The organism is Azospirillum sp. HJ39, from assembly GCF_041507355.1.
Classification (GTDB): Bacteria; Pseudomonadota; Alphaproteobacteria; order Azospirillales; family Azospirillaceae; genus Azospirillum; species Azospirillum thiophilum.
This window is the reverse complement of record NZ_CP167905.1, coordinates 1-57,671: the sequence shown is the minus strand read 5'-3', so window position 1 is coordinate 57,671 and position 57,671 is coordinate 1. Positions and strand designations below refer to the sequence as shown.

Annotated in this window: 42 protein-coding genes, 1 pseudogene and 1 other annotated feature (1 of these 44 running past the window's edge); of the genes and pseudogenes, 11 read left to right on the top strand and 32 right to left on the bottom strand. The window is 66.0% G+C overall.

Annotated features, from left to right (window positions below; translation table 11 throughout):
• On the top strand, positions 1 to 750 hold the final stretch of the coding sequence (locus tag ABMY26_RS01160; RefSeq protein ID WP_372394643.1) for a class I adenylate-forming enzyme family protein. 804 nt of this gene lie to the left of the window's left edge; only the last 750 of its 1,554 coding nucleotides appear in the window; the start codon falls outside the window, past its left edge; the stop codon is at positions 748 to 750.
• A 72-nt stretch (positions 751 to 822) separates the two neighbouring features.
• Positions 823 to 1,755, top strand: coding sequence for an NAD(P)H-dependent flavin oxidoreductase (locus tag ABMY26_RS01155; RefSeq protein WP_372394642.1), 933 nt, complete (start codon positions 823 to 825; stop codon positions 1,753 to 1,755).
• A gap of 96 nt (positions 1,756 to 1,851) precedes the next feature.
• On the opposite strand, the gene ABMY26_RS01150 is transcribed toward ABMY26_RS01155, so the two are convergent.
• Both ABMY26_RS01150 and ABMY26_RS01145 read right to left on the bottom strand, forming a co-directional pair.
• The gene (locus ABMY26_RS01150; protein WP_372394641.1) at positions 1,852 to 2,523 is read right to left on the bottom strand and encodes a TetR/AcrR family transcriptional regulator; all 672 of its coding nucleotides are present in this window, start codon (positions 2,521 to 2,523) and stop codon (positions 1,852 to 1,854) included.
• Between the two features lie 189 nt (positions 2,524 to 2,712).
• Positions 2,713 to 3,693: an enoyl-CoA hydratase/isomerase family protein gene (locus tag ABMY26_RS01145; RefSeq protein WP_372394640.1), complete on the bottom strand. Its 981-nt coding sequence runs from the start codon at positions 3,691 to 3,693 to the stop codon at positions 2,713 to 2,715.
• Between ABMY26_RS01145 and ABMY26_RS01140 the strand changes: the two genes are divergently transcribed.
• Together ABMY26_RS01140 and ABMY26_RS01135 are read left to right on the top strand one after the other, a co-directional pair.
• On the top strand, positions 3,692 to 4,477 hold the full coding sequence (locus tag ABMY26_RS01140) for an SDR family NAD(P)-dependent oxidoreductase (RefSeq protein WP_372394639.1): 786 nt from the start codon (positions 3,692 to 3,694) through the stop codon (positions 4,475 to 4,477). The genes ABMY26_RS01145 and ABMY26_RS01140 overlap by 2 nt on opposite strands.
• Positions 4,478 to 4,524: 47 nt before the next feature.
• Positions 4,525 to 5,757 carry a thiolase family protein gene (locus tag ABMY26_RS01135; protein ID WP_372394638.1) on the top strand — a complete coding sequence of 411 codons (1,233 nt, stop codon included), beginning with the start codon at positions 4,525 to 4,527 and terminating at the stop codon, positions 5,755 to 5,757.
• A 207-nt stretch (positions 5,758 to 5,964) separates the two neighbouring features.
• On the opposite strand, the gene ABMY26_RS01130 is transcribed toward ABMY26_RS01135, so the two are convergent.
• From ABMY26_RS01130 to ABMY26_RS01010, 25 genes are all read right to left on the bottom strand, one after another.
• Positions 5,965 to 7,122: an acyl-CoA dehydrogenase family protein gene (locus tag ABMY26_RS01130; RefSeq protein ID WP_372394637.1), complete on the bottom strand. Its 1,158-nt coding sequence runs from the start codon at positions 7,120 to 7,122 to the stop codon at positions 5,965 to 5,967.
• An 87-nt stretch (positions 7,123 to 7,209) separates the two neighbouring features.
• The gene (locus tag ABMY26_RS01125; RefSeq protein WP_372394636.1) at positions 7,210 to 8,181 is read right to left on the bottom strand and encodes an LLM class flavin-dependent oxidoreductase; all 972 of its coding nucleotides are present in this window, start codon (positions 8,179 to 8,181) and stop codon (positions 7,210 to 7,212) included.
• Positions 8,182 to 8,248: 67 nt separating this feature from the next.
• The gene (locus tag ABMY26_RS01120) at positions 8,249 to 9,601 is read right to left on the bottom strand and encodes an FAD-dependent oxidoreductase (protein WP_372394635.1); all 1,353 of its coding nucleotides are present in this window, start codon (positions 9,599 to 9,601) and stop codon (positions 8,249 to 8,251) included.
• Between the two features lie 107 nt (positions 9,602 to 9,708).
• The gene (locus ABMY26_RS01115) at positions 9,709 to 10,902 is read right to left on the bottom strand and encodes an ABC transporter permease (protein ID WP_372394634.1); all 1,194 of its coding nucleotides are present in this window, start codon (positions 10,900 to 10,902) and stop codon (positions 9,709 to 9,711) included.
• A 4-nt stretch (positions 10,903 to 10,906) separates the two neighbouring features.
• A complete protein-coding gene (locus ABMY26_RS01110) occupies positions 10,907 to 12,067 on the bottom strand; it encodes an ABC transporter permease (protein WP_372394633.1) in 1,161 nt (386 codons plus the stop codon).
• Complete coding sequence (locus ABMY26_RS01105) at positions 12,058 to 12,759, bottom strand: ABC transporter ATP-binding protein (RefSeq protein WP_372394632.1); 702 nt, start codon at positions 12,757 to 12,759, stop codon at positions 12,058 to 12,060. Before ABMY26_RS01105 ends, ABMY26_RS01110 begins: the two co-directional genes overlap by 10 nt.
• Positions 12,756 to 13,856 (bottom strand): efflux RND transporter periplasmic adaptor subunit, encoded by a 1,101-nt coding sequence (locus ABMY26_RS01100; RefSeq protein ID WP_372394631.1) that lies wholly within the window; start codon positions 13,854 to 13,856, stop codon positions 12,756 to 12,758. Before ABMY26_RS01100 ends, ABMY26_RS01105 begins: the two co-directional genes overlap by 4 nt.
• A 168-nt stretch (positions 13,857 to 14,024) precedes the next feature.
• Positions 14,025 to 15,539, bottom strand: coding sequence for an AMP-binding protein (locus ABMY26_RS01095; protein WP_372394630.1), 1,515 nt, complete (start codon positions 15,537 to 15,539; stop codon positions 14,025 to 14,027).
• 11 nt (positions 15,540 to 15,550) lie between these two features.
• Positions 15,551 to 16,861 carry a cytochrome P450 gene (locus ABMY26_RS01090; RefSeq protein ID WP_372394629.1) on the bottom strand — a complete coding sequence of 437 codons (1,311 nt, stop codon included), beginning with the start codon at positions 16,859 to 16,861 and terminating at the stop codon, positions 15,551 to 15,553.
• A gap of 5 nt (positions 16,862 to 16,866) precedes the next feature.
• Positions 16,867 to 18,531: an AMP-binding protein gene (locus tag ABMY26_RS01085; protein ID WP_372394628.1), complete on the bottom strand. Its 1,665-nt coding sequence runs from the start codon at positions 18,529 to 18,531 to the stop codon at positions 16,867 to 16,869.
• Positions 18,531 to 18,794, bottom strand: a complete 264-nt coding sequence (locus tag ABMY26_RS01080; protein ID WP_109086657.1) for an acyl carrier protein — start codon at positions 18,792 to 18,794, stop codon at positions 18,531 to 18,533. Before ABMY26_RS01080 ends, ABMY26_RS01085 begins: the two co-directional genes overlap by 1 nt.
• 26 nt (positions 18,795 to 18,820) lie before the next feature.
• Positions 18,821 to 20,446, bottom strand: coding sequence for a class I adenylate-forming enzyme family protein (locus ABMY26_RS01075; protein WP_372394627.1), 1,626 nt, complete (start codon positions 20,444 to 20,446; stop codon positions 18,821 to 18,823).
• Entirely contained in the window at positions 20,422 to 21,432 is a 1,011-nt protein-coding gene (locus tag ABMY26_RS01070) for a hypothetical protein (RefSeq protein WP_372394626.1), read from the bottom strand. Before ABMY26_RS01070 ends, ABMY26_RS01075 begins: the two co-directional genes overlap by 25 nt.
• The gene (locus ABMY26_RS01065; protein ID WP_372394625.1) at positions 21,429 to 22,295 is read right to left on the bottom strand and encodes a hypothetical protein; all 867 of its coding nucleotides are present in this window, start codon (positions 22,293 to 22,295) and stop codon (positions 21,429 to 21,431) included. The genes ABMY26_RS01070 and ABMY26_RS01065 overlap by 4 nt, the downstream gene beginning before the upstream one ends.
• On the bottom strand, positions 22,295 to 24,754 hold the full coding sequence (locus tag ABMY26_RS01060) for an acyl-CoA dehydrogenase family protein (RefSeq protein WP_372394624.1): 2,460 nt from the start codon (positions 24,752 to 24,754) through the stop codon (positions 22,295 to 22,297). The genes ABMY26_RS01065 and ABMY26_RS01060 overlap by 1 nt, the downstream gene beginning before the upstream one ends.
• Positions 24,755 to 24,757: 3 nt before the next feature.
• The gene (locus ABMY26_RS01055) at positions 24,758 to 25,039 is read right to left on the bottom strand and encodes a hypothetical protein (protein ID WP_109086652.1); all 282 of its coding nucleotides are present in this window, start codon (positions 25,037 to 25,039) and stop codon (positions 24,758 to 24,760) included.
• Positions 25,040 to 25,049: 10 nt separating this feature from the next.
• Positions 25,050 to 25,997, bottom strand: a complete 948-nt coding sequence (locus tag ABMY26_RS01050; protein WP_372394623.1) for a 3-oxoacyl-[acyl-carrier-protein] synthase III C-terminal domain-containing protein — start codon at positions 25,995 to 25,997, stop codon at positions 25,050 to 25,052.
• A 10-nt stretch (positions 25,998 to 26,007) separates the two neighbouring features.
• A complete protein-coding gene (locus tag ABMY26_RS01045) occupies positions 26,008 to 26,994 on the bottom strand; it encodes an alpha/beta fold hydrolase (RefSeq protein WP_372394622.1) in 987 nt (328 codons plus the stop codon).
• Complete coding sequence (locus ABMY26_RS01040; RefSeq protein ID WP_372394621.1) at positions 26,984 to 28,369, bottom strand: hypothetical protein; 1,386 nt, start codon at positions 28,367 to 28,369, stop codon at positions 26,984 to 26,986. The genes ABMY26_RS01045 and ABMY26_RS01040 overlap by 11 nt, the downstream gene beginning before the upstream one ends.
• A 4-nt stretch (positions 28,370 to 28,373) precedes the next feature.
• Positions 28,374 to 28,958: a hypothetical protein gene (locus ABMY26_RS01035; protein WP_372394620.1), complete on the bottom strand. Its 585-nt coding sequence runs from the start codon at positions 28,956 to 28,958 to the stop codon at positions 28,374 to 28,376.
• Positions 28,955 to 29,626, bottom strand: coding sequence for an acyl-CoA dehydrogenase family protein (locus ABMY26_RS01030; RefSeq protein WP_109086647.1), 672 nt, complete (start codon positions 29,624 to 29,626; stop codon positions 28,955 to 28,957). The genes ABMY26_RS01035 and ABMY26_RS01030 overlap by 4 nt, the downstream gene beginning before the upstream one ends.
• Positions 29,619 to 29,891 carry an acyl carrier protein gene (locus tag ABMY26_RS01025; protein ID WP_109086646.1) on the bottom strand — a complete coding sequence of 91 codons (273 nt, stop codon included), beginning with the start codon at positions 29,889 to 29,891 and terminating at the stop codon, positions 29,619 to 29,621. The genes ABMY26_RS01030 and ABMY26_RS01025 overlap by 8 nt, the downstream gene beginning before the upstream one ends.
• Positions 29,892 to 29,909: 18 nt before the next feature.
• Complete coding sequence (locus ABMY26_RS01020; RefSeq protein ID WP_372394619.1) at positions 29,910 to 30,857, bottom strand: 3-oxoacyl-[acyl-carrier-protein] synthase III C-terminal domain-containing protein; 948 nt, start codon at positions 30,855 to 30,857, stop codon at positions 29,910 to 29,912.
• A gap of 368 nt (positions 30,858 to 31,225) precedes the next feature.
• Positions 31,226 to 31,825, bottom strand: coding sequence for a hypothetical protein (locus ABMY26_RS01015; RefSeq protein WP_372394618.1), 600 nt, complete (start codon positions 31,823 to 31,825; stop codon positions 31,226 to 31,228).
• Positions 31,826 to 32,186: 361 nt separating this feature from the next.
• Entirely contained in the window at positions 32,187 to 33,272 is a 1,086-nt protein-coding gene (locus ABMY26_RS01010; RefSeq protein ID WP_372394617.1) for a helix-turn-helix domain-containing protein, read from the bottom strand.
• 517 nt (positions 33,273 to 33,789) lie between these two features.
• Here ABMY26_RS01010 and ABMY26_RS01005 point away from each other — a divergent pair.
• From ABMY26_RS01005 to ABMY26_RS00995, 3 genes are all read left to right on the top strand, one after another.
• The gene (locus ABMY26_RS01005; protein ID WP_372394616.1) at positions 33,790 to 35,448 is read left to right on the top strand and encodes an ISL3 family transposase; all 1,659 of its coding nucleotides are present in this window, start codon (positions 33,790 to 33,792) and stop codon (positions 35,446 to 35,448) included.
• Positions 35,449 to 35,893: 445 nt separating this feature from the next.
• On the top strand, positions 35,894 to 36,850 hold the full coding sequence (locus ABMY26_RS01000; protein WP_372394615.1) for a tyrosine-type recombinase/integrase: 957 nt from the start codon (positions 35,894 to 35,896) through the stop codon (positions 36,848 to 36,850).
• A 9-nt stretch (positions 36,851 to 36,859) separates the two neighbouring features.
• Positions 36,860 to 40,348, top strand: a complete 3,489-nt coding sequence (locus tag ABMY26_RS00995) for an AAA family ATPase (RefSeq protein ID WP_372394614.1) — start codon at positions 36,860 to 36,862, stop codon at positions 40,346 to 40,348.
• A 27-nt stretch (positions 40,349 to 40,375) separates the two neighbouring features.
• Here ABMY26_RS00995 and ABMY26_RS00990 read toward each other — a convergent pair whose 3' ends face one another.
• Together ABMY26_RS00990 and ABMY26_RS00985 are read right to left on the bottom strand one after the other, a co-directional pair.
• On the bottom strand, positions 40,376 to 42,334 hold the full coding sequence (locus ABMY26_RS00990) for a carbamoyltransferase C-terminal domain-containing protein (protein WP_372394613.1): 1,959 nt from the start codon (positions 42,332 to 42,334) through the stop codon (positions 40,376 to 40,378).
• Positions 42,331 to 43,431, bottom strand: a complete 1,101-nt coding sequence (locus tag ABMY26_RS00985) for a glycosyltransferase family 2 protein (protein WP_372394612.1) — start codon at positions 43,429 to 43,431, stop codon at positions 42,331 to 42,333. The genes ABMY26_RS00990 and ABMY26_RS00985 overlap by 4 nt, the downstream gene beginning before the upstream one ends.
• 596 nt (positions 43,432 to 44,027) lie before the next feature.
• On the opposite strand from ABMY26_RS00985, the pseudogene ABMY26_RS00980 reads away from it, so the two are divergent.
• The 3 genes and pseudogenes from ABMY26_RS00980 to ABMY26_RS00970 all read left to right on the top strand — a co-directional run.
• Positions 44,028 to 44,300: pseudogene (locus ABMY26_RS00980) on the top strand (transposase); the annotation flags it as partial.
• Positions 44,301 to 44,473: 173 nt separating this feature from the next.
• Positions 44,474 to 46,063: a hypothetical protein gene (locus ABMY26_RS00975; RefSeq protein ID WP_372394611.1), complete on the top strand. Its 1,590-nt coding sequence runs from the start codon at positions 44,474 to 44,476 to the stop codon at positions 46,061 to 46,063.
• Positions 46,060 to 48,858, top strand: a complete 2,799-nt coding sequence (locus ABMY26_RS00970; protein ID WP_372394610.1) for a hypothetical protein — start codon at positions 46,060 to 46,062, stop codon at positions 48,856 to 48,858. Before ABMY26_RS00975 ends, ABMY26_RS00970 begins: the two co-directional genes overlap by 4 nt.
• Positions 48,859 to 48,893: 35 nt before the next feature.
• Here the strand turns inward: ABMY26_RS00970 and ABMY26_RS00965 are convergent, their stop codons facing one another.
• Genes ABMY26_RS00965 through ABMY26_RS00955 form a run of 3 tightly spaced genes read right to left on the bottom strand, consistent with a single transcriptional unit; the run spans position 48,894 to position 56,001 of the window.
• Positions 48,894 to 52,976, bottom strand: coding sequence for a restriction endonuclease (locus ABMY26_RS00965; protein ID WP_372394609.1), 4,083 nt, complete (start codon positions 52,974 to 52,976; stop codon positions 48,894 to 48,896).
• Entirely contained in the window at positions 52,976 to 55,564 is a 2,589-nt protein-coding gene (locus tag ABMY26_RS00960; RefSeq protein ID WP_372394608.1) for a CHAT domain-containing protein, read from the bottom strand. The genes ABMY26_RS00965 and ABMY26_RS00960 overlap by 1 nt, the downstream gene beginning before the upstream one ends.
• The gene (locus tag ABMY26_RS00955; RefSeq protein ID WP_372394607.1) at positions 55,561 to 56,001 is read right to left on the bottom strand and encodes a hypothetical protein; all 441 of its coding nucleotides are present in this window, start codon (positions 55,999 to 56,001) and stop codon (positions 55,561 to 55,563) included. The genes ABMY26_RS00960 and ABMY26_RS00955 overlap by 4 nt, the downstream gene beginning before the upstream one ends.
• A 399-nt stretch (positions 56,002 to 56,400) precedes the next feature.
• Between ABMY26_RS00955 and ABMY26_RS00950 the strand changes: the two genes are divergently transcribed.
• Positions 56,401 to 57,632 (top strand): IS3 family transposase gene (locus ABMY26_RS00950; RefSeq protein WP_372394606.1). Its coding sequence is split into 2 segments (ribosomal slippage): positions 56,401 to 56,695 and positions 56,695 to 57,632, totalling 1,233 coding nucleotides; the frame shifts between segments, so codons are not numbered across the junction.
• Positions 56,685 to 56,801: a sequence feature (AL1L pseudoknot), on the top strand. Its footprint overlaps the gene before it by 117 nt.
• Positions 57,633 to 57,671 lie beyond the last annotated feature (39 nt).

The following is a 57,671-nucleotide window of genomic DNA, read 5'->3' as shown; positions in this document are numbered from 1 at the left end:
TGCTCCTCGCTCGAATACTTCATGTTCGGGGCGGCGCCAATGTCGGTCGACAAACTGCGCGAGGCGACGACGGTCTTCGGTCCGGTGATGTCGCAGATCTACGGCTCCACCGAGACGCTGATCATGAACACCATCCTGCGGCGGGAAGAGCTGGCCGAATGCCTGGAGAACCCGGCGCTTGAGCATCGGCTGGCGTCGGCCGGCCGCGAAGGGCCGTTCTCGCGCGTCGAGATCGTCGACGATGCCGGCAACCGGCTCGGCCCGAACGAACGCGGCGAAATCACGGTTCGCGGCGATTTCGTCATGAAGGAGTATTACCAGGATCCCAAGCGCACCGCCGAAGCGATGATCGGCGGCTGGTACCATTCCGGCGACATCGGGTACAAGGACGCGGACGGTTATCTCTACATCGTCGATCGCAAGAACGACATGATCATCAGCGGTGGATTCAACGTCTATCCGGGCGAGGTGGAGCAGGCGGTGCTGGCCCACCCGGCCGTGCAGGATTGCGCGGTGGTCGGTGTGCCGCACGAAAAATGGGGCGAGACCGTCCTCGCCGCGGTCGAGGTGAAGGCCGGCTTTTCCCTGGACCGCGACGAGTTCCTCGCCTTCTGCAAGAACCGCCTGGGCAGCATCAAGGCGCCCAAGATTCTGGAAATCGTCGACACCCTGCCGCGCAGCGCCGTCGGCAAGACGCTGCGCCGCGCCGTGCGCGCGCGCTACTGGGAAGACCGCGACAAAATCATCTGACACGCGGAACGGCGGCGCCTGTTCGAGCCCTGCGGGCGCCCGATCAACCGAAGATTTGGAGAGATGAGAACGATGATTCCCGAAAGCTTGCTCGGCCGGCTGAAGGTGCCGGCCATGGCCGCGCCGATGTTCCTGGTGTCGGGTCCCGATCTGGTGGTCGAAACCTGCAAGGGCGGTGTTCTGGGCACCTTCCCCACCCTCAACCAACGGACCCCCGAAGGTTACGAGGCGTGGCTGATCGCGATCCGCAACCGGTTGTCCGGGATGGACGCCGCGCCCTTCGGCGTGCAGATGGGCATCCATCACACCAATCCGCGCATGGCGGTCGACCTTGACCTGTCGATCAAGCATCAGGTGCCGGTCCTGGTGACGACGCTCGGCATCACGCGGGAGATCACCGACGCGGTGCATTCCTATGGCGGCCTGGTCTTCCATGACGCGACGACGGTGAAGCACGCGGTCAAGGCGCTCGACGCCAACGTCGACGGCATCATTGCCGTGTGCGCCGGCGCCGGCGGCCATTCCGGCACCTACAACCCCTTCGCCTTCCTCAGCGAACTGCGTCCCCTGGTCGGCGACAAGACGCTCATCCTCGCCGGCTCGATCGGCAATGGCCAGGCGATGGCCGGCGCCATCGCCGGCGGCGCCGACATGGTGTCCATCGGCACGCGGTTCATCGCCACGCACGAAAGCATGTGCTCCGACGAACAGAAACGGATGGTCCTGGAATCGACGGTCCAGGACATCGTCTATACGGAAGAAGTGTCCGGCATCGGCGCCAGCATCCTGCGCCAGACGCTGAGCCGGCCCTTCGACGCTCCGGCGCAGATCGGCCGGTTCGATGTGGCCAAGGAGATTTCACCCCGGCTGTGGAAGAACATCTGGTCGGCCGGACAGGGCGTCGGCGCCGTCAACGACATCGTTTCGACGGCCGACCTGTGCCACCGGTTGCGGGGCGAATACCGCGCGGCGCTTGAGCGCGTGTCTGGGTTGGTCGCCGCGTAACGGCGCACCGGCGGGCGCCGGACGGGGGCAGAAACACCGGGACGCGACGTCCATCGGGGCGGAGGCTGCCCGGTGGACGTCGCGTCCGGCCTTGCTTCACTCGGCCGTGATGACGGTGGGGCGCCGCTTGCGGGTGACGGCCTTCGGTTTCGCTTCGGCCGGTGGCGTCTTCACGGTGGAGGCTGCGCCCGGAGCCGTCATGCCGGCCAGCAGCAGGTCGGCCATGCCGTCTGCGATCGCCTCGGCCGGCAGCCGCCCCTTCGGCGAATACCAGCCGGGCACGGCGTGGACGGCGCCCATGAAGGTGTACACCGCCAGCTTCGGGTCGATGGGGCGCAGGCTGCCGTCCGCCATGCCTTCGTCGATCAGCGCGACGAAGCGCTCCTCGAACTGGTCGCGCCGGGCGACGATCGCCTTGCGGTCGGCCGGCCGCAGCGCGCCGACCTCGGTGATGACGCCGCAGGCCCCCATTTCCTCGGTCAGGGTCGCGATATACTGCCGGATGACGAGGCGCAGCTTGTCGGCGCCGTTGGTCGCGTTCTGTTCGGCGTAATCGAAGGATCGCTCGGCGATGTCGAGCGCCATCTTCTGGCACTCGAACAGGATCTCCTGCTTATCCTTCACGTAATTGTACAAGGTGCCCTTCGACACGTTGAGCGCCTTGGCGACATCGTCGAGCGACGTGTTGTGATAGCCCCGCCGGCTGAAGATCCGACCGGACTCGCGCAGAACGGCCTCCCGCTTCAGACGGTAGATGGCGTCGTTCATCTGCAGGACATTTTTCCACCGCGGCACGACGAGCTCACCCCAATATGACAGCTGTGCTGGAATGACGGGCAGGTCCCCAGGAACCTGCCCTCGTCACTATAGGGAACTTGTCGCCGTGTTCAACCAGGTTGGCCGCTGGACACGATCTTCTGACCCTTACGCTCTATGCGATGACCGTGGAGTTTCCGGTCAGTGCCCGACGAAGCGCGGCTTGCGCTTCGCGTTGAAGGCGGCGAGTCCTTCCTGAAAATCGGCGCTGTGCAGGTGCAGCGCGCTCATCGCCAACTCCAGCCGCATCGCCGTTTCCCGCGGCTGGTTCAGCCCGTCGTCCACCAGTTGCTTCATTCGGGCAAGACCAAGCGGGCTTTTGGTCGCGAGCTTGCGGACCAGGGCGTCGACGGCGCCCTCAAGCTCACCGTCGCCGACCACCTGGTTGATCAACCCCCGGGCCGCCAGCTCGTCCGCAGAAACCAGATCGCCGGTGAAGAAAAGCTGTTTGGCGAGCGTGACCCCGATCTTGCGCGGCAGCCGGACCGAGGCGCCCGCCCCCGGCAACAGTCCATAATTGGCGTGTCCATCGCCAAGCCGCGCACCGCGCACCGCCAGCACGAGGTCGCAGCTCAGCACCAGCTCCATGCCGCCCGCGGTCGCCAACCCGTTGACGGCCGCGACCACCGGCTTCGGAAAGGCCTCGATGCGGTCCATCAGCAGCGAGGCGCTTCGCACGAACGCCGCGGCAGCCGTCGCGCGGCGTTCGGCCGGCGCCTCGTTGAGGAACTTCAGGTCGGCCCCCGCGCAAAACGCCCGCCCGGCGCCGGTGACCACCAGCGCCAGCACCCCGACATCGTCGGCGGCCCGGTCGAGCGCATCGCCGAACTCCTCGATCAGGCGGGGGCCGATGGCGTTCAACTCCTCCGGCCGGTTGAGGGTGATGCGCGCGGAACCATCGCGCAGTTCATAGGCGATGTCGGCATAGCTCATCGATCGCTCCTCCAGAATCATCAAACGAGTTGACTTCATAGTCAGATGAGATGTATCAAAAGTCAACGCGATGATGAAGGGCTGCCGCCGGTGCCGCGGCCTGGCGTCCGAGGGCTCGCTTCGTTGGCCGGCCGTGTCGGGCAAGCGCCTTGCCATTGCGATCCCCCATTCTTCCAAGGACCGTTTCATGGGCAACATTCTCGATCTGCAAGGGCGCGTCGCCTTCATCACCGGGGCCGGTCAAGGGGTCGGCCGGCAGACGGCGCTGCATGTCGCCGCCGGCAACGCGCGCGGCGTCGTGGTGAACGATTATCATCGGGACCGCGCCGACGCCGTGGTCGAAGAGATCAGGGCGTTGGGCGGTCACGCCGTCGCCGCGCCGGGCGACGTGACGGATCTGGAAGCGGTCGAGGGCATGGTGCGCCTCGGCGAGGAGGCCTTCGGACAGATCGACATCCTGGTCAACAATGCCGGCAACGCCGGGCCGCACCAGGATCTCGCCGACATCAAGCAGTTCTGGGACACCACGCCGGAGGAATGGAACCAATGGCTGGGCACCAACTTCTTCGGTGTGCTCAACGGCTGCAAGGCGGTCCTGCCCGGCATGATGCGGCGGCGCTACGGCCGCATCGTCACGGTGATTTCCGATGCGGGCCGCGTCGGCGAACCGCATCTGGCCGTCTATTCCGGTGCCAAGGCGGGGGCCGCCGGTTTCATGCGCGCGCTTGCCAAGGCGGTCGGCCGGGCGAACGTCACGGCGAACTGCATCGCCCTGTCGGGCATCCGCACCCCCGGCGTCGAGGCGCTGCTGGGCGATGAAGCGGTCGCCAAGATGCTGAAATCCTACATCATCCGCCGCCTTGGCGAGCCCGACGACGCGGCCAACATGATCCTGTTCCTCGCCTCCGACGCGGCGAGCTGGATCACCGGCCAGACCTATCCGGTCAATGGCGGTTACGCCACCTCCCATTGATCCGGCCGGCGCCGTGTCGCGCCTTTCCCATGCAGAGGAGGTTTCAGATGGTGGACGACATCTACATCGTCGGCGTCGGCATGACGCGCTTTGGCAAGTTCCTGGAACGGCCGGTGAAGTCCCTGGTGCGCGAGGCCGTCGATGGCGCGCTGGCCGATGCCGGCGCCGTGGTCCCGGACATCGGGGCGGCGTTCTATTCGAACACCACGCAGGCCATCATGGATGGCCAGCACCTGATCCGCGGGCAGATCGCGCTGCGGCCGCTGGGCTTCGCGGAAATTCCCATCGTCAACGTCGAGAACGCCTGCGCCAGCGGCAGCACCGCCTTCTGGCAGGCCGTCACCCACCTCAAGGCCGGGCTGACCGACGTCGTCCTCGCCGTCGGGGTGGAGAAGATGTACGACGCGGACAGGACCAAATCCTCGGCCGTATTCAACGGCGGCTGGGATGTCCACGAGTCTGACGGAGTCGTGCGATCGCTGTCGGTCATCGGCGAAGGGATGCAACCGCCGCCCGACCGCGCCGCCGGGATCCGCAGCCCGTTCATGGAACTATACGCGTCGCTGGCGCGCGGCCACATGAAGCGGTTCGGCACCACCGAGCACCAGATCGCCGCCGTCGCGGCGAAAAACCACCGCCATTCCACCATGAACCCGCTGTCGCAGTTCCAGACGGACATGAGCGTCGAGGAGGTGCTTGCCGGCAAGATGATCTGCTGGCCGCTGACGCTGCCCATGTGTTCGCCGATCAGCGACGGCGCGGCGGCGGCGGTTCTGTGCAGCAAGGAAGGCCTGAAGCGCTTCCCCGGCGCCCGCCCGGTCAAGGTGCTGGCCTCTGTGCTGGCCAGCGGCAGCACCCGCGACTGGGCCGACATGGATCGCCACATGTGCCGAATCGCCGCCCTGAAGGCCTATGAGCAGGCCGGCGTCGGTCCACGGGACATGTCCGTCGCCGAAGTCCATGACGCCTCGGCCTTCGCCGAGCTCATCCAGACGGAGAATCTGGGATTCTGCGAGATCGGCCAGGGCGGCTGGATCGCCGAACGCGGCGAAACCGCGCTGGGCGGCCGTATTCCGGTCAACCCGTCGGGCGGGCTCGAATCCAAGGGGCACCCGATCGGCGCCACGGGCCTCGCGCAGATCCACGAACTGGCCGTGCAACTGCGCGGCACCGCCGGTGCCCGCCAAGTGCCCGGCGCCCGCTTTGCCATCGCGGAAAACGGCGGCGGGTTCATCGGCGTCGAGGAGGCCGCCGCCGTCATCACCATTCTTGCCGCCTGAAGCCGGGCGGGGGTGTCCGTGCACGGACACGGCGAGGGGCGGGTTTTCTGGTCGCGAGCGGTCCTGCAGCAAGGATGTCTCCGCATCCTCCCTCGAATTGGTCATCCCCGGCATGCCGGGTCGTTTCCCACGAGGTGGTGTCACGTCCCCCGGCCGAGCTGCGACCGAACCGCTCCTGGCTTCCCGGGGCGGTTCACCGCTGTCCGGTCATAGGGAATTGATCAAGCTGCGTCCGATCACACCCAGCAAGACCTCGCTTGTCCCACCCCAAATCGACTGCACGCAACTGTCGATGACGTCCTGGGTTGCCCGTGCTCCGCTCGCCCCGCTGATACCCATGGCACCGCGCAGCTGAACGCCCGCCATGGCCAGTTTCTTCAGGGTCTCGGTCGCCCGCAGCTTGGCGATGCAAGCCGACCGGGGATTGGAACGGCCCATGGCCTGCTCGGCTATGCAACGGTCGATGAACGCCTGATTGACGGCGCACTGGCTGAACAGATCGCCCAGCTGGAACTGCGTATTCTGGTAATCGAGGACGGTCCCCGCCGATGCCGGCCGGGCGCCGCAGTCGGCGATAAGATCGCGCAGGACAACGACGGCCGACGCCTGGGCATAGATCGCCAGAATCAGGCGCTCGATGCTGAGGAACGTCATGAGGTAGAGGAAGCCCATCCCCTCGGCCCCCAGCAGGCGGTCGGCCGGGAGCCGGCAATCGTCGAAGCACAGCCGGGCGGTGTCCAGGGCCGGAACCCCAGACTTCGGGATCCTTTCCCGGAAAAGGCCGGCACAAGGCGCCTCGACCAGGGCCAGGCTGATACCGGCCTGCCCACCGATGGCCCCGCGGTCGCTGCGTGCGGCCACGATAACGAGATCGGCCAGCGAACCGTTGGAAATGTGGATCTTCTCGCCGCTCAGGACGAGTTCGTCGCCATTGCGCAGGCACCGGGTCTGCATGTGGTGGATGTCGCTGCCCGACCGTGGCTCGGTCAGGGCTATCGCCCCCAGCACCTCGCCGGAACAGAAGCCGGGCAGGTAGCGCCGCTTCTGCTCCCCGGTACCGAGCCGAACCAGAAACGGTGCGACGATGTCGCTCTGCAAACAGGTCAGCAGCCCCGAAATCCGTCGACGGGCGAGTTCCTCGATGATCACCACCGAATCGAGGAAACCTCGCCCCCGCCCTCCGTATTCTTCCGGAACCATTCGGCACAGCAACCCGTTCGCTCCCGCCCGGCGCCAGATGTCGGCAGGCACGTGCCCGGCTTCGGCCCACGCACGGTGATGGGGAACCACTTCCGCATCGAGAAAATGTCCCACCTGCTCCCGCAGCAGATCGTGATCGGAATTGAATATATCGCGTTTGAGCATCCTGCCCCGTCACTTTCTGGATCAGCCCGCACTGCCGGCCGGCCGGCCATTGCGACCGGCCGCTGTAACCGGCCGTGGCCCCCGGTTTCAGGCCGGCTCCGGCACCAATGGCCGGCGACCGAGCTCAAGAACGTGCAGGATATGGGAGAGATCGGCCTCGTCATTGACCGCGTCCAGCACCAGCGTGCGATAGCCGAGCGCGCGGTAACGGGCGATGCAGTCGGCCACATCGTCGTAACTGCCGACCAGATACGGACAGAAGGTCTTGTAGTTCCTCAAGGGTTCCAGCCAATAGACACCGAATCGCCCGTCTTCGGCCTTGTCGGCGATGGCGCCGAGCTGCTTGAGCCACACGGAATCGCTGACGTTCATCGCCATCCGGTGGGCCAGCTGACCCCGCCGGTCGGCAGGAAAGCGTGCGTGCGCCACCTCCCAGGCCGCGGCACTTTCGGGACGGGCGATGATTCCCAAACGCAGGGCCAGCGGATGCCGGCTTTCCGCATCTCCGCGCGTCTCCAGCGCTTCGGGCGGTCCGGTATAGCCCAGCTGCGTCGCCCCCACCGCGGCGGCGGCGGCGGCGGAGGCCTCGGATGCACCGGAAACATAGAAATCCGGCATCAGGGCGGTGTCGAGTGCCGGAGCCAGCCGCAGTCCCTCGACACGGTAATATTCGCCGCGGAAGGTCGCCGCCTCCCCGCGCAACAGGCTTTGCAGTACGCGGGTGTATTCGATCAGGCGAGCATAGCGGTCATCATGCGCCGTCCCGTCCCCCAGCTGCGTCAGGTCGCGGGCAAAGCCGCCGGCGACCATGTTCAAAGCCAGCCGCCGGCCGTAAAGAAAGGCCAGCGAGGAGACTTTGCGCGCCGCCGTCAGGGGATGCATGTAAAGCGGCTGGGTGGCGACAAGGGGAACGAAGCGTTCGGTCCGTTCCAGCACAGCCTGCGCGACCGTCCACGGGTCGGCCAGACTGTTGTCGGTATAGATCAGCATGCCGGCGGCTCCAGCCGCTTCGCTCCGGCGGGCCACCGCGGCGATCTCGTCCAGATAGGCTCGCGGCATGAAACGATCCGAGGGCGGAGCGGTCGTGAAGAGTTTCATTGTCTGCCTTCTTTCGGTGTCGGTGAAGTCAGGGGAAGGCCATGCCCGTACCGGAGACCACCGCCGGCCCATGGCCACCAAGGATGCTGTCGAGGCTTTCCGGCGCGTCCAGCAGGTGCAGCACGCGGTCCACCCGCTCCATCAGGCGGGGCCGTCCCAACGAAGCGGCGAAGGCCCGCCGGAGCATCCGGTTGAGCTCGACCGCCTCCGGGCAGCGGTCGCCACGGAACTGGGAGTAGTTGAGATCCACCGCCTGTCCCAGCAACCATGCCCAGCGGGCGGGAACCATGGCTGCCGGAACATAGGCTTCCGCCAGGCGGCGGCGCCATCCTTCGCCGGCGCCGGCGGCGGCCAGGGCATGCTCCAACGGGCGCGCCTGCAACGCGGCGACCGCCATGCCTTGCGCGTAGAGCGGATTGAATGTCGCCAGCGTGTCCCCGATGGGAAGGTAGCCTTCCGGCAGGCGGCCCGCGATCGCGTCGAACCGCTTCAGCCTTACGCTGGCAATGCGGAAGCTGCGGATATCGGTGAGCAGGCGCTCGCGCGCCAGAAGCGAGGCGATGCGGCCATCCGACAGGGCCGCGATGAATCCACGGAATCCCTCTTCGTCTTTGGGCAGGCCGCAGCTGAAGCGATCCGTCGCCGTGGCGATCCAGCGCCCCCTTTCCACCGGCGCCAGCACCGCCCCGCAGGTTGCCGGTGCGTCGGCCAGATTGAGCCAGCCCGCCAGCTCGTCGCCCGCAGTCACCGACCGGGAAAACAACGCACTGGTGTAACGGACCTCCGGGAAGCTCGTCTCAACGGGCGGTGCGGGACAGCCAACGGCGGTAAGCCAGCTGTCACCATGGCCGCCGCGGCCGGTCGCATCGATGACCAGTTCCGCGCGCAGCCTCTCCGGCGATTGTCCGTCCGCAAGGCGGACTGCCGCGACCCCTCCCCGGCAATCGGTTTCCAGCCCGCAGACCCGGCCCTTGACCAACCTTACCACCGGCAGTGCCAGAACCTGGGTGCGCAGCAGATGCTCCAGCAGCGGCCGGGTCTGCGACAGGATGCTGAGGCCGGTATCCGTCGGTTCCATCCATCGGCCGGAGCTGAAGGTGCGCCACTGGGAACGGACCTTCAGGTCCAGACACCCCGCCGACCGGGCCGCCGCCTCGAAGCCCGGAAACAACCGGGCCAACACATCGCGCCCGGATTGCAGCAGCGCATGGACATGCACCGCCTGGGGTGTCGCCTTGCGGCCCTGCGCCCCGTCCGGCAGGTCGTCCTGATCGACCAGGAAAACCCGCTGGAACGACTTGGCCAGGACGGCACAAGCAATCAGTCCCGCAATCCCGGCACCGATCACTGCTGCTTGCTGGGTGTTGCCGTGCTCTGTCATCTGAGAGTTCCGCTTGCCGGGAGGCTGCCCCCCGATCGCCGTCCGGCATGGGGCGGGACCGCGCCCCGGCCGGTCCTGGCTTGGTTGAAGCAACGCGCCATCTATCGTCAGCCCCGGCCCGACAGAGCCGTGCGCAAAGGAAGACCGGCCGCCCGCAGCGCGGGAAGGCCGCCGCCGACGAGCCCGATCGCCAGCGACAGGATCACGGCACTGACCACCTGCCCCCACGACATGGCCAGCTCGAAGCCGATCCGCGTGCTGTCCATCCCGCGGGTCGACGCGGCCCAACCGTCCAGCGTCAGCCACGCCAGCGACACTCCCAGACCGCAGCCGGCCAGGGTCAGCGCCAGTGCCTCGCACAAGGTGCCGACGAAGGCCGAGCCGCGGCTGAAACCGAGCGCCCGGACGGTGGCGATCTCCACCTTGCGTTCGGAAACCGAACTGTACATCGCCGTCATGGCTCCGATGGCGGCCCCGAAGGCCATCAACGCCGCCAGCGGCCATCCCAGCCATAGAATGATCCGGCTCACTCTTTGAGACTCCACCGCGAAATACTGCGCTTCGCTGCGGGCGGTCAGCCCGAGCTGCGGGGCGTCCTCCACATAGCGGGTAAAGTCGGCCAGGGCGGCTGCGTCCTGAAGGGCGACGCGCACGCTCTGCAACTGGTTGAGCCGATTGAACTGGGATTGCACGACCGAGCTGTCGGCCAGAATCTCCGATTCATAGACCGATCCCGCAGCGGTGAAATGCCCGACGACCGTCCAGCGCGATCGCCCGAAAGTCACCGTGTCGCCCACGGCCAATCCGCGGTAATCGCTGGCCAGACGCGCGCCGACGATGATCTCGCCGGTGCCAGGGGTGAAAGGCCGCCCGGCCGACAGGGTCACAAGCGGACGGACCGACAGCCCGGCGCCGCCAAGACCCCGCAGCGACACGGTTTCCGTCGCTCCGGTGTCCCGGGCCTGCACGTCGACCGGCACCACCAGCTCTTCGGACACCAAGGCCCGCCCCGCCCCATCCCGCGCCACCCGCGGCGCCTCCTGAAGCAGGTGGAGCTGCTGGGATCCGATACGGCTGGTGACCTCCGACAACGCACCGCGGCTCAGGACCACGGCAACCGTATCGGACCCGGCGGTCGTCAACGACAGGCGAAAGCCGTTCGCCATCGCGAGAAATCCCAAAAGCACAACCACCACCAGGGCCACCGAGAGAACGGTGGACAACGAGGTCGACCAACGGCGTGGCAGGCTGGACAGGTTGACGCGGATCAACGCCAGAGACGGCTGCAAGAAACCAAGCATCGGTTCACCTGTGTCTAAGGGCGGCGGCGGCCGACAGGCGCAAGGCATGCAGCGCCGGCACAAGCCCGGTCAGCAGGGCGAAGGCCACGGCCTGCATGACGGCCAACATGATGATTCGGGGAGTGAGGTAGAGACCCGGGACGATGGAGCTCAGCCCTTCTTCGAGAACCGGAATCGCCGCTGCGGTCAAACCCAAACCCGCCAGAAGGCCCATGAAGAACAGAAGGAAGGTTTCCGAAAGGACGATTCCAACAATATGCTTTTGGGAAAAGCCGAATACCTTCAACACGCCTATCTCTTCCGTCCGTTCCCGAATGGCGAAGATCATGGTGTTCGCCACGATTATCAGGATCGTCACGAAGGCAACACCCACGACCAGGCGGACGATCAGGGCGATATCGGCGAACTGCTCCAGAAAGGCCGACATGAACTCGGTTTCCGTCCGGGTGCGGGTTTCGGCCCCGGAATTTGCGAACAGATCGTCTATGGCGTGGGCCAGTTCGTTCACGTCCTGGCCGCGGGCGGGAAGCACGCCGAACAGTGTCACCAGGTCCCGCCCGGATTGAAGCGAGTCGTTGATGTAGTCCTGGCGCACGATCATGAAGCTGGTGTCGACGGCCTGCCCGCGGCCGTCGAAAATTCCGGCCACATCGAAGGTCCAGTTGCGGCTGCCGTCGAGGTTGGCATGTTGGAAGCTCGTCACGGTGACCCGCTGGCCGATCTGCCAGCCTTCCCGCTCGGCCAGATTCCGCCCGACCAGCGCCGTGGTGCGCGACCCCAGGAAAGCCTTCGCGGCCGCAGGCGGAAAGTCGTAGGTGGCGGCATAGACGCGCAGATAGCTTTCCGGCTCGACCGCGTTGGCCCCGATGATGTTGTACTGGTTCATGAAATAGGCCCGGAGGCGGGTGATGTGGGTCACCGCCTCCACCCCCTTCACTCCGGCGATCCGCTGGAAGTGGCTCAACGGCAAACTCTCGCCGCTGCTGATCTTGTTGGCCACCACCAGCCGCTCGGCCGTGGCCTCGCCCCCTTCGAATCCCTGCTGGAAACTCGACAGGACCCCGAAAATGAAAAAGGCGATCGCGATGGAAAGCACGAGAAGCAGGCTACGCAACAGATTGCGCCTGAAATTCTGGCGGGCCAGGAAGAGGGAGGTCATGAGCATGCTGCCAGCTCCCTGGCGGCGAAGGCACCCTTGTCGAGAACCAGGGTTCGGCGGGCGGCGCGGGCCGCCGCCTCATCGTGGGTCACCATCACGATGGTCTTGGCCAGCTCTGCGTTCAGCAGGCCCAGAATTTGGAGGATCTCGTTGGCGGATTGGCGGTCCAGATTTCCGGTCGGCTCGTCGCACAGCAGGATTTTCGGATCCGTCGCGATGGCCCTGGCCACGCCGACCCGCTGCTGCTGCCCGCCGGAGAGCTCGGAAGGCAGATGCCCGGCTCGCTCGGACAGGCCGACGATTTCGAGGACGGTCCGCGCGCGCCTGCGGCGTTCACGCCCGCTCAAGCCCGTCAGGAGCAGTGGAAGCGCGACGTTCTGCTCGGCCGTCAGCATCGGCAGCAGATGGTAGGACTGGAACACGAAGCCGACATTGGCCGCCCGCCACCGGGTCAGGGCCCCCTGTCCCATCCGGTCGATCCGCTGGCCGCCGACCGTGACCTCGCCGCTGTCGACGCCATCGATGCCGCCGATCAGGTTGAGGATGGTGGACTTCCCCGATCCTGAGGGTCCCATAAGCGCCAGAAAATCGCCGGGCGGAATATGAAGCGACAGATCTTCGAAAATGTTCAGACGGCTCTGTCCCACTGCATAGGACTTGCCGACATGGCTCAATAGCACGCCTTCGTTCTGCATCATTGCCCCTCGCCTTTTTCCTTTTTCTCCGATCCAGGCCGATCGGAGCCGGACATGCGATCGAAAACCACCTTGGCCGCCATGTTGGCCAGCATTCCGCCGCCGGTGTTCGGCAAAGACAGCCGCACCGTCACCGTTCCCTTCTGCCGCGACGCCGAAGGCTCGATCAGCAACACCGATGCCGCCCGCTCCTGCTTGGGATAAGCATCCAGCACCACCCGCGCCGGCTGGCCGGGGGCGATGCCGGCAATGTTCGTTTCGGCGATGTCGACGTCCACGAACAGAGTGTCGGTATCCACCAGCGTCATCAGGACCGAAGGATCGGAACCGCCGCTCTCTCCAGAGGACACGACCTGCCCCGGCACCGTGGCGATGTTGACGACCGTGCCGGTGAAGGGGGCGCGGATGACCAGATGCTCCAGATCGAGCTCGGCCTGCTCCAGATAGAGCCGGGAGGTTTCCAGTGCGCGGTTCTGGACATTGACCTCGTGGCGCAGCCGGGCAGCCTTCAGGCGGGCGTCGGCGACGCTGGCTTCCGAGGCGATGCCCCGCGGCGCCAGCGCCTCCAGACGCCGCAGCGGGTCCAGCGACTGCGACAGCTCGGCCTCGGCCGAAGCGACGCGGGCCACCGCCATGTCGACGTTGGACTGGGCGATGCGGCGATTCAACAGCGCCTGCGCCATATCCAGGCGACCCAGGATCTGCCCGGCCTGAACGCGCTGGCCCAACTCCACGTCCAGCGTTGCGACACGCCCGCCTGCCTGCGGCTTGATCGCCACCGAGCGCGGCGCGACGACATACCCCGACCCGACAAGCCCCGAAGAGGGCGGCGGAGCCGGCAGGGGGACCGAAGCCGCAACGGGAGCGGCCGAGGCGACCGGCGCGACCGGTGCGTGGGCGGAGCGGGCGGAGAACAGGGCGGGTGCCTGCACCGCCACCCCGGCGGCGGCGGCCGACACCAGGCCCACGGCCAGAACCCACAGGCGCCGCTGCGGTGCCCGGCCGGGCTCATGCTTGGGCTCATGCTTGGGCGCATCGCCGCGGTCGATCGACAGGGACCGGAGTTTGCCGATCAGCTCATGGTTTTGGGCCATCGTCATCTTGCACACTTCATCGGTTTGACCGGACCCGCGGCCAGATGTCCGTTCCAAAGACAGTCGCCGGGCCGCGGAACCGGTCCGTACTGTGGGCTGCGGGATCGTCGTCCTCGACCTGGATCGCAATGAAGGACGTCCTTTATCAGGAACCCGACCGGAAACATGCCGGCCTCAGCCCGGAACCGCCCCCGGCTCATCCAGCAGCGCCCGGGTGTCGAGCTTCCCGTTCACGGTCACCGGCAGATGGTCGATGAAGCGGATGTCGCGGGGCGTCATTGTCCCTGGCAGAGCCCGCGAAAGCCCTTCCAGGATATCGATGCGCGACGGCGGGAGCCGGGGGCACGGACGTACGAACAGCACGATTCCGGTCACCCGGCCGGCGGCATCGTACTGCGGCAGGCACACCGCTCCCTCCACCGCCGGCAGCGCCCGCGCCGCCAGCTCGATCTCGTCCAGTTCGATGCGGTTGCCGTTCCATTTCACCTGTCGGTCCGCTCGGCCGGACAGGACCAGCCCCCCCTGGGCGTCGAGCTTTCCGATATCGCCGGTGCGGTATGTCGGCTGGCCCAGATGCCGTCCGAAGGCGGCATTGCCGGGATGGTCGCGTGGAAGATAATGGTGAACGACCTGTGGACCGCTCAGCTCGACCTCCCCCCATTCGCCGACGGCAACCTCGCGCCCGTTCCCGTCGAGGATGCGCATCCCCGAAGGAGCGATGACCCGCCCCAGTGGCAGCGGGCCGTCGCCCTCCGCATCCTCGGGAACCAGCCGGTACACATGCGTCATGCAGGTGACCTCGGACGGGCCGTACGCATGGAGGATCCGCGCCTGCGGAAAGCGCTTCATCAACGTACACACCAATGCCCGTCGGACCATCTCGCCGCCGACGAAGAAGCAGCGCAGGCCGGGAAGGCACTCTTCACGGAAGTCCCGCTCGGTGCACATCAGCTGCAGCAGCGTCGGGGTGGAGAACCACGATCCGGGCACGACGTCTCCAGCCGACAGAAGCTGACGGATGTTGTTCCGGGGCATGACATTGTTGCGGTGGTCCAGCAGAACCACCGCTCGTCCGAGCGCCAGGGTCGGCCACAAATCCAGCATGCCCATATCGAAGGCGAGACTGGCATGGTTGACATGGGCCCCGGCGGGACAGGCATCGGCCAGCATCGGCCCGTACCAGCCGTGGAACACCGCGAAATTGCGGCGCGTGATCGGGACGCCCTTCGGCTCGCCGGTGCTGCCGGAGGTGAAGATGATATAGAAAACAGCCTCGTCTGCCACCGCCCGCGGACATTCCTCCTGCAGCGCCCGCTCCGTCAGCCGCGTCAGATCGAGGACCGGCAGGCCGGGAATCTCGCATTGGACACGATCCCCCGCGCCCAGCCCGTGGACCGCCCCGGCCACCGCGGCGATACGGGCTATCCGCGACGGTGGGTTGGCACGATCGGCGAAGACGAACGTCCGCCCCGTGAAGGCGCAGGCCAGCATCGCCGCCACGACCTCCGGTTCCTTGTGGCCTGTGACCAGGATGTTGCCCGGTGGCAGGCGCGAAAGGGCGTCGATCACCCCTTGCACATGCCGGCCCAGTTCCCCGAAGGACACCACCCCCGCCGTGGTCAGCAGGGCTGGGGCGGAGGGGGTGGACAGCATCGATTCATGGATCGCGGCAAGCATGGGCTGGAGCATCGCGGGACTCCCTATGCGCGCGGCGTGAAGATGACGGGCACCGGCCCTCGCGGCGCGAGGGTCGAGCGCAAGACCGGACGCAGGTTGCCCGGACGGCAATTCGGCGCCAATGCCATCCGGTGGGTGGTGCAGATGGCCCGGACCGCGATCGTCAGTTGATGCAGGATGAAGCGTGCCCGCGCCCGAATGCGTGGACCGACCCCGAACGGCAGGTAATGACCGGTATCGATGCTCCGGTCGAGGAAACGGCGGCCGCAAAACTGTTGGGGGGCTGCCCAGTAACGGGGATCCCGATGAACCAGCCATGGCGCGAACAGGACTGTCGCGCGGGCTGGAACCGTGACCGGGCCAAGGGTGACGGCCTGACTGGTGATGCGGTAGATAAACGGCAATTCGGGGTACAGGCGCTGCCCTTCCTGTACCACCGACCACGCGAGCGGGCTGGCCTGGTCGGGAAGGCCGAAGATGTCGCGTCCGTCCAGTTCCGCCGCGACCTCGTCCGCCAGCGTCGGGTCCTGGGCGAGATGGACCAGCGTCCACAGGAGGCCCAGCCCATCGATGTTCAGCTTTTCCAGCAGCATGCGGCCCAAGGTCGGACGCAGGCAGGCCACCTGCTCGGCGATGGAAAGCCCGGCCGGAACCGCTTCGGCGATCCAAGCGACGACGGTGTCGTCGCCGGGAGTGGATACGGTCAGCGCCGCTTCGACCACGCGGTCCAGGAAATTGCGGGCGGCCTGGAATTCCGCCATGCTTTCCGGGCTGGCGGTCTGCGAGGGGTCCCGCGTGCTCATGGCAAAATAGAATTCTTCGATGCGCAGAAGACCGTCCGCCATCTCCTCGTCGCCCAAAGCCGGGCCGAAGAGGACCGGACAGACGGCGCGGATCGACCACATCCGGCACAGGCCGCGCAGGTCGACCGCCTGTCCGCCGGCCGGGATGTCGGCCAGAAAGGACCGGCACGCCGCCACGAGGGCATCGTGGAACCAGCCGTCCCAGACTTCGGCCACCGCGGCAAGGCGGTTGCCGGTCGCCATCCACACCTCGCGGTGTTCCGGCTCGTCCAGCCAGTCGCCCAGCAGCAGACGGGAAATGGCGGCGTTGCTCGCAATGTCGCCCAGTTCGGTCTGGAAGTGCCCCTGATGGCTCTTCCAGTATCGAATGCTGTCATTGCCGCCCAGAAGATACAGGTCACGCACGTCGCTGGCGCGGATCACCACATGGTCGCCATGCTGGCGCGTTGCGGTTTCCGCCACCTTCAGCAGGCCGAGATTCTGGCAAAATTCGGAATTGGCGTCGAACACCGGGATGGAACTCGCGTCCATGGGCTTTACTCCGAATGTGCGGAGGCCGGCGACGAAACCGCCTCCTCCTTGTGCATGTGGATGTGGCGGAATTTCGCGTGCTGGGCGGTGGCGGCCAATTGCGTGCCGTCCAGCTTGGAGTTCGCGTTCAGCGCCGCCGGAAAGCCGCCATACCAGTGGCGGGGCACCAGATACGGCGGCAGTTCCGCCGCCAGCGCGTCGGCCAGGCGCCGCAGGCAGGCGTCGCTCTCCACCCCCAGGACGAATGCCGACAAGGCCCGCGCTTCGCCGTGCAGCAGGTAGGGCTGAACCACCGCATCGTCGACCCCCGGTTGCCGGCGCAGGTGGGCCTCGATCTCGTTCAGGTCGATCCGAACCCCCTGAACCTTGATCTCCCGGTCCATGCGCCCGCGCAGGTACCAGTTCCCCCCGGGTCCGACGATGCCCAGGTCGCCGGACCGGTAAAGGCCGGATTCTGGAAACGCACGGGCCTGCCTCTCCGGCAAGCCGATGTATCCCAAGCCGACGCTGGCCCCGCGGATCAGGATCTCGCCGGGCTCGCCGGCCGGTGTGCCGGGGGCCGTCTCCAGCCAGGTGCCGGGACGGGGAGCGCCGATCGGCAGCTCGTCGGGCGCCTCCAGGTGCTCCCGCGAGATCTCCACCGAGGTGACCGCCACCGTGCATTCGGTCGGCCCATAGGTGTTGATCACCCTGCAGCCCGGAAACCGCTCGAACAGGATCGCCACGGCCGGCTTGGTCAGCGGCTCGCCGCAGAACAGGAAAGTGGACAAGGACGGCAGCGTCCGGCCGCTGAAACGGCGGTTCTTCAGCATCAGGCGCAAGATGGACGGCGTCGACACCCAGAGGGACGCCTCCGCAGCCGCCAGCCGCGCGATGTAGTCCGTCGAATTGGCGATGTCGGCATGGTCGAGGACGACGAGCGGCAACCGATGCCTCCAGGACATCCACAGCTCGTACAGGGAAACGTCGAAACAGTGGCGGATGATGCCCGTGACTGCCCCCGTCCCCGCCGCCCCCTTCCCCGCCGCCGCCGATGAGGGAACGGGAAGCAGGATGTCCAGCCAGGCGATGAAATCGAGCAGATTGGCGTAGCTGACGCCGATCCCCTTGGGCCGACCCAGGGTTCCGGATGAAAACATGACATAGGCCGCGTCACTGCATCGGATGGTCGGATCGGGTGCGGGGATAGCGGGATCGGGGACCGCGGTCCCTCCGTCGCACGGGTCCGCCATTTCCAGCACCGCGAAGCGGCCCGGCCGGGCAAGGGCGGCCAGCCGACCGGCAGCCGCGGAATCGCCATCGGCGACGAGCAGGGCACAGGCATCGGTCGTTTCCACGATCTGGCGCACCCGCTCGGGCGGCGTTTCCCGCTCCACCGGCACCAGGGCATGGCCGGTCAGCAGGCAGGCCCAATAGGCGACGGGATAGCGTCCGTCCTTGTGCCCCCAGATCAGGATGGGCCGGCGCTGCGGACGCCCGGGCATACCCGCGACAACCGGCAGAAACCGCAGAACCGCACTGTGCAACCCGGCAAAGCTGAGATCGGCCGACGATTGCCGGTACGCTGGACGGTCATCGCCGGCAAAGCGGCCGAAGATGGTCCACAGCGCCGCCACACACGGGGAGACGACGGGGGAAACGACGGGGGAAACGACGTCCTCGCGCCGCATCACGCCGGTTCCCTGGCCTTCAGGCCGGCTTCGATCAGCGCCGTGAAACTGCCGACGGTGGCCAGCTGCTGCGGCTTCAGACCCGCAGGATCGACCGCGACCTCGGGAATCCGCTCCTCGATCAACATGAAAAGCTCCAGCAGCAACCCGCTGTCGATCCCCAGGTCGTCGTCAAGCCGGGTATCGACGGTGATCGTGCCGCCGTCCTGCAGGTCGAGCAATTCGCAGAGGGCGGCGATCACATGATCCAGAATGTTCGTCATGGGGACTCCTCTCGGGTTTGGCATGCTCATGCGATAGCCACGGGTATCGCCGTTTCCGGTTCGGTGGAGGAAAGGGGCGGCGGCGGGACGGCGGCCGGGCGGGACGCGAGTTTCTGACGCAGCAGCTGCTTGTCGATCTTGCCGTTCCCGTTCCGCGCCAGGGCATCGGCGACCACGATACGGGCCGGAACGGCATGGGGTTCGAGACGGGACGCGCACCAAGCCTTGAGACCGGCGGCATCCGGCTCGACCCCGGCGCCGCCGGCCGGCCGCAGGGTCACGACGGCGCAGCATTGCTGGCCATAGACGGGGTGGTCGATCCCCAGGACACAGACTTCGGCCACGGCGGGATGCGCGCTCAGGACGGCTTCCACCTCGGACGGCGCGACCTTCTCTCCGGCAACCTTGAGGATTTCGTCCGAACGGCTGATGAAATAGAGGAACCCCTCCCCGTCGAGGCGGCAAATGTCGCCTGTGTAGAGCACCAGCTCGCCGGGCCAAGGGCCGGGACGCAGTTTCTGGGCCGTCTTCTCGGGGTTCTTCCAGTAACCGTTCATAACGGTGCTGCCGCGGATCACCAGTTCGCCGGTCGCGTCGCGCCGGTGCGCAACCCCGGCTTCATCCACCACCCACAGCTCGGTGTTCGGGATCGCCTTGCCGACGCTCGACTTGCGCCGGTCCAGTTCGGAGGGGTCGAGATAGGTGCAGCGGTGGCATTCCGTCAGCCCGTACATCGAAAAGAGACGGGCGCCGGGGAACAGGGCCGTCAGGGTGTCGATGCCATCCACATGGAGCATCGCCGCCGTGCTGGTGATGCAGCGCACCGCCGTCAGATCGAACCGGCCGGCAAGGGGCGCGATGAGCGGCACCATCGTCGGCACCACGGGGAAAACGCTGGCCCGGCTTTGCGCCAGATGCTGCAACGCAAAGAACGGCTGCGCAAACGACGGCTCGACGTAGAGGCAGGCCCCAACCAGGGTCGTCATGGTCAGCTGGTGCAGCCCATAATCGAAGGTCAGCGGAATGGCGCAGAACACCAGGTCGTCGGAACGGTAATCCAGATACTGCGCCACCGACCGCGCGGCGCTGGTCATGTTGAGATGGGAGAGCATCACCCCCTTGGGTTCGCCGGTCGAACCCGAGGTGTAGATGATCGCCGCCAGATCCCGATCGATGACCCGCCCGGTCGCCACCGGCGTCCCGCCCGTGCCGTCGATCAGCAGGTCGAGGCTCCCCGGTCCCCGTTCCTTGCCGTGAACCAGCAGATGCGCCCGTATCCCGGCTTCGCCGCAGGCGTCCGTCACCAGCCTTTCCAGATCGTCGTCGCACAGGATCGCCGCAGGCGAGCAGTTGCCGAAGATCCAGGCAAGCTTGGCCGACCTGGTGCCCGGATTGAGCGGCACCGCCACGGCACCGGCATAGAGCACCCCCCAGAACGCTATGCCGAAGGCTGCCGAATTGGCCATGACGATCGCCACCCGGTCACCCGGACCGACGCCGCCGTCGGCCAGTTCCGCGGCCACGCGCCAAGCCGCGCGGCGAACCTCGGCGAATGTCAGATCGCGGCGGCTGTCCCGCAGGGCCGGCGCATCGCCGCGCCCGTCGGCGCTTGAATCAAGGAAGCTCGTCAGAAGCGTGGGAAAGGCGGACACGATGCGGCCCTTTCGACTGTTTGGGGAAACCAAGGCCCGGCCGGTTGGACAGCCCCGCGCGACAGCCGGCAGGCGCCGACGAACCCACCCATGCCGACCGAAAGAAGCATGATCCCGTCGGTATCCGGGGTGACGTCCGGGGCGGCGGCATCCAGCCGGCTGCCGAGCAGCAGCAACGGATCGCTTGTGTAGCAATGGCCGATGTCGGGCAGCAGCCCCAGGTCGACACGCTCCGGAGCGACCCCCGTCTCGCGGCAGAACCTCAGCCAGGCCAAGCTATTGACGTTATGCGGCAGTAAGGGCGACCGGCCCTTCCAGGCGAAGCCCGCGGCGTCCAGCGCTTCGCGCACGATCCGGGTGTGGGCGGCGAAGAACGTGCCGATCTGGGCCACGCTGCCGGCCCGGCCGAAAGCGAATTCCGGATGGGTCCGCAGCACCACATCGCCGAAACGCAACCCGCCCGGCCCGCGGTCGAGGACCAGCCCGCAGAACGCATCGCCCATCAGCGTGCATCCCGCGACATAGCGATCGCCCAGCGGCAGGCCGGCATGGCAGTCCCCGGCCAGGACCGCGACCGACCGGGACATCCCGGCATCCAGCAGCGTGCGGGCCAGATCCAGTGCCCAGAACACTCCGCTGCAATTGGTCTGGTCGATCTCGTACTGCCGAACCACCCCGGCGAGGAAGGCATGGCGGCGCACCAGTTCCGGAACCGGAGCCTCCTCCTCCGGAAACGGCATCGGCAGCCCACGCACATGGACCAGCGTGTCGGGCGGTTCACCCCGGTGCCGGGCGGCAAGCCCGGCGATCACCCGGCCGAACTGCTCGCTCGCCCCTTCATCCGCCGGCATCGCCGCCACCCCGTCGATGCCGAAGAGGCGCCGGAACACCCGCGCTTCGGCAGGCGAGCCGCCGGCCGCACGCACCACCGCCTCCGCGTCGATCCGGCCAGCGGGAACATGGGTGGACAGGGCCGCCAGCCTCATGCCGGTTCTCCGCAACCAGCCGTGAAGGCCACCGCCGTCAGGCAATCCTGCTCATGGACGACCATGAGGACATCGCTGCCGGCATCCGGACAACCGGCCAGCGCCGCAAACGGCGCCGAGCATAGATGCTGCGGCCGCTGAAGCAGGACCGGCCCCGGAAAGTCCGACCGTTCGGCGACGGCGGGATCGGCGATCAGAATGGTCCCTGCCGGATCGAGACCGAAATCCCGGCACAGCAGGCCGATCCGCGAGGCGAGCGTGGCCGGCGTTACGCCCGGACAGCGCCGGTAGCCGGCGAATGTCAGCCCCGCCGCGCCGTCCTGCTCCAGCACCATGATGCAGGCCGAATTCACCGGGTCCAGGCTCTCGACCAGCGGCGACCGGTACAGCAGGTGCTTCTGGTCCATCGCCATCAACAGGGCCCGGCGACGGCCCTGGCCGAGGTAGCGGGCGATGCAGTGGACGGCGAACAGAGAGGCCGAACGGCCACGGTCGGAAATGGCGAAACCGAACCCGTTCTCCAGGCCGAGCCGATGCAAGGCATAGTTGGTGACGGATGTTCCGAGGTGCAGATCGGGCAGCCAGTGGGCCAGCAGCACGAAATCGATGTCGGAGAGATCGGTCCGCCGCTCCAATGCCGGCAACAGGTCGCGTACCATGAAGGCGAACGGCGCCCGGTCCGGTGCCTGAAGCCAGGATGCGACGTTGCTGTCGGCAGCCGTATAGGTCAGCCCGTTGGACCCGAAGAACTTGGCGTTATAGTCCTCCCAATAGGCCACATCCTTCCGCCAATCCGGCTCAACCGGCTCCAGCCCGGCGAACTCCCTGAAGACGATCGTCGCAGGATCGAGGCGAAGCGCCATCACGCCACCCCGGCGACATAGGAACGGAAGGCGTTCAGCGCATGGATGTTCGACGCACCTTCCATATATTCGAAGGCTTTGGCATCGCGGCACTTGCGACGCAGGTGCGGATCCCGCAGAAGGCGGGCCGGGCAATGGGAAAAGACCCGCTCCACCACCGTGTCGGCGAAAGCGACCGCCTGCATCTTGATCAGGCTGATATCGTGGGACTTGGGGCGGCCGCGTTCATAGGCATCGATCACCCCTGCCAGCCGTCGCAGCAGGGCGGCATGGCTGATGCCCAGGTCATGGAATTGCTCCTGCAATCCAGGCTCGCCGGCGAGGTGGTCCAGGATGCCGCGACCGACGCCCAGGGCCAGCGCCGCCACGACCGGGCGGTTGCGCTCGAACACGGCGTTGATGGCCATGAAGCCATCCCGCAGCGACGGGCGTCCGTCTCCCAGGATCATGTCCGGCGTCACCGGAAAGTCGGTGAAGGCGATGCGGCACAGGTCGGCGCCGCGCAGGCCCAGGCTGGAAAGCCGCTCGATGCGGACATGCTCGTCGGCGCGGGACGGTTCCACCATCACCAGCCCGGTCCGCCCGGCCTCTTCCAGATGGCAGAAAACCAAACCGATCCGTGCCCGCATCGCGCCGCCCACCAGGGTCTTGGTCCCGTTGAGCACCAACCCGCCGTCCCGGCGCGTCAGCCGGGCACGCCCGCCTGCCGGATCGGATCCGGAGTTCGGCTCGGTCACGCCGAAGAAGGTGCCCTGGGGGCCCGTGCGATAGGCGGCGAAAAAGCGCTGGATCTGGTCCGGCCCGCCCATCTGCAGCACGGCGTTGCCGGCCAGCGACGGTCCGGGCAGCGCCAGGATGCAGCCGGCATCCAGCCGAGCCAGACGTTCGATCATGGCGACATGCAGGGCGTGCCCGCACTGGTCGATGCCGAGTTCCGTGTCGGCCAGAGGGAATCCGTTGCAGTCGTCGGGAACGCCGATGGCGGTCAGCGCCCGGACAAGCGGATCGGCCCACAGATCCCGCCAGGCACCGGGATCCTTCTCCAGCCGTTCCCCCGTGCGCCTGAACAGCGGCCCCAGACCTTCCAGACGATCCAGACAGGGATTCCCGAATGGCGATCCGTCATGCCGGCCGGCCGATGGAAACGGACGAATCCGGCCAGCCGTGGGCGCGGTCATGCCGATGTCCCGCGGTTCCTGAACCGCCAGCATCGCCTTCACGCTGTCGCGCCTGCGCACCAGCTGGATCCGATCCCCGTCGACCATCACCTCGGCCGGCGCACCGAATCCGATGAAATGAACGGGAGAGGCGGTCGGGCCATAGGCTCCGGCCTGCGGCAGGCAGATCAGATCGCCCGGCTGCGGGTCGGCCAGCGGCACCGACTTGGCGAGCACGTCCATGGGAGTGCAGAGGGGGCCGGTGACCGTCCAATCCGCCACGGCGCCATCCCCGTCGCCGCCATCGTCGGCGGGCAGCAGGGCCAGGGGAAAATTCCGGCGCAGAAGCGACCCCGTTCCGGCCGCGGCACCGTTGACGTTCGATCCGCCGTCGCATACCGCGAAGCGCTCGCCCTTGTTCGTCTTGACCTGCCTGATCCGCGTGATGAAACGGCCGGCTTCGGCCACGGCGTAGCGGCCCAGCTCCATCACGATCCGGGTGGCCGGATGTTCGGCACGGAACGCCCCGATCTCGGCTGCCAGCCCCTCGCCCAAAGCGGCGAGGTCCAACGCCGTCTCGTCGGCATGGTACGGGACGCCGAAACCGCCGCCGACGTCGACGAAGGTCAGCGGCGCCGGCAGCCGGGACTGGAGCTGGCGGGCCAATCCAAGTATCCGGCGGGTGTTGGCCTGCACCACCTCATGAGACAGGATGCGCGTCCCCATGTAGACGTGCAGCCCCTCCAGCCGGATGTTGCGAAGCCCCGCCAGCCGGGCCAGCACCTCGGGAAGCCCCGCCTCGTCAATGCCGAACTGTGTCGGCCGTCCGCCCATGGACAGCCGCGCTCCATCGACCCGGAAATCGGGATTGACCCGCAACGCGACCGGACGGCACAAGCCGAGGGTGCCGGCGATGCGGTCGACCTCGACGACCTCTTCCGGGGATTCGGCCACGATCGCCTTGATGCCCAGCGCGACCGCCCGGCGCAGCTCCTCGTCGGACTTGCCCGGTCCCGGCATCAGAATGCGGTCCGGCGCCGCTCCCGCCGCAAGGGCCGTCTCCAGTTCGAGAAGGGAGCTGACCTCGCACCCCATGCCGCAGCCGACCAGGACACGCACCAGCGACAGGTTGGGATTGGCCTTCAGGGAATAGAAGAAATCGACGTCCGGCAGTGCCTGTTTCAAGGCGGCGCAGCGTGCGCGCACCGCCGCTGCGTCATAGACGTAGAAGGGGGTGCCGAACTCCGCGGCGATCCGGTGCAGAAGGGCGGCCTCCGGCGGGGACAGGGAGAATCCATCCATGGTTCAGCCCTCCAGCGCCACGACCGCGCGGCGATCCAGAAAGGCGCACAACGCATCGACATTGCGGAAGATGTTGCCGGCCTCGCTTTCGAAGCTATCCATCAATTCGAAGGCATCGACCCGGCTGTGCTCGCTGAGGGCGGCGATGAACTGAACCAGTTCCAGCGAATTCAGGATGCCCGCCGTACCGAAAAGCTCGGCTCCGCCAAGCGCACTCGTCATGCGTTCGGGTCCGAGGCCAACGATTTCAAGGCTCTGGCGCACCAGGCTGCGGGGAGCGGTCATGACTTTACTCCTATGGCTTTGCAGGCCGCTTTCCACAGACACGCATCAAGGCGCAGGAGGCCGTGGCCCCCAGTCCGATGCTGAACAGCAAAACCAGATCCGAAGGATCCAGCTCGCCCCGGTCGTCGGCATGCACGAGGTTGATGAAGGGATCGGCACCGAAACAGTGCCCGTATTGCCCGATGGTCGAGAGTTGCAGTTTGCCGGGATCGAAACCGGCACGCCGGGCGATCTGGTACCAGGACGGCACATTGACATTGTGAGGCAGCACGTAGCGGATCTGGTCGAAGCCCAGCCCGAAACGGTCCATCGCGCCGCACAGCACGTCACAGGCGAATTCGAGATAGACCTCGTCGAAGCCGTCGAGATAGCGCTCGCCACGCCGGCCGCTGTTCAGCCAGAACCGGCTTTCATGAGACGTGTGGGTGCCGAGCATCTGGAAGCGGCCGGGCCGGTGCCCTACGAGAACCGCTGCAGCGGCCTCGCCCATCACCGTGGTGTTCTCAATGAGCCGGATGGCCGGATGGAACGCCTTGTCGCCGATCAGGATCAGCCCGACCTCGTCATCCCCCAGGACCCGGTCCAGCACCCCCAGCATCGACACGCCGGTGGCGCAATGGTTCATGGTAGCGCTGAAGACCTCCAGCCCGCGCGCCGCAAATGGGGCAAGGATGGGCGGATGCTCCGCATCGAAAACGCAGGTGCTGAGCAGGGTGTGGCAGTAGGCAACGTGGCTGAGGCGCGCATCATGCTCCGGGTTGCGGGCCAGCACCGCTCCGCAAGCCTGCCCGACCAGGGTTGCCAGCGGCAGATCGTGATCGCAATGAAACCGGTCCAGGCCGAAGAAGCGGTCGAACATCCGCATCTGGTTGCGGGACAGCGACAGTTCGTCGGACAGGGAGGCCAGCCGTTCGCACCGTTCAGGGAAGGCCAGGGCAAGATCCAGCACGTTCAACATGGCGATGCACTCAACATGCCCTCGCCCCCTCCCGGCAGGGCACGGCGACAAAGGAGGCGATGGCCCTGGCCAATGCCGGATGGCGCAGAATGGTGTGGTGGTTGCAGTTCTCCAGAATCACCGGCGCGCTCCCGGGGCGGGCGGCGCAGATCTGCCAAGCCTCGTCGAGCCGCACCTGCCAGTCGCCGCGGGCATGGATCACCAGATGATCCGCTCCGAAACGGCCGTAATCCTCCGGGCCAACGGCGGCGGCATCGCGTGCGCGCAGCGCACGGTATTCCGGCAGGATCGCCTCATACAGGGCCAATGGCGCCTGGGTTCGCTTGAGATAGGCGGCCAGCAGGGATGCCATGGATGCCGGGGCGCAGACAGTCACGAGCCGGTTGGCCGCCAAGCCCTCGGCCACGGCCATGGCGCCGATCAGACCGCCGGCCGAATGGCCGATCACCGCCGCGAAAGGACCAAGCGGGCCGCAATCCCGGGCGAGCCGGCGTGCCTTTTCCGCAAAGCCGGCGTGCCGTGCCCGCCGGAGCTTTCCCCCGCCCCGCCCCTCACCCTTTTCCAGATCGGGCAGAACGACGTGAAACCCCGATGCCGCCAGTGCCGCGGCCAGCGGCAGCAACATGGAACTGTCGGCATTCCAGCCATGTACAAGCAACAGCCTCGGTCGATGCTGCGATCCCAGCACGGTCGCCGGCAGCCGGCCCGCAGGGGTCGCGCCGCAAACGACCGCAGGGACGGCCGCGGTATGGATTGCCGGCACCGGTTCGGGGCGGCTGCCCTCGAACCGGCGAAGTGCCAGCCTTGCTCCGGCCCTGGGCGACAGGCGCGTCAGCAAGCCAAGGTCAAGGCGCCGCAACCGGCACTTCGCCGCGCGAAAGCGGAAGACGGGGGTCGCGCGGCAGGTCCCGCCGCTCGTCGGTTTCGACAGCCTGCGATGCAGCCAGCGGCAGCTGTCCCGGACGATCAGCGCCGGCAGGGCAAGTTCATACAGCATTGCCCCTCCCGATCCCGCGCATGAGTGCGAGGAGTTGAAGCAGCAGCAGAACGAAGGTGACCCCCGCCAGGACGACAAGGCTCCACAGGACCATCTCCAGGCCGGCATTGTCGTACACGGCATAGACCACGGTGGCGCAGGTTGCGGCCTCGGTGGCCAGGGTGATCAGCAACACCTGCCGTCCGCGACCAAGCTGCTCCAGGATCACCTGGAGCATGGTCGACCCCGCTACGACGAAGAATGTGACGAGAAGCCGGCTCATCATCAGGTCGGCGGAGGCGCGCAAAGCGACGGCATCCGGCGGCACCAGCAGATCCAGCATCCCGCCGCCCCATTGCGGCAATGTCAGGGTCATCAGGGCATAGAATGCCAGCATCACCGGCACCCCGACCTGCAGGTAGCGCAACTGTCCCCCTCGTCCGCCCTCTTCGGCAGCCTGGTTGGCCAGGATCGCTATGGCCGATCCCAGTGCGATCGCCGGAATCATGAACGCGATGCGGAACCGTAAGACCACGAAGAAGGCCGACGCGTTGTCCCGCCCCAGGTCGCTGAGGATCGGGAACACGACGGACGCGCTGATGAATCCGATCATGATCGACCCGAACACCGGCAGCCCCACCCCGACCAGCAATTGCCGGAGACGCGCGTTGAAGACCGGCGGCGGCACATCCTCGGCCCCACCCTCGCGCCCAGGCGTTTGCCGGCGCAGCAAGAGCACCATGACCGGCAGGACCGCCGCCGGACCGGCCAGGTTGCCCAGCAGGATGGCATCGAACCCCCAGCCGAGACGGCTCACCAGAACGTAGGTCACACCCAGATCGACGGCCACGAGCACAAGGAAGGGAATCAGCCCTTGAAAAACCCGCCCCTGTCCTCGCAAGGCGCCATACAGGACATCGAAAACCAGGAACAACCCCATCGACATCAGAAAGCCGGGAAAATGGCCGACCATGATCGCGATCGCCGGATCGTCGAAGGAGAAGGCCTGCGACACGGCGTAGCCTGCGGCGGCCAGAAGCACGAACAGCCCCAGCCCCCCCAGCGACAGGCAGGCCGAAGACCGCAGCACCCCGCGGCGCGGCCAATTGTGCTTCGACCTTGCGCTGAACACCTGGTTGGTGATCGCCAGCCCTTCCATCAGGGCCAGGATGAGGATGAAGGCCGGCTGCATCAGGGACAGCACATGCAGAGCACCGGTGTCTGGAACACGGGCCAGCATGGCAACCTTCCCGAGGTGGAGAGCCGAGGTCACCGTCGCGCCGATCACAAGCGGAAGGCCCAGCACAAGGATTTGGGACAGGATGCGGAGCAGCGGAACCCGTTCGGGCACGGCCAGCATCACCGGCGTCACGGAAGGGGCGTTGTCGGGTTGCATGGCGCTATACCTCGACAGTCTGTAATGATGGTTGCGCTTTGGCCGGGGCGTTGCCCCGCGCCAGGATCAGGTAGCGCAGCGGCCCGTCCGGGGTGTTCACCGCCGCCAGCCGCCTTGTCGGGTCGTGAAGCAGGAGCATTGCATCGGTGCGGCTCGCCATGGCCCGTGCAAAGGCCAGCGCATCGGACAGCGCCGGACGGCTTTCCACCCGCAGCGCATGCACCGGCCCACGATGGCCGAGAAGGTCAAGAAGCTCCGGCAAAAGCGGCAGGCGCGGATCGTGATGCTGGCCGCGGTGCAGATAGAGAAGATACGGCGTGCGTCCGCCCGCCATCCGGCAGGCCTTCTCCCACAGGCGGACCAGTTCGGCACTGAACAGGCCGGACGGCCCGGCATCGTCGAAGACCGTGCGGTACAGCCTTTTCGCCGATGGCATGCCAAGGCGCCGGCTGCGGCCCTCCAGTTCGGAACAAGCCGTCCCGCCCACCGGAAGGCGCCGGGTGACGGCGTGGATTCGCCCCTGCGCCAGAAGACGGGGAGCGATGGCGGCCGTGCAGTCCGCCGGGAGCCGCTCCGCCGGAGACGTCATGGCATGCTCCCGGCAGGCGAGCGGCCGGCCGGGGCATAGACGGCAAGGATCAATCCGGCAAGATATTCCAGGTTATGCGCGCTGCCCGCAAGGTAGCCGTGCCCGCCCATCAGCTTGGCTGCCTCGGTGAACTGTCCGCCGATGCTGCGGTGCATGACCGCCGCCGTCGCCGGATCCAGCTCCGGGCCGGCCAGGACCAGTTCCTCGACCATGCGCGCGATGGCCGCATGGACCCGGGCGAAGCCCACCTTGACCAGTTGATGGTGGAGAATCTTCTTCCCGAAACTTTCCCGCCCCTCCAGATGGCTGAAGGCGGTATCCAGGCAACGGGCCAGAAGTCCCAGCCGCAGAGCCACGACCCCCGCCTCCAGCAAAGGCGGCCGGGGCAATGGGGAGACGGCCGGCCCCGTCACCGAAAGGGCAAGATCGAAGGAATCCAGCCCACCGTCTTCGAACGTCTCGACCGGCTGCATGGGGCAGTCGGGAGCCGTCAAATCCCGGATCTCCAGGTCGTTCGACACGGCATGCAGCGCGTGGCCGCCATATGCCGGGTATCCCGCCCGCCCGGTGACGAACTGGGTGAAGGCAAGCAGAGCGGCGCCAGGAGCATTCGCACGGGCACGAGCGACCAGTGCCTCCACACCGTCCGGGGGAGCCACCTCAAGCATGTTCGGACACCATCGGCTGGCCGGTACGTTCGGCGATGTAATCCACGAGGCTCGACAAGACGTTGAATTCCGCCTGGCCTATGGCTTCCGGGTCGAAATGCAGGTCCGCGATCTTGTCTTCCAGCAGCAAAAGGAATTGAACGAACATGTAGGAATCGAGATCGAAATCGCGATCGAAGCGTGTTTCGGGAGTCAGGCCGACAACCGGACGCTCCGTCAGTTCGCTCAATGCCTCTTCGACGGCTCGGGTGATCTTGCAGTCCATGAATGATGGTCCTTTCGGTCAGACAGACGGAGCGCGTTCGAACAGACAGGTCGCGAAAGTCACACCCGTCCCGGCCGCCAGGATGAGAAGCTGGGTTCCGGCGGGAACAGGATCGTGACAGCGCTCGAAACGGCGCAGGTTGATGAAACCATCCGAGCAATAGGCGTGGCCCTGATGCTCCAAGTCGCCATGGAAGGTTCTTTCCTCCCAATTGAAATGGCGTAGAACGGCCTGGATTACGGGGCGATTCAGGTTGTGCGGCAAGAAAACGAAGTCATCGCGCAGGGTATCTTTATAAGCGTGCAAGCTCTCGCCGATGAAGGCAATGAGCGTATCCGTGTAGACATCCTGCAAGTCTCTGCGGTCCGATGCTTCCATGGCATCGGGATTCTTGTAGAACCGCGGCAGATGCCGGACGCGCGTTCCCCGAATGCGCCAGCTTCCCGGTCCGGAGTTGAACAGGGCCGCCGCCGGGATTTCCGCCAGCAACCCCACGGACAGCCGCGCGACGTTGGGGTGAAAGGCCTTCTCGCCGGTCAGCACGATCACCGGTTCCTCCACCGCTGCCCCGCAGCCGGAGGCCAGCCCGGCAAAATGCAGATGTACGAGGGCCGAAGCGCAGCTCGTCATGCTGAGCGCATAGGTTTCCCAACGCGCCAGCCCATGCTCGTCGGCGAAGCGGCGCAACCAGTCCCTGTCGCTCAAGGTATTGTGCGTCTGCGTCTTACAGTAGATCAGCTGTCCGGCCCGTGCCCCGGCGTCTGGCAGCCGCTCCAAGGCGGCCTGAAGCACGCGGCTCAACATCGGTCCCAACGCATCCGGGCTGCGGCCCGCGGCTTTCAAACCATAGAAACGCTCATACATTCTGGTCGAGGCGACCGAAAGCCCATGGCTGGCCCCCAACGCCTGAAGCGGCACGGTGAGGATCGTCTCCTCCGCCAGATCGACACTGTTCAGCCAGGACATGGACAATTCACATCGATTGAAGGAAGGGGAGCTGGGATTGAAGGAAGGGGAGCTGGCGGTGGGAGGAAGCGATGGTCATCCACCACCGGAACACTGCTCCGTTTGCCCCACCCGTTCTCGACAATCGTCCTTGATTGCGATTTTGGACGTCCAGGATCCTGATTCAGCACAGGATGCGAAATAAAAATACGGTTTTACCCGCATTCATGCATAAAGATTTGCTTAGAAAGCGAAGAAGTATATTTTTCGTACAATATTCCGCAAGTTATTCGCCGAACTGTCTTGCACGCATCCGTCATCATTTGGCGGCGCCACTTCGGCCCTCTCCGGATGCCGGTCCGGCCGGCCAGTCGAAAACTGGGTTTGTTTCAGGGGATGCCCGGCTCACGTGCCTTGGCGTCATCGAAGACCACCTCGGACAACAGCGCTCCGACATCCAAGGCGACCGCATCCCGCGCAATGCCGGAGGCAAAATTCAGCTTGGCAATGGCCACGCCACTTTTCAGGCGAAAGCTCTCGGCCACGCCCTGGAAACCGATGATCGAGGCCCTGCTTCTGACATCAACGGAACGGAACCGTCCGCCGACATCGGCAACCACATTGTCCACTTCGATTGCAAGATCAAGCGCGGCCGGCATCACGACGGTGACGACGGGCTTGCACCACCACCGCATGGTGATGCCTGTCCTCTCAAAGCCGATCGTCAGCGTTCCGCCATCCTGGCTGATGCGTGCCGCCAAACCGCAGCCGACATTGTCCTGCGTGCTTACCCTGACTTCCCGCAATCCTGCATCGGCGGTGCGCAGATGCAGGGCAATCTTCTCGTCGCTCAGCCGGACGGTGCCCACGCCTTCCGATACAGCCACGGACCGCTCGATGCCTCGCGCGGCCGCAGGGAAAGCCGCCGCGAGGCACAGGACGAAGCACAGCAACCCGCCCGTCGTCGGAAATGTCTCCTTTACCGTCATGGCATCCTCACGGCATGTCCACCCGGTCCCCGAAATGTTCGGGCCGGGCCCGATACCGCAACCATCGGCAAGTTACCGCCCCCTGACGACCTGATCCCGGATACAGGACATCCGCGATCCTGCAGAGAAGCTGGGGAAAATGGGATGTCGCATTCACGCCGTCGCTTGGGCGGACGGCCTCCCCCTCGGCGGAGCCGGGTCCGAGCGGACCGTCCCGAGCATCATGAGGGACGGCCATGATCACGATGCGGGGAACGACGTCCTGTCGGGACAGAGCAGCGCGCGCGTGGTGGACCCGATGCGGACAAGATCATGGGGGAGGCCGAAATGGTACCCCCTTGGCAGTCCGTCCATCGCCTCGTCAGGCGCCGTTGGCCTCCGAGGAGTTTGAGAGCAGAGAGGCTGGTCCCGCCTCCGTCCCCCGCGCACGGCTGCGCCACACGCTGGGGCTGACCCCCGTGACCCGAAGAAATTCGCGATTGAAATTCGACTTGGTAGTGAAACCAACGGCAAAGGCAATATCGATCACAGAGTCGTCGGTTTCCTCCAACATCTTGCAAGCATCGCGCACCCGGAAATTGTTGACATATTGAGGGACGTTGAGCGCATACGCGCTGTTGACCGCCGTGGAAATTTGACGAACTGGGACGCGGATCTTATTGGCGATCCGGCTCAATGACAGATTTTCGTTCCGATAAAGCTGGCTGTCGTTCATCTCCCGTTCCAGCTTTTCCAAAATTTCCTTATACGCCGGATTGATGAGGGAATCGGACGGCGCCTTGGGCGGATCGGCCATGGCAGAAGGCTCTGGCTTCTTCCGTCGGCTTTCATGGAAAAAAATATACAACAAGGCAAGCAACAGAACGAGATTAGCATATCCCACAAGTGCAGAGGAAATCCTGGCACCGTTCATTTCCACATCGATTGCGACGACTACGTCGACAGAAGCGGAAGTTAATAGAATAATCCCAGTCACCAGATAGGCACGCTGCATTGGTATGATCAGATGCAACGGGCGGTCTTCACTCCATTCCCCTTTCGACTTGTATGCACGCCAAAGAGAATCGAACCCAAATGCCAGATAGACGGCGATGCCGATCGCGTCCGCCAGGTTGGGATAGTTGAGAAGCACGCCCAGGCTGACCGCCCCTGTACCGATAGCGACAACGGAAAAGATCAGCGAGCGTATCTTCCGATCGATGCGGCCAGACAATTCATCCAAGCTCAACCATGTCAGAGGGGGAAGCGCGACTGCCAGACTGGGAAGGATCATCGGTGGCAGTCCCCCGATGCCCCAATTCAAACCGATCAGGCCAGACTGCAATGCATAACCACCGATTACCACCAGGGACAGTGGCGGCAGCCTGCGCTTGCTGGATAACGCCAAATGAGCCAGGAGAAAGCACAGGCAAAATGCCGTGAGAAAAGGGAGAGGAAGCATCAACATCAAAAAGTCTCCAGAGGACTCACAAGCAGAACCTGAAGATATGTGGCGAGTCACTCAAGTCGTCATTTCCATCTGATTTGTCTGTCGCCATCCCTCCGGCGAAGTCGACCACCTTCAATACGACCGATGGGGCATCAGCGGCAATCTATAATTGAATATTATTGCCCTTATTTCCGCCATACACACCGCATTGCTCTAATTGTTTTTTTATTGCTCAGATCATATCAGAAAATTGGTGTATCCACAAGATGGCTATAGCTTCCCAGTTGTAGAGCCGTCCGGTACGCAGTGGAATGACTGAGCGCCGGCGGGGCCGGAAACCGACGGGACGCTCGGATGCCGTCACGCTGAACCAACCCGGGTTTCCCGGCAACTGTATTCAGGCTGCCTCCGGCGGTTGGCAATCGGTGCCTGTCGCGATTGAGCTGCTCCCCATTTCCCGGTTCTCCCGCACTTTTCGTGGATCAGGCTGATGACGTTGGAGCCGGCGCCATCCGGAGATCCCATGTAATGAAGCATGCAAGAGCTTTTTGTGATCCCGGACTGCCGTGTCGTAACAGTTGAACCTGTTGGTGCGGCTGGTCTTCATGTGGCTGCCCAGGTCAAGTACTCCCATGCATGCTGTCCATCCTGTCAACAGCCGAGCCAATCCGTTCACAGCCGGTACCATCGGCATCCAGCTGACCTTCCGAGCCTGGGGAGCGCCGTCCACATCGACCTTCTCGTTCGTCGTTTCTATTGCCGCAACCCGATCTGCCCACGCCGGACCTTCGCTGAACCGGTGCCGGAGCTTCTGTCGCCGAGAGCACGCCGCACCCGGCGGCTCGCCGGCGCGCAAGCGCGGGTCGGCGCCACCTGTGGCGGGGAAGCCGGCGCAAGACTGCTGCATTGTCTCGGCATGCCGAGCAGCGCCGACACTGTGCTGCGGTTGGTACGCGCACTTCCCCTGCCGGAGTACGCGCTGCCCAGCGTGCTGGGCGTGGATGATTGGGCGCTGAGGAAAGGGCGGAGCTACGGCACTATCCTGGTTGATTTGGAGACACACCGCGTGGTTGATCTGCTGCCCGACCGCACAGCCCAGACGCTGACGGAGTGGCTCAACGACCGTGGCACGGTCACGGTGATCGCCCGCGACCGTTCCACCGAGTATGCCCGCGGCAGTGCCCTGGGCGCTCCCCGGGCGGTTCAGGTGGCTGATCGGTGGCACCTGCTCCAAAACCTGCGGCAGATGGTTGAACGCTGGCTAGCCGGCGTTTACGGCCGTTTGCGCCGCCTGCCGCCGGTTTCGGGCGGAGCCGTGGCACGGCGCGTTGGGGGCTATCCGCGCAGTCGGGCCGAAGCCGCCGCGACGGCGGACAGTCGTGCCCGGCGACATGCCTTGTATGAGGAGGTTCGGCGGCGTGTCGCGGCTGGCGAGAAGCTGCTGACGATCAGCCGGACGATGGGGCTCGCCCGCGGTACTGTGCGCAGCTACGCCCACGCGCAGCAGTTTCCTGAGCGGGCCGTGCGGGAGTCCGGGCTTGGTATCCTCGCCCTGCATCGTGAGTACCTTGAAGCCCGTCTGGCCGAGGGCAACGAGAATGCCGCGGCGCTGTGGCGGGAACTCCAAGACCGCGGCTTTGCCGGATCGGCCAAGCAGGTCCGCCGCTGGCTGAACCAGCGGCGGACCACTCCTGCCAAGTTCACGCCGCACAAGTGGCGCCCCGGCCCCACCGAAACCGCATCAACCTCCGCTACCGGTCCATTCCCCGCCCTGATCTCGCCCCGGCAACTGGCATGGCGGCTGGTGCAGGCGCCGCAGGGCATCGACACCGCCACAACTGAGGCCCTCGCCCGGATTTCGCAGGACCCGGAGGTCGCCAAGGGGCGCGACTTGGTTCGCCGCTTCGCTGAACTGATCGGACGCTGTGGAGTGCGATCGGATGCGCGTCCTGCCAACCCCTCCGCCATTTTGGACAATTGGCTTACTGACGCGCTGTCCTGCGGCATCCCAGCCGTCGAAACTTTCGCCGCCGGCGTGAGGCAGGACGAGGCAGCCGTCAAGGCGGCGCTCACCATGCCCTGGAGCAGCGGACAGGCGGAGGGACAAGTCAACAAGCTGAAGCTCATCAAGCGGCAGATGTATGGACGCGCCAGCTTCAATCTGCTGCGCCGTCGCGTCCTGCTCGCAGCCTGATCCACGAAAAGTGCGGGAGAACCCATTCCCCGGACAGAATTCCGGCACCTGCCCGAACGCCCGCAGCATCAGCCGGCAGGCGATCGAGAACCGTGTGCTTGCCGGGCTGAAGGAACGCCTGCTCGGCGCCGACGTGGTCGCCGCCTTTGTCGAGGAGATGGCGGTGGCGCGGCGACCGGGAGCGCGCCCTCGCCGGCATCGGCCGGAAGATCGCATCGATCCTGAAGGCGGTGGAGGACGGGATATACAGCCCGTCCCTGAAGGAGCGGCTGCGGGGGTGCGCGAATGGCCCGTTCCTTACATGCCGGTAAACGTAAGCATACGAAAGCTTAAGCCTTGCCATGACGGCGATGGCTTTCTAGACCAACGGGCGAAACGCATACGTGCGTACGTCCGGAGAGCAACCGGGCCACGCGCGCGCCTCCGCCGCACCGGTAAGCCCCTAATGAACGTTGCCCGCGCCTGTGCCGATTTCCTCACCCATTGCCGGGTCGCCAAGAACCTGTCGCCGCACAGCCTGCGCGCCTACACCATCGATCTGGCCGAGTTCGAGCGCTTCGCCGAACCCGGCACGCGGGTGTCCGCCGTGGACCGGCCCTTGCTGCGCCGCTACCTCAGCCACCTGTTCGAGGTGCGCGGCCTGAAGGAAACCAGCGTCAAGCGGCGGCTGGCCTGCCTGAAGGTGATGTTCCGCTGGCTGGAGTTGGATGAGACGATCGAGATCAGCCCCTTCCACCGGCTGGACGCCCGCATCCGCCTGCCCAAGCGCCTGCCGCGCAACCTGACCGACGACGAGGTCCGCCGCCTGCGCCGCACGGCGCTGGAGCGCGTCGGCCTGTCCGGCCGCGTCACCGAAACCAAGGCACTGCGCATCGCGCGCCGCGCCGACTTCGACGCCGTCACGACGTTGGTGGTGCTGGAGGTCCTGCTGTGCACCGGCCTGCGGGTCGGCGAACTGGCGAGCATGCGCCTGAGCGACCTCGACCTGATCGAGCGGGTGGTGACCATCGTCGGCAAGGGCAGCCGCCAGCGCCGCGTGTTCCTACCCGACGACGAGACGGCGACGCTGGTGTCGGCCTACCGGACTGTGACGGTCGAGCGGCGCAAAGGGCATGAGCATTTCCTCATCACGGCGCAAGGCGGCCCGGCTTCCACCCAGCACATCCGCACCCTGGTCCGCACGGCGGCGACCGAGGCGGAACTGTCCCGCCGCGTCACCCCCCACATGCTGCGCCACACGGCGGCGACCCGGCTGATCGAAAACGGCGTAGACATCCGCTTCGTCCAGCGCCTGCTCGGCCACCAGAGCATCTCGACGACGGAACTCTACACGACGGTCACCGACGCCAGCCTGAAAGCGGCCATCACCAAGGCCGCAGGGCGGATGAAGGCAGGTAGATAACTATTAATTATGGGTCTGGCAAAATCGGCCGATCGCCCTATTCCAGACGAGATCTGGCGTGCCAACTTTACCCTTCCCGACGGCAGTTTCAGCGGTGACAAGTTCGAGGATTTGTCCATCGATCTTCTGAAAACACTCTTCAACGCAGGGTGGTCGCGTACGAAGAAATCCCATGACGGCAATAAAGATTTTGTCCTGAATTTCTCCTCAGAGGCACACTGGGCGGAAAGCAAATCTTATAGAGAACCGATCTCGTACCACATCGTCAGCCCAACGCTGTTCATGGCATTGCTTGGAGACGCAACCACCGTAATTTTTTTGAGCCGGAGCCGATTCAAGAGCACGGCAAAATCTCTATTCTCCGAATATCAGCGCAAGACGGGAAAGACCGTCGTCTGCTTCGATGGCGCACTGCTGGACGACCTGATCGGGCGCTCGGGTGAAATCCTGAAGAAGTACTTCCCCGGCCATACCCACCTCGCCCCTGCCGGACGCGGCGTCCGCTGCCTTGCCGAGGTCACCCATGAGGTGTCCCGTCCGCCGGTGCTGCGCGAGGAGTATCTTCTCCAGGACGGCGTGCCGGGCCGGTCGAACTCCTCACTCACCATCGGCCTTGGAGAACTGATCCGGCTCAACGTCATCCTGATCAACGACAGCGCCGATCAGACCGCGACGGTTACCGTGTGCTTCGCCGAAGATTCGCCCCCCCTGATCGGCGAGGCGTTCGAGGTGGAGTCCTTCGCCGAAAAGCGCAGCGAGCGCCAGGCCACGCTGACCCTGAAGCCGGGCGAGGTCCGCCAGATCTCCGTGCTGTTGCGCGGCGTCAAGCCACGCCCGAGCACCGTCTTGCCGGCGCTGGTCGTCCGCGAGGGAGGACGCGAAATTGCCAGGGAAGCCTTGCCCGCGATCGAGATATCCCGCCTGTACAGAATCGGCATGATCGGCACCGCGCATCACGCCGCTTGCGACGCCATTGTCCGACAGGCCCGCAACTCCCGGTCCCACCGCATCTTCCAGATCGTCGGTCGAAGCGGCATCGGCAAGTCCCGCCTGCTCCAGGAAATCGGCGCCGCCTTGCTGGCCGAAGGCTACGATCTTCACCGCCATGACAAGGAGTTCGCGCAGCCGGAAGCGTCCGATCTTGTGCTGCGCGGGTTGCTGGCGGGACTCAACCGGTTGCCGCTGCTGCCGTCGGGCATGGAATCGGCAAGCGACGTCGATGCCGAAACCGGGAACTACGGCCAGGACGACGCCCAGCTTCTGGCACGGATGATATACCAGGAGAACAGCCCGCTACGGAAGGATCCGGTCCTCCTCGCGAAAGCGCTGTGCCGCAGCGTTCGCAGCCGCAAGACCGCACTGATCATCGACAACGTCCAGAACCTGGACGACACCTTCGCGGCGACCCTTGATGAACTCGTGTCGCGCCTGAACGCGGACGACACGGAGCCGCCGACGATCCTCATCTTCGCCTTCAACGAGGATCTGCAGGTGCAGGGCAGCGCCGCCGCGATGCTGGCCAAGCGCTTGGAGAACGAGGCCCGCCCTCAGGACTCCGAGGCGCGCATCCGCTCCTTCCGGCTCGACCCGTTCGGCCCGGCCGACGTCAAGGCGTTCGTCGAGGCGGCCGTGCGGGGGCCTGCCGGCGGCGGTTTCGACCTTGACCACTATCCGTTGTCGCGCAACGCCTTCTACGAGCATATCCCGGGCACTCCGCTGCATCTCTGGGAAACCCTGCGCTGCCTGCGCGACACCGGCGTCCTGCGCCTCGACAATGACCTGCTGGTCATCCGGGACGAACGGGACAGCACCCTCGCCGCGCTGCTCCGCACCATTCCGACAAAGCTTGCCGAGTTGCTGCGCAAGCGCTGGGAGGAGGTGCGGACCGCCACCGACCGGAGCGACAGCGGAGTGGGCGGTGACGACCTGGTGCGGGCCATGCGCACCACCTGCATGCTGGGGCGGACCAGCCGCGTGCAGCTCGGTGAGTTCGGCATACCCGGCGTCGTGACCGACCAGCTGATATACGTCGGCCTGCTCCAGGAAACCGGCTCGGGCGACGTCGATTTCTTCCATCAACAGACTTTTGCTTTCTTCCTGGGCGAGTTGTACCGGGATTTCCCGGCGGCGGACGCGGCCAAGCTGGGCCATGCCCTCCAAAGGCGCGGGCTGGACTTCAGTCATTTCCAGCAGATCTTCATTCTGCACGATCTGGCCGGCACCTCGTCTCCCGACCTCACGGCCCGGACCGCCGGCATCCTCGTGCGGCGCGGCCCGTCGCGGGAGTATTACGCGCTGCTCTTTCCGGCGTTGACCCGCCACCTCGTCAGAGCCGACCAGCCGTTGGAGGGCTGGGTTTTCCAGGCATTCCAGGCCATTTGCGACGGATACCAGCAGCTCGAATCGCTGCGCGCGGGATGTGACGCGCTGGAAAACATCTACGGGACCCGGATCCTGCCGCTTCCGGCGGACGGGCTTCCCGGAGTTGCGCTTGCCGGCTTCCTGTACCGTCTGGTCAGTGCTCTGCTGTCGGTGGCCAAAGACGGACGGGCCTTGGAGGTGGTGAACCAGGCTCTTGTCGATCTTCCCGCCGCAGCCTTCACCGCCCCGCGCGACCTCGCGTTGGCCGAGGCGAAGCTCATCAACCGGAAACAGTCGGTCATCAAGGGCTTTGGACGCGAGACGGAGGCGCTGGCCCTGGCGCAGCTGGCCTTCGAGACCGCCGCCACGCACGGCGATCGCGGCCTCCAGATCGAGGCACTGATGGATTCGGCCGAAATCTGGCTGGCCGGCGAGGCGCCGCGCGCGTGGTCGGAAGGGCTGGACTTCTACGAACGTGCCCTGGCGCTCATCGACGGCGACCTGTCCCTACCGGATCCGGTGCCGGTCCGCTCTTTCGTCGCCCGCAGCTGGATCCGTCTTGGCGCCCGCGATTGGGACGGGGCCATCGCCATCGCCGGCGAAGGTGTCCGTTACGCGGAAAGCATCCGCAATCATTTCTGGCAGGTGCGGCTGCGCCTGATGCGGACGTCAGCCATGCTGTGCGCCGCCGCGCTGAGCGGCGGACCGCCGGATACGGCTGCGCATGAAATCCGGGTGACGCAGGATGTCATGAACACCTACGCCGCCGGCCGCGACCTTTGGGCCAACCTCTATCTGGCGGGGAAGCGGCATCTGCTCGCCAACGAGGCCGGCGCCGCCTTCAACAGCTTCGGTGCCGCGATCCGCATTGTGGCGAACGCCGCCGCGACGCCCGAACGGCTGGCGCGCCGCGCCGTCCCGATGAAGGACATCGCCGTTTCCTGCCGTGCGGCGACCGGCGACGCTGCGGTTCCCCTGTTCGAGGCCCTGCCGCCCTCGGGCATCCGGCAGGAGTGCCTTGCCATTCTGCGCATGGACGACGGGCTTTTCCAGCCATTGGCCGAGGCTTGGCAACGCAGCGTGCTATTGTGCGTTCCGATCAGGTCGGGGGGGCATCTGACGCTGACCAAGCTCTGACGCGGTCGGCGGGCCGGGGCCTGCGTGTCATGGCTGTCCGATGCGCAGCCCGTCCACATAAAGCGCATCGAGCCCCGATCCGATGAAGAAGCGGATCGCGTCTTCCGGCGTCTCCACGATGGGTTCGCTGGGACCGTTCAGCGACGTGTTGAGGAGCAGTGGGCATCCCGTCCGCCGCTCCACCGTCTCGAGCACCCGCCGGAACGCGCCGCAGCCGCCGTCCACGGTCTGGACGCGCGCGGAGCCATCCACATGTGCTATGGCCGGATACGCCTCGGGATTGCTGACCCGCGCGGTGAACAGCATGTAGGGCGAGGCTACGGGAAGATCCTCGAAGGCGGTGTCCTGCCGCTCCGCCAGCACCGCCGGAGCAAGCGGCCGCCACAGCTCGCGCCTCTTGATGCGGTTGACCCGGTCGCGCACTGCCAACGATTTCGGAAGCGCGAGAATCGATCGATGCCCAAGCGCGCGCGGCCCCTGTTCGCCGCTGCCCTCGAACCAGCCGATGACATGGCCGGCGGCGAGGTCGTCGGCCGCCGCCGCCGCCGCATCCGCCGGCTCTGCCACTGTCAGTCCGGCCGCAGCGGCGGCGGCCCGGGCCGCCGCCGCGCCACCGCTGGCCGGTCCTGCGTAGACCTGCGCCGTCGTCATGCCGAGCGGTTGCGGCCGCTCCTGGCCGAGCATATGGTGGGTGACCCAGAGCGCGGCACCGATGGACAGACCGCCATCGTCGACATTCGGCTCCAGAAAGATGCCGCGAACCCGGCTTTCCTGGAGAATCCGCGTGTTGGCGGGGCAATTGAGCGCGCTTCCGCCGGACAAGCACAACACGTCGGCGGGCAGGCCCGAGCGTCCTGCCATGCCGCGCGCCGCGCGGATCAGGGCAAGCCATTGCTCCTCGAACAGCTTCTGTGTGCTGGCGGCGAGGTCGAGCTGGTAGCGGTTGAATGGAATCCAGCTCTCTGACGGTCCGTCGGGGGAGAACCCCAGCTGGGTGGCACGTCGGCGCACGTCGGCGATCCACGCCTGCGGATCGGGGTCCAGCCCTCGGCGCCGGAGATCCGCATGGTTGCCGATCCGGCGGGGGTCATGGAAGATCGGCTGCCCGTAGGGGGCAAGTCCCATCAGCTTGCCAGGTGCTCCCAACGGATCGAAGCCGACCTCCATTCCTACGCTATGGAAAAGATGCCCCATGATCATACCATGTGGCAGCAGGGGATGGATGTACCGGCCGCGGCCGTAATAGACGGCGCCGTTGGAGAACAGCTTGCGCTTTCCACCATAACCGTCGTTGGTGACCACAAGCGCAGCCGCGAAGGGCGAGCGGTAATAGCTGGACGCCGCGTGCGCGAGGTGATGATCCAGGCGCAGCCCGGGGATCGCGCGGCCGTCGATGGTGACGGTGACCGGCAGGTGGAAGCCGTACCCGGCATCGGCATCCTCGAGCAGGGATGTGGCGTCGAAATCCTCCATGAACGCCAGCCCCTCCGGCTGCGCCCAGCGCGGATGGGCCAGATGTCCCTCGAACCAGGGGACGGATTTCAGCTCCTCCTTCGGCACCCCGCGGTATGGCCCGAAATAATAGTCGAAGACCGGATGGGTGGTTGGATCGGGCGGCGTCGCCAGAACGCGTTCCAGCATGGATGGAGCGCACTGGCTCTCGACGCTACGTCCGTGGGCCTGCAACTGCCGCAGCAGGGGGCAAGGCAACCCGTTCGGGTCGCTGTCGACGTAATCGATGGCGACGTCGCCCATGTCGCGCAATAGAATATCGCACCCCTGCGTGGAAGTGATGGCGCAATAATCGATCTCGGCGACCGTCACCCCCGCCTGTTCGAGCACTTGGTCGAGGCAGCGGCGATCCAGCCCGTAATCGTGCTTGCGCCTGCTCATCCGCTCGCGTAGCGCATAGCCGGCAATATGTCCGTCCTTGACGACGGATAGGTTGCCATCATGTCCGAAATGCAGGCCGAGCACGATGGTCATGAGCGTTCCCGCAGATCGGCCATCGGGGCCGCGTTGCCGTGACGGTCCAGAGCGATGTCGTTGCCATGGCCGCGAAGTGAGAACCACAGGTCGTTCAGCCGCAGCGCATCGATCGAATCCACCAGCAGCAGCAGGGGGCCGGGACGCTTGGCCACGTCACGCCCGAGCACTTCGAACAAATTCAGGTGCCACGGGTCGCGTTCCGGCATTGGGCGGGCCAGAAACGGCCGCAGTTGGACCTCCGGAGCGAGGGCCGCGAGGATCGGCCGGGCGTCGTAGATGGTCGATATGTCCGCAAGATCGTAGAGGGGCTGCAACGTGACGTCCGCGGCCAGCCTCTCCACGCTCTCGCGGACATATCGGCCGATGTCCGTCACCAGAATGTCGCGATGCTTGGCGGTGCAATAGCCCCGCTCATCGATCTGGAATGGCTTCTTGCTGACATGCGCGGAATGGCCGCGGTGATATGCCTGCGCTTCGGGCACGATGACGGTGCCCTGGCCGGCAGCTGCCAGTCGAAGGCAGAACTCCACGTCCTGATAGTGGAATTTCAACTGTTCGTCGAAGCCGCCGATCCGTTTGAAAAGGTCATGACGAACCGTCATTTGTGCCGAGCAGGCCATCTGTACGCGCCGGCTGTTCCGCAGGCGCGGGTCGTCGGGAGCCGCGCGGAAGCACGGATGGAAATGGTTGTAGCCGCTCCAGCCGATGCCGAAATCCTGAACGCGGCCGGTCCGATCGTCGAGCAGCAGGGAGCTGGCCATGCCGGCGCCGGGATCGCGATGCAATTCGGCGACGTGCGCGTCCCACCAGCGGGCGGTAATGGAAATAGTATCGGCATCGCAGAAGCAGAGATATTCCCCTTTTGCCTCTTGCGCTCCTATATTGCAGGCTAAAGAATATCCAAGAGATTTATGGAAATAAACAGACCTTATACTCGGATGATGTTCGAGATTCACCAAAGATTTTTCATCGTCGTTATTTTGGACGATGATGACCTCTACATCGTCCGACCATCCGCTTCTCAAGGAGGAAAGACAGGTTAGCAGATACGGCTTGTTGCTATGGAACGGAACGATGACTGAAATTCGAGTCATAATTAATAGTTATCCATATTGAAGCGAACGACTTCCTGCATACCGCCCCGCATCAAAGCGGTATGCAGGAAGTTATAATTCCGAGAATCCCTGCGAAAGTCAACAGCATGCCAATACATATCATAGTATGATCCGTAGATCGAAACTGTGATTTTTAATAATCATCGCAAAATTCCATACATATTATTGTAATTTAAAATATTTGAAATTCTGATCAGGCGCATATCCGGCGTATTTTAAATAGATCAACCATTAATCGTCAGTGTAGCGATCGTAGATTGAGCCAGCAGGTTTCCACAGCGGCTCGATGGTGCGGGCACCGATGCGTCGGAGATGAGCCTTGAGCTTGGCGAAGGTCATTTCTGTCTGGGCTGTAGCGGCAGGAAGAGGAACCAGGCGCCCCGTTCCTTGAGAACGGCTTTGGCTTTGTCGCTCTTATGGCTGGACAGGTTGTCGACGATGACGACATCGCCCGGCCGCAATGAGGAGGCGAGTTTTGTTCAACATAGGCCTCTAAAGTACTTGGTTAAAAGCCAGGGCAACAGTTTGGCGAGATCTCCGAAGTGCCAGGGATCAAAAATGGTTGCGGCGCTGATGGCCTGACGCCGAAAGCCAATAGCAGCAGCGACAAGGAACGCCATATCGGCTTCTGCAAGCAGGGCGACCGCTACCTCCAGCACCTGCCGGTCGTCGGCGCAACCGCCGTCATGCGGTTCGCTCGCCAGGGCAACGCCAGCCGAAGCAGGACGACGAAGCTGTTGAAAAGCAAACCCGCCAAGCTGGCGGCCGTCGCCTTGGCCAATAAGACGGCGCGCGTCGCCTGGGCGGTGATGACTCGTGGGAAGAGTTGCATGGCGCCGGCCACGTAACCGCTGCCGGCTCTTCCAGCTTGGCGCGGCGCGGCTTGGAGCGTGCGGACGGCCCACATATGGCTTCGAAATTGTGGTTTTTGGTTGCTTTGATCCAATGAAAATATCTATTATTCATATGCCAGAATGGCAATTATATCTTTTGATTGAATTTAACAATCGTTGCTATCGCAATGAAATTGATCGATCACCCCATCCCCGACCCGTTGCTGACTCTGCGATCCCTCCTGCTCGACCATTCGCCATCGCAATTCGAGCGTGCGATAGCGTCCGCGCTGTCCGGTATCCTTGGAACGCCCTTCCGGCAGGCATCGGCTGGACGGCAGCCAAGCGGCGACGCCGGCGGTGGGGCTGTGCGGTTGGAAGCCAAACGCTATCGCGACCGCCCGCCAGACACTCGCGATCTGCTGGGCGGCTTGACGTCGGCCGTCACCGCCGCGCCCGGCATGACCCATTGGGTGGTGGCAAGCACGGTCGGTCTCCCCTTGCAGGCGACCGAGACATTACGGCAGGCAGCCGCCCGGGAGCGGATCCTGGAGGTGGTGCTCGACTGGCCCACGGCCGGTGCTCCGCCGCTGGCCGGCGCGCTGGTCGCGGGACGGGAGGCCGTGGCGGCTGATTTTCCCATACTGGCGCCGGTGCTCGCCGCCCTGGCCGCACGCACGGACATGCTGGCTGCGGCGGATGCCGTGTGCCGACGGTTGTTGGAAGAGGCCCCCAATCGGCCGATCCACGATCCAAGCCTGCCCTGCCTGAAGGACCGCATGACGCCGACGGCGGTTCTCGATCCTCGCTTCCGCGTCGTGCCGTTCATGAACCGGGACGGAGAGCTTGAGGACTGGATCGCCTGGGCGCGCGGCGGCAACGAACCGGCACGCCTGCTCACCGGGGACGGCGGCATGGGCAAGACCCGCCTGATGATCGAACTGTGCCTCGCTCTGGGGCCGTTCGGCTGCCGGGGCGGCTTCCTGCGGGAAGGGGCGACCGCCCAGGATCGCGAAGGGCTGATCCGGCAACTTGCCGACTCCCGGCCAATCCTCGTCGTGATCGACTATGCCGAACGGCGCGCGGAGGATCTGGCGGCGTTGTGCGCCCTGGTTCAGGAAATGGAGGTATGGGATCGCGTGCGGCTGGCCCTGCTGGCGCGTGGCGACGGCGGGTGGCGAACCGCGCTGTGCGAAGCCTGCGCCGCCGCCGATCTGATGCTCGGGGACGATAGCGGCCTGTCGATACGGCGGATCGCTCCGGCAGCCCCGAGGAAGGCGGCGCATGCCCAGCGCGACCGCGCGGCGTTGCTGGCGGAAGCGGCGCGCGCCTTCGCCGCCGCCCGTGGAATCGACGGTGACGCCATCGCAACGGCCTTGCCTGGCGACATCGACCTGCGCCGCGACGACTTCGACCGCATCCTGCTGCTGCATCTCGAAGCCTGGAAGGTGGTGTATGGCGACAAGGGGGACCGGAAACGGACCCCCCTGGACAGTGCGCTGCGCTGGGAACAGCGCTATCTCGCCAAGCAGGCGACTTGGCTCCAATCACGGACCCTGATGGAGACGGCGGCGTGGATCTACATGAACAACGGCGCCCCCACACGGCGCGCCGCCATCGACTTGCTGACCCGCTGTCCGGCCTTGGCGGGGCAGTCCGCCGACCGGATCGAGCGGGTGGTGGAGATCTTCCATGACACTTACCCCGGCCCCGACTGGCTGAACCCGATCCAACCGGACCTTCTCGGCCACGCCCTGATGGATAAGCATCAACCATGACTGCGCGTTCCCCCCTTCTGGACGACCCTTTCGATCAGGCCGTGCTCGATGCGCCGCCCGACCGGCGGGCGGACATGCTGACACGGCTCACCCGCGCCGCCAGGGACCGTCCGCGCGGAGCCAGCGCGCGGCGCCTGCGCCGGCTGCTCGCAGAGCACATCGACCGTCTGGCCGACGAGGCGCTGACCGTCGCCCTGGAAACCGGCGAACCGATGGCGAAGCTCCTCGCCAACGCCATACGCCGTCGAAAGGATCCGACGCTCGCCCGTCGCGTGGCGGACGGCTTGCGGGCGCAGCATCCCGCCTTGATCGAGATCGGAACGGCCTGCTGGACGGTGATCGTCCGAACGATGCTGCGCGGCGACGATCCCTCGCACCCCGACTTCCCCTTGCGGATGGCCGATGCGGTCGGCGAATTGGTGGGGTGGCTGGACCGGGCCGGACGCCATGGAGCGGCGGTCGCGATCATTCGCCGGGGGCTGGCGTTGCTGCGTCGGCACCGCATGCCCACCCCCTTCGCCTTGCTGTGCCAATATGGCGGCGTCCTGGCCGCGAAGGGGGATCTGGCCGAGGCCGAACGCTGGCTGCGCCACGCCCTCGCCTCGGCGGAGCGGCAAGATGCGGTTCCGCTCGACATGGTGGAGGAATGGATCAACCTCGCCACCGTCCGCTCCAATCTGGGCGATCGGGATGGCGCGCTGGACGCCAGCCGGTACGCGGTCCATCTGCTGCTGCGCGCTCGCGGCTCAGGCGACCGCGCGCTCGAACATTTGCCGAGCGCACTGGGCAACCACGCGCTGTTCCTGCTGGAGGTGGAGCGTCCGGTTGCCGCACAGGCCGCCATCACCCATGCCCTGGCGCTTGTGGAGCGCAAGACGAACCGCGACCCCGACGCCAACCGGCCGGAACTGGTGGACGCACTGATCAACGCCTCCTCCATCTTCACTGCCGCTGGTGACATGGCGAAGGCGCGGAATGCCTCGGCCCGCGCGGTGGCGGAAGCGAGGTTGCTGACCGGCTTCCGTTCGGCGCGGCATGCGAAGGCACTGGTCCTCAGCCTGATCAACCACGCCATCGATCTGGAGCGCTTGGGCGAGGCCGAGTTCGCCTTCGAAATGGCGGAACAAGCGGCCGATCTGGCCCGCCGGATCGGCATGGCCCATGATTTCATGCCCATCGACCTGGAGATCGACGCGCTGTCCGCCCTGTGCCACATCGGCCTTCAAGGCGAATTCGTCGCACAGGCCCAACAGGCCGGCACCGCCGCGCTGGCGCTGCTTGAAGATTTACCCGAAGCCCGGCGGCGCCCGCATCTGCTGGAACTTCTGCCCAACCTCAGCGACGTGCTGGCGAAGGCAGGAGACGGTGACGGGGCACTGGCTCTCGCCGTCCGCGCCCATGCCACTCTGCTGGAGGCGGAGGCGGACGGGCTTGCGGACGCCGAGCTGCGGATCGGCATCCGCGACACCTACGCCAAGCGTCTGTCCGAACAAGGAGATGCCGGCGCGGCGGTGCGGCTGGCGCGCGAGGCGATGGACGCGATCCGGGCCGCCCGCGATGCCGGTCTGATCAGCGCCGCCCCCGCCCACGCGATGGTGCATCTGGCCGGACGGCTGTCCGACCTGGGCGATCTCGACGGGGCACTGGACATGGCGCGCGAGGGGGTGGCGATGGTGCGCGGGCTGGCCGGTCACGACCCCGATTGGGCGACGGCGGAGCTGCCGGTCGCCCTGCACACGCTGGCGCGAACCCACTGGCTGCGCGGTGAATTGGACGACGCCTGTGCCGTCACCGGAGAGATGGTGGTGCTGAATCGGCACCGGATGACGGTGGACGAACGGGCCAGCCTCGACGATCTGGCGTCATCGCTGGAGTTCGACGCGGTGCTGCACAACGCCGCCGGCCGCCTGGACCAGGCGAGGGCTGGCATCGCGGAGGCGATCCCCCTGTTCGAACGGCTCGTCGATCTGGGCGGTGCGGGCTTCACCGCCGATCTTGCCAATGCGCTGCACAACGACGCGGTGATTGCGCTTGCCGCCGGGGATCTCGCCGCCGCCATCGCGTCGCAGGAGCGCGCCATCGCCGCGCTGGACCGTCTGGAGTCCTGGGATGTCCATGCCCGCAAACTGGCGGCGGACAGTCTGGCCAATCTCAGCGTCTATCTGACGATGGCGGAGCGCGTTGGCGAGGGGCTGGACGCGACGGCGCGCGCCTTGGACGTCATCGGAGATCTGGCCGGCCGCTGGCTGCCGGCCGTGGAAACCGCCATCAACGTCAAGGTCGCCCGCGCCCGCTTGCTGCTCGTCGCCGAACGCCCGGACGATGCGCTGGAACTGAGCGAATCCGCCCTGGCCGCGATGGATGAATTGGGAACCGAGGGAGACGCGCATGTCTGGCGCGGGCCGGCTCTGAACGTCCGGGCGATGGCCCGAACCGCGCTCGAGCATCCACAGACGTCGGACGCGGTCGCACAGGCGCTTGCCTTTCATCGGGATGCCTTGAACGCGGGCAGCCTGGACGATGTCCACGGGTTTTGCGACGCCGCCGCCGTGGCGGTCGACAGCCTCATGGACCGGAAGGAACCGGTGAGCGGCTTGCTGGAGGATATCCTGGATCGGCTGGAACCCTGGATGGACCGCCTGCCGCCGCCCCGGCTGGCGTCCGCGACGGTCGAACTCGTGCGGGCGTGCGGTGCGGTGCCGGTGAACGGCTTGACGCTGACGGAACGACGGAGGCGCATGCTGGACCGCTTGATGGCGGCGCAAACGGTGGATGGGATGACGCCCCCCGCGTAGCCAGTCGCCACACGCGGATTCGGCGGACAGGGCGATCAGCCCGCATGCACACGATGATCCAACGCGACGGCTGCGGCAAACTGGCGGTCCACCGCCGCCGCGAGCGCCCCCAGGATGTCCGGGGCAAAGCGTGGGCCGGTTTGCAGGTTTTTCGGTAAACGCTCCATCAAGTGGACCAGGGCGTCATGGCAGAGGCCGCACCGTTTCAGGCGGGCCTCGATGCTTTCGCCCGCCCCGATGTCGCGCAAGGTTTCCCCCGGAAGCTGGACCATCACCCGGATGCCGAAGGTCTGGGCGCGCGTCCTGGCCTGCTCATCCTTGAAGGGGCCGGAAAGCCGCCCGATCAACCATTCGATATGAGGCCCGGCCCCCTCCAGGCTGAGCACATCGACCAGGGCCTCGGTCAGCGGGATTTCCTGGCCGCTGGCCGATTCCAGCAGGGCTTCGGCCAATATCGCGCAGGCCACCTCCAGGTTGTACGGAGCCCATGCCCGGATGAATCCCCAGACATGCCGGAGAAAGGCTATCTGACTTCGCCGCTCCAGGAAATGCCGGACCCGTTGCCGCAGATCGCTGGCATCGACCGCTTGGACGGCTCCGGGCAACCTCTGCCCGACCGCCGCCTTCATGGCATGCCACAGGGCCTTCGCCACCCCCAGATCCTCTTCACCCATCAGCCGCGCCCAGACCGCCGGCCAATCAACCAGGAGCCCCGCGTCCCCATGCTCTCGCACCAGTTGGAGAAGAAAATCGGCGGCGGCGACGCGCGTGCCGCCGGAGGCACTGCCCAGGGCGGCCATCACCTGCGTCATCGGCAGACCATCGCGCCAGATCGTGATCGGCATGGCGCCGAAACTTGCCAGATAGACGGCCATGAAGCTATCGGCGGTGTCGCGAGCGATGTCTTCGACCACCCGGCCGCGCCGGCTGGCATTCGGATCCACTTGATCGTCGTGGGCCAGCCTCTCCAACAGGATCAGGGCCGCGCGCTTGCTGCCGATCGCGTTTTCCGCCGCCCACTCCAGCGCCCGATCCAGCAGACGTCCGCGCGCGCCGTCTGGAATCCCAAGGGGGTTGGGCAGGCTTCCGACCACCTTCTCGCGGTCCTTCGGCGGCACGTCGGCCAGACCATCCAAGAAGCTGTGCAGCGCCTCTTCGGATAGGGTCTGTATGCCGAAAGCGGCCAGTTTGAGCCTCTTGCGCCACTCCCGCCGGTCGCCGTCCGCTCCGGGGCGGGGCAAGGCCGCCGCGATGGATGGGCCGATCCGGTCGGCCTGCCCGGCCGGAAACGAGTGAGCCACACGATCGATCATCCAGGTGGCTCCGGCGCCCGGCGCCTCCGCCCCCAGCGCCAGAAGATACCGGGCGACCGGTACGTCCCCATCGCCGAGCCAGACGTTGCAGCAGAAGTCGCGCAATGGGCTGCGCGTCCGGTCGGCGGCCACCAAGGCGAGGATGCGGTCGAGCCACACCGTGCGATCTTCCGGCGGCACCATATGGGCGAATATGACTTGGTCGGCGGGTTTCGGCTCTCCTCCGCCAGCCAGTCGGGTGAAAATCCGCTCCGCATCGGCCGTTCGGTTTTCGGTCACATCGGCCAAGGCCCAGGCCACCATTGGCGACAATTCGCTACCGGCGAGATCAGGCGAGGTGTCGATGAAATCGCAAAGCCTCGTGACGTATCTCCGCCGCTCGCTCCGTGGAAGATCCCGCCACGCTTCGAGGGCAAGCCGCCTGAGCTTGGACGAGGTGAAACGTAGGAACGCCGCCCATAAGAGATCCGTCGCCCGCGCGGCATCCCAGGCCGCCATGCCCCGCAACGCGTCGATCAGGCGCAACGCCCAATGCTGTTGCTCGGAGCCCATCCACGCCGGGCGCCACGCATCGATCGCCCAGTTCAGCCAAGGCGCCAGCCGATCCGACCGGAAGCGGGCCAACCGGCCCACGGCTTCGAACAGTTCGACCGTCACCTCGGTGCTGCCCGTATCCAACAGCATGGCTGTCAGGAAACCTCTCCCATCCCCGCTCCAGGGGTCGCCAAGGGCGAACAATTCGTCATGGCGGTCGGCGGTCATTTCGTGGCAGCAGCCAAGGAAGCGTATGAGAAGGCGGTTCTCGCCAGACATCCCTCCGCGATCCGCGGAGAACAAGGCCATCTCAAGGGGCCTGCGGGCGTCGATGGCGATGGCCGAGGTCATCTGCATGTAGGTTTCGACCGCCGCCGCATCCGCGAGGTCTTGTCCGCGCCGCAGCAGGGAAGCGACGATGTCCGCCCCATGGCCGGAATGCAGGAGAGCCACCTGCCGCAGGATGGCGAAGGCGCTCAGGTCGACCTCGCGGTCGGTGTGGTCGATCAGGCCGTCGACAGCCTCTGGTCCGGCGGCGACAAACAGCCGGGCGGCGGCGTGCTCGAAGAAGCTGTCGTGGAAAAATTCGATGTCGTCTTCCCGCGCCCAGGCGCCAAGCCAGACCAGTTCTCCGTTCGGAGCCGTCGGCTTGTCCTCGGGCGCCTTCAAGATTTCTTCCGATCTCAACGCATCGACGGCTTCGTCAAGCGTCGGCTTCGGCAGGCCGCATACCTGAGGGTGGCGGGTCAGGTCGGCCAGCAGCGTCGGCTTGGACAGGCGGGTTTCCCGCCTATCCAACATATGGAACACGCTGAACAGCGCCACGGCCTCCCGCAGTTCGGGCGAGACCGCGAAGTTGCCCGACCGCAGCTTCTGCTTCCAGAACACATCGTACAGGTCGATGACGCGCAACGCCTCGGGCACGATGCCGTCTGGATGGGATTGGAACAGCAGCCGCAGGGTCAGCGGATGCGCCAGAATGCGATGAATCGATTGCCGGCCCAGACTGAGCCTGGACAGGTTGTCGAGCGACGCCGCCCGTTCCTGCCGCGACAAGCGATCCCAGAAGGCATCGGCATAGCGGGGGATCGCCTCCGCCAGTTCCTGTTCGTCGAAGTCGCCAACCTCCAGCCGCCGGAACGTGGTGTCCTCGATCCAGCCGCGACCACGCATCAGCCGGGTGAATTCGGTCTTCCGGCTGGTGGTGACCAGCACCGCCCGCCGGTCGCGGACCACGGCATCGATGAAGTCGGCAAGGATCCGGCTGTCCCGGACGTTGTTGACCACCGCGTCGAGCGTGTCGAGCGCCACCACCGCACGCCCATCCCGCGGCAGGGCGTCAAGCCGCCGCCGCAGGATCCCCAGGTTGCGACGCAGGACGCTCGACCCGTCGAAGGCGACCGGCGGCGGCGCGAAATCGTCGGGAAGTTCGTCGGCGATCAGGTGAATGCCGGACACGAGCACGCGCAGATCGACCCGCCCTTCCAGCGACAACCGGCGCAGCAGGGTGGATTTGCCGACGCCGGAATGACCGGTCACCGCCACCCAGCGCGGGGTCGGGGGCTGTGCCCGCAGATGCCCGAACAGCGTCGCTTCGAGCGGACGTTCGATGGTGTATTCCTGCCAGGGGACGTGCCGGCATCCAGCCATGGGGGAATCGGTGCCGACATCGTACCGCAAGGTGTCCGCCCACATGGCGGCCCCGCCGCTTTGCCGAGTAAGGGAGTCCCGGATGTCGTCGCCGAGCCTCGCATACTCGTCCTTGCGCCTTTCGATGTCGGCGGCGAACGCGGGCCAAATGTCGGGAAAGCACCCTTTCACGACATCCGGCGCAAGGGAGCATAAGGCGGCCAAAGACGGGATGGCGCCGGGATTCGCCTTCCAATCCAGACACTCCACCCCGATGCCTTTCGCAATCACCCGCAAGCGATTCAGATCCTCGTGATTGATCTGCGTCGTCGCGGCGATCACCCAGATATCGAGCTTCGGGTTTTTATGCAGCGCGTCCTCAAGTTTCCTGCGAAGTGCATCAAACCGCAGCGGTTTGGAGTAGCGCTTGCACTCGATCGTAATCTCGGGAAGGCCGGGGCGGCTGTCGGCGACCATGTCGCAACCATGCTGGGGGCCGGATTTCATCAGATGGATCTGACGACCGAGCACGCTGCGCAGCACGTCGCGCACAAATCCTTCGAAGCCGCGCTCTCCGGTGGGTTCCAACGTCCGAAGGGCTGTGACGAACGCCTCCAGCCCTTCGCCGCCACCCGTCGCCATCACCGCCCCTCCGCCGCAAAGCCGAACAGGCCGTAGCCGGCCCATTCGTACAGCGGCCGGTCACGGTGGCGCAGCATGGCTTGGCGCAACGCTTCGGCCTTCGACAGGCCCGCCAGCAGCCAGCCTTGGTAGAAGGCGGCGACGATGTCCGGGGCCACGCCCCCCTCCCCCAGGATCGGCCAGAAGCTCAGCGCCGCCGCCGTCACTTGCTGGCTCAGCAGGACGCTGACGAGGCCGAGCGCCTCCTGGTTGCGCAAGGGGGCGACGCGGCCGGTGTCGCAGCCGCTGAGGAAGACCAGCTCCGCCGCCGTCTGCCGATGGGCCAGCGTCTCCAACGAGACGAAACGGTCCTGCCCGTCCGCCGACAGCGACAGGCCGCTGGCCGCCGGCCGCGCGGGATCGAACAAGCCATGCGCGGCGACGTGCAGAATGTCGGCGTCGAGATGGTCGAGCAGCGCCGCGCAGGTGTCGCCGGTGCCGATCGCCGCCGCCAGTTCGCGGCAACCGGCGCTCCGCAGCAGCCGGCGAACCTCCTCGCCCTCGTCGGTGAAGCCGCGCCGCAGACCCTCGCCGTCGTCGCGCTTGCCACCGGCGGCGAGCGCGAAGCTGGCGGGACGGCGCGCGCGGGCCGCCGCGGCGAGCCAGACCGTGGCGCTTGGCGCATAGGAAACGGCGAAACGGTCGATGACCCGCCCGCCGCCGGCCAGCGGCAGAATGTGGAACGGCAGCCGGGTGGCACCACCCGCCGGTGCGACCACCAGATGCCGGACATCGGTGCCCAACCGCTCGATCACCGGATGCAGAAGTCCCTGGGCCACCGGCTCCAGCCACGCGAAGGGATCGCCGGCCAGCAACGACCGCGCCCAGACAAGGCAACGGTCGAAGCGCGCCGCCGCCTCGGCCAGCTCCCGCTCGCCGAGCGGCAGGGGAACCAGCACCGGTTCGGCGGCGCCATGCACCGCCACCACGCAGACGCTGCGTCCGGCCCGATGATCGTATTCCAGAAAGGCGGTGCCCGGCGGCAGCGCCGCGCTCAGTTCGGCGAAACCGGCGGGGGCGGCATGGCGATGGCCGATGGCGAACGCCTTGGCGGCCTGGAGGCCGTCGAACAACGGGCCGGCGTCGCCGCCGTCGATCAGCGCCCCGATCACCTCCTCGTACAACGCTTCATGCTGGGAGGAGAAGGTGAACTGGTGCAACGGGTCGTCGACATGACCGCGCAATTGCCGGTCGAGCGCGGTCATGCGGGCGAACAGGGCGACAGCCTCGGCCGTCTTGTCCGTCCGCAGGCGGACGACACCCAGATAGCCGAGTCCGGACAGCAGCAGGTCACCGTGTCCCGAGCGCTCGCACAGCGTGACGATCCGCTCGAACAGTTCCGCCGCGCGGTCGAGGCGACCGGCCCGCAGCATCACCCGGCCGGCACTGCCCAGCATCGCCAGCACCTCTTCATCGACACGTTCGGGCAGGCGCGGCACCAGGGATTCGGCGATCTCCAGGGCGGCCGGCAGATCGCCATGGGCGATGGCGAACTCCAGGCGCAGCCGGCCGCGCGTCACCCCATCGGGATCCACGCCGGTCCCGCGCGTGATCTTCTCGTATTGCGTCAGCCAATGCGCGGCCTTGGCGAATTCCCGCCGGCGCAGGTGGAAGAGGTGAAGGTTGCAGCAAGAGGTGGCGACGGAATGCCAGTCGCGCGTCCGGTCGGCACCGGCTGGGTTCAGCGCCAGGTCGAGGCAGACGCGCAGATGCCTTTCCTCCTCCTCGGGCAGGCCAAGCCGTTCGTGGAGCAGCGCCAGATTGCCATGCACGGTGGCGAGTTGGTCTTCGTCGCCGAGGCGCCGGCAATCCTCCGCCAGTTCCAGGAACATCGTCAGCGCGGTTCCGGTATGGCCGAGCGCGCCATGCGCCAGGGCAAGGTTGGAGCGGGCCGAATGGCGCAGCCGGTCGTCGTCGATCTCCGGCAAGAGATCGGTATAGTGCCGCACGAGGTCGGCGTAACGCCCCTGGCGCAGCAGCACGACACCGAGGTTGACCGCCAGCGCGTGGCGGAGCAGCGGATCCGCGATCGGCGCACCCCCATCGAGAACCCCGCGCAGGCAGGCTTCGGCTGCGGCCGTGTCGTCGGTCAGCAGAAAATAGTTGCATTCCTCCAACGCCAGCGTGGGACGCAGCCGGTCATGCCCACCGCGTTCGAGCGCGGCGCGGGCGACGTCGAGCATGCGCCGGCCGAGTCCGAGATCGGCGCGTCGGGTGATCCCGGCCTCCGCCGCCTTGATCAGCGTATCGACCGCATCCTCGTCGAGCGCCGGCCGCAGTTCCTCCACGGCCTCCGCCAACCGGCCTTGGACATGCGCCTCCAACAGACGCATGGCGAGGTCGAGATGCGACAGCGCCGCTCCACCGGTCAGGGCCAGATGACGGCGCGCCACGTCCAGCAACAGCGGTTCCGACGCGCGCGTCTCCAGCAGTTCGAAGAACAGCGGCCCCATGCCGGCGGCGTGCTCCTCGATCAACCGCTGAAGCGCCGTCTCGTCGGATGCGGCGAGGACCTGCCCGACCAGCCGTTCGGCCTCCTCGCGGGTCATGACTTCGTGGATTTCACCGACGTCACCAACTCGGCAAGTTCACGCAGGACGGAGCCGGTCTTGATCTCGACGCCGCCGATCTTGACCCGGTTCTCGCCCAACAGGCGAAGCCCGACGATGATGGCCGCCAACACCCCGGCATGGTCCATGACATACTCCACCGCCGGCAGGAGCTGGGCGATCTCCGAGGCGCTCCGCACCACCTGCCGACGCCGGACCTCGTCGAGCATGTCGGACAGCCCGGGATCGGCCGCCAACACAGCCGGCACCAATTCGGCCAGCAGTTCGGGAACCCGCTCGCGCGGCAACCGGCGCAACGCCGCGGCGACCGCCTCGGCCCCATCGGGCACCATGGCCGGCGCACCGGTGGGCAGGCGTTCGGCGATCGCGGGCGCGTTGACGAAAAAGAATACGGCAAGTGCCGGATCGATGGCCATGGACGCGGTCCCCCTTGGGTCGAAGACATCTTATACGCGCAAAGAGAATAGCCGGATCCCGCCTATGGCGCCATGCCGGTCGACGGGGCCGTGAATCAAACGCATGCGCCGAAGAGGCGAAGCCGGGTCGGACATCACGCCGGTGGAGCCAAGCCGGTCCTATGGTCCTCTCCTACCGGATGATTCAATCCCCGGTTTTTTCCGAGTCCCCATTCCCGTGGATTGTCATGCCGGAATGCAGGCGTCTCACCATGAGAGGAGATCGCCATGGATTAAGAGCACCTAACAAAACGGCGTTTGGTCTGTTGAGAGGTGTATGGCTTCCCCTCTCGTCTCCGACGCGCGTTGAACCGCGCCGGGTTTTCTGGAGGCCCCGTTTCTTGAGAGACTGGGGTCATCATGGCGAAGCAAGCATCACCCAAATACGCCCCTGAAGTGCGCGAGCGCGCGGTTCGAATGGTGTTCGAGCACGAGGGGGATCACGCCTCGCAGTGGGCGGCGATCGGCTCGATCGCGGCGAAGATCGGCTGCACGGCGGAGACGCTGCGGGGCTGGGTCCGGCAGGCCGAGCGTGACCAGGGCAAGCGGCCGGGGCCAACGACGGACGAGCAGGAGCGGATCAAGGCGCTGGAGCGTGAGAATCGCGAACTGCGCCAGGCGAACGAGATTCTGCGCAAGGCGTCGGCGTATTTTGCTCAGGCGGAGCTCGACCGCCCGTTCAAGAAATGATCGCCTTCATCGACGCGCACCGCGCCGTCCACGGGGTCGAGCCGATCTGCAAGGTCCTGCCGATCGCCCCGTCGACCTACCGCGCCCATGCCGCCCGGACGGCCGATCCGGCCAAGGCGCCGGCCCGCTCGCGAAGCGACGCGGAGCTGAGTTTGGCTATCCGACGGGTCTGGAATGAAAACTTCCAGGTCTATGGGGTGAGGAAAGTGTGGCGGCAGTTGGGGCGGGAAGGCATCGACGTGGCACGCTGCACGGTGGCCCGGCTGATGCGCCAAATGGGCCTGAAGGGCGCGACACGGGGCAAGGCGGTGCGCACCACGATCAGCGACCGGGCGGCGCCATGCCCGCTCGACCGAGTGAACCGCCAATTCCAGGCGCCCCGCCCGAATGCCTTGTGGGTGGCGGATTTCACGTACGTGGCCACATGGCAGAGCTTCGTCTACGTGGCCTTCGTCATCGATACCTTTGCCCGTCGCATCGTCGGCTGGCGGGTGTCGCGCACGGCACACGCCGGCTTCGTCCTCGACGCCTTGGAACAGGCGCTCCACGACCGTCGGCCGGTCAAGGGCAGCGGCCTCATCCACCACTCCGACCGCGGGTCGCAATACCTTGCCATTCGCTACACCGATCGCCTCACCGAGGCCGGCGTCGAGCCCTCCGTGGGCAGCGTCGGCGATTCCTACGACAACGCCTTGGCCGAGACCATCAACGGTCTCTACAAGACCGAGGTGATCCGCAGACGAGGACCCTGGCGCACTCTGGAGGCCGTCGAGTTCGCCACCCTGGAATGGGGCGACTGGTTCAACCACCGGCGCCTCCTCGAACCCATCGGCAATATCCCGCCCGCCGAGGCCGAAGCACGCTACTATGTTCAAGTCGAGGACGTCGCCATGGCGGCGTGACTCAACACAAATGACCTCCAGAAAACCCGGCGCGGTTCA

What these genes read in the sequence shown, in the direction of transcription:
- ABMY26_RS01155 (WP_372394642.1), top strand. Translation starts at nt 823, where the DNA reads ATGATTCCCGAAAGCTTGCTCGGCCGGCTGAAGGTGCCGGCCATGGCC.
- ABMY26_RS01150 (WP_372394641.1), bottom strand. Translation starts at nt 2,523, where the DNA reads ATGAACGACGCCATCTACCGTCTGAAGCGGGAGGCCGTTCTGCGCGAG.
- ABMY26_RS01140 (WP_372394639.1), top strand. Translation starts at nt 3,692, where the DNA reads ATGGGCAACATTCTCGATCTGCAAGGGCGCGTCGCCTTCATCACCGGG.
- ABMY26_RS01145 (WP_372394640.1), bottom strand. Translation starts at nt 3,693, where the DNA reads ATGAAACGGTCCTTGGAAGAATGGGGGATCGCAATGGCAAGGCGCTTG.
- ABMY26_RS01135 (WP_372394638.1), top strand. Translation starts at nt 4,525, where the DNA reads ATGGTGGACGACATCTACATCGTCGGCGTCGGCATGACGCGCTTTGGC.
- ABMY26_RS01130 (WP_372394637.1), bottom strand. Translation starts at nt 7,122, where the DNA reads ATGCTCAAACGCGATATATTCAATTCCGATCACGATCTGCTGCGGGAG.
- ABMY26_RS01125 (WP_372394636.1), bottom strand. Translation starts at nt 8,181, where the DNA reads ATGCCGCGAGCCTATCTGGACGAGATCGCCGCGGTGGCCCGCCGGAGC.
- ABMY26_RS01120 (WP_372394635.1), bottom strand. Translation starts at nt 9,601, where the DNA reads ATGACAGAGCACGGCAACACCCAGCAAGCAGCAGTGATCGGTGCCGGG.
- ABMY26_RS01115 (WP_372394634.1), bottom strand. Translation starts at nt 10,902, where the DNA reads ATGCTTGGTTTCTTGCAGCCGTCTCTGGCGTTGATCCGCGTCAACCTG.
- ABMY26_RS01110 (WP_372394633.1), bottom strand. Translation starts at nt 12,067, where the DNA reads ATGCTCATGACCTCCCTCTTCCTGGCCCGCCAGAATTTCAGGCGCAAT.
- ABMY26_RS01105 (WP_372394632.1), bottom strand. Translation starts at nt 12,759, where the DNA reads ATGATGCAGAACGAAGGCGTGCTATTGAGCCATGTCGGCAAGTCCTAT.
- ABMY26_RS01100 (WP_372394631.1), bottom strand. Translation starts at nt 13,856, where the DNA reads ATGACGATGGCCCAAAACCATGAGCTGATCGGCAAACTCCGGTCCCTG.
- ABMY26_RS01095 (WP_372394630.1), bottom strand. Translation starts at nt 15,539, where the DNA reads ATGCTCCAGCCCATGCTTGCCGCGATCCATGAATCGATGCTGTCCACC.
- ABMY26_RS01090 (WP_372394629.1), bottom strand. Translation starts at nt 16,861, where the DNA reads ATGGACGCGAGTTCCATCCCGGTGTTCGACGCCAATTCCGAATTTTGC.
- ABMY26_RS01085 (WP_372394628.1), bottom strand. Translation starts at nt 18,531, where the DNA reads ATGCGGCGCGAGGACGTCGTTTCCCCCGTCGTTTCCCCCGTCGTCTCC.
- ABMY26_RS01080 (WP_109086657.1), bottom strand. Translation starts at nt 18,794, where the DNA reads ATGACGAACATTCTGGATCATGTGATCGCCGCCCTCTGCGAATTGCTC.
- ABMY26_RS01070 (WP_372394626.1), bottom strand. Translation starts at nt 21,432, where the DNA reads ATGAGGCTGGCGGCCCTGTCCACCCATGTTCCCGCTGGCCGGATCGAC.
- ABMY26_RS01065 (WP_372394625.1), bottom strand. Translation starts at nt 22,295, where the DNA reads ATGGCGCTTCGCCTCGATCCTGCGACGATCGTCTTCAGGGAGTTCGCC.
- ABMY26_RS01060 (WP_372394624.1), bottom strand. Translation starts at nt 24,754, where the DNA reads ATGGATGGATTCTCCCTGTCCCCGCCGGAGGCCGCCCTTCTGCACCGG.
- ABMY26_RS01055 (WP_109086652.1), bottom strand. Translation starts at nt 25,039, where the DNA reads ATGACCGCTCCCCGCAGCCTGGTGCGCCAGAGCCTTGAAATCGTTGGC.
- ABMY26_RS01050 (WP_372394623.1), bottom strand. Translation starts at nt 25,997, where the DNA reads ATGTTGAACGTGCTGGATCTTGCCCTGGCCTTCCCTGAACGGTGCGAA.
- ABMY26_RS01045 (WP_372394622.1), bottom strand. Translation starts at nt 26,994, where the DNA reads ATGCTGTATGAACTTGCCCTGCCGGCGCTGATCGTCCGGGACAGCTGC.
- ABMY26_RS01040 (WP_372394621.1), bottom strand. Translation starts at nt 28,369, where the DNA reads ATGCAACCCGACAACGCCCCTTCCGTGACGCCGGTGATGCTGGCCGTG.
- ABMY26_RS01035 (WP_372394620.1), bottom strand. Translation starts at nt 28,958, where the DNA reads ATGACGTCTCCGGCGGAGCGGCTCCCGGCGGACTGCACGGCCGCCATC.
- ABMY26_RS01030 (WP_109086647.1), bottom strand. Translation starts at nt 29,626, where the DNA reads ATGCTTGAGGTGGCTCCCCCGGACGGTGTGGAGGCACTGGTCGCTCGT.
- ABMY26_RS01025 (WP_109086646.1), bottom strand. Translation starts at nt 29,891, where the DNA reads ATGGACTGCAAGATCACCCGAGCCGTCGAAGAGGCATTGAGCGAACTG.
- ABMY26_RS01020 (WP_372394619.1), bottom strand. Translation starts at nt 30,857, where the DNA reads ATGTCCTGGCTGAACAGTGTCGATCTGGCGGAGGAGACGATCCTCACC.
- ABMY26_RS01015 (WP_372394618.1), bottom strand. Translation starts at nt 31,825, where the DNA reads ATGACGGTAAAGGAGACATTTCCGACGACGGGCGGGTTGCTGTGCTTC.
- ABMY26_RS01010 (WP_372394617.1), bottom strand. Translation starts at nt 33,272, where the DNA reads ATGTTGATGCTTCCTCTCCCTTTTCTCACGGCATTTTGCCTGTGCTTT.
- ABMY26_RS01005 (WP_372394616.1), top strand. Translation starts at nt 33,790, where the DNA reads ATGCAAGAGCTTTTTGTGATCCCGGACTGCCGTGTCGTAACAGTTGAA.
- ABMY26_RS01000 (WP_372394615.1), top strand. Translation starts at nt 35,894, where the DNA reads ATGAACGTTGCCCGCGCCTGTGCCGATTTCCTCACCCATTGCCGGGTC.
- ABMY26_RS00995 (WP_372394614.1), top strand. Translation starts at nt 36,860, where the DNA reads ATGGGTCTGGCAAAATCGGCCGATCGCCCTATTCCAGACGAGATCTGG.
- ABMY26_RS00990 (WP_372394613.1), bottom strand. Translation starts at nt 42,334, where the DNA reads ATGACCATCGTGCTCGGCCTGCATTTCGGACATGATGGCAACCTATCC.
- ABMY26_RS00985 (WP_372394612.1), bottom strand. Translation starts at nt 43,431, where the DNA reads ATGACTCGAATTTCAGTCATCGTTCCGTTCCATAGCAACAAGCCGTAT.
- ABMY26_RS00975 (WP_372394611.1), top strand. Translation starts at nt 44,474, where the DNA reads ATGAAATTGATCGATCACCCCATCCCCGACCCGTTGCTGACTCTGCGA.
- ABMY26_RS00970 (WP_372394610.1), top strand. Translation starts at nt 46,060, where the DNA reads ATGACTGCGCGTTCCCCCCTTCTGGACGACCCTTTCGATCAGGCCGTG.
- ABMY26_RS00965 (WP_372394609.1), bottom strand. Translation starts at nt 52,976, where the DNA reads ATGGCGACGGGTGGCGGCGAAGGGCTGGAGGCGTTCGTCACAGCCCTT.
- ABMY26_RS00960 (WP_372394608.1), bottom strand. Translation starts at nt 55,564, where the DNA reads ATGACCCGCGAGGAGGCCGAACGGCTGGTCGGGCAGGTCCTCGCCGCA.
- ABMY26_RS00955 (WP_372394607.1), bottom strand. Translation starts at nt 56,001, where the DNA reads ATGGCCATCGATCCGGCACTTGCCGTATTCTTTTTCGTCAACGCGCCC.